Raw genomic sequence first — 57,671 nt, 5'->3', positions numbered from 1 at the left:
CCGTATACCGGACCGGTGTCGAGGTAGAGGCCATGCATGGGGCGGCCATCACCGCCCTGACCATGTACGACATGCTCAAACCGCTTGACAAGGGGATTGGCATTTCGGACATCCGCCTGGAATCCAAAAAGGGCGGCAAGTCCGACTTTGGGGACCGGCCGTCGGCCGGCCTGCGCTGCGCGGTGGTGGTTTGCTCCGATAGCGTCGCAAAAGGGACAAAAACCGACAGTGCCGGTAAGGCCATCATCAAGGCCCTCCAGGCCCAGGGGCTAAGTGTCGGGCATTATGCCATCCTCCCCGACGAGGCGGCAGACATACGGGCAAAGGCGAAAACGCTAAAAGAGGACGGTTACGACCTCGTTCTTTTCACCGGCGGAACCGGCCTTTCCCCCAGGGATGTAACACCCGAGGCTATTGCGCCCCTGCTGGACCGCCCTGTGCCGGGTATCATGGAAGCGGCCCGTGTTTTTGGCCAGGAAAGGACCCCTTACGCCATGCTGTCCAGGGGCGTAGCGGGTTTTATCGGGAAGACCCTGGTGCTGACCCTGCCCGGTTCGACCAAGGGGGCAGAAGAAACGATGCACGCCCTTTTCCCTCAAATCCTGCATATTTTCCGTGTGGCGGAAGGCAGCAGACACGAAGGTTAGCCAATTCTTTACCAATATTAACTCACCGGAACTGGTTATCAAATATTTTTGATAATATTGGTAAAATGAAAGTTGTTCAATTCACGATACCTGTCGCAGGGGAATACTCGGTGATTGTCCAGGAAGACGTCCTGCCGTGGTTTTACGAGCATTTACACCGCCACAACGAGACCCAGATCACCTGGATCATAAAAGGTGAAGGAACGCTCATCGCGGGTAACTATATGCAGCCTTTCAAACCCGGGGATATTTATATCCTTGGCGCCAACCAACCCCACGTTTTTAAAAGCGACCCGAGCTATTTCGACAAAAGAAAGAAAAAAGAAATCCACGCCGTTACGATCTTTTTTAACCCCAAGGGGTTCTTTAAATCCCTCCTGGAGCTGCCCGAAATGAAAACCATCACCAAGTTCGTGGAAACGACCTATTACGGTCTCCAGGCCCATTACCTGCACCAGGACATCCTCAACGCCCAGATCGAGGAAGTCAGCAACAAAACCGGGGCCCAAAGGCTCTCCGCCTTTATCGAAACCCTCCAGCTCATGGCCAGCCTCAAAAAGTGGAAAACCCTGAGCACCGAACTCGCGGAACACTCCATTTCAGATTCCGAAGGGTTGAGGATGAACGATATTTACCAATACACCATGTCCAATTACACGGACAACATTACGCTGAAGCGGATTGCCGACGTCGCCCACCTGACGCCCCAGGCCTTTTGCCGGTACTTCAAAAAACACACCCTGAAGACCTACGTCAACTTCCTCAACGAGGTCCGGGTCAGCGAAGCCTGCAAAAAACTCATGGCCCGGGATTACGAAAGTGTCTCCTCCGTCGCCTACCAAACCGGGTTTAGCAACGCCGTCACCTTTAACCGGGTTTTTAAGAAGATTACCGGAAAATCCCCCCGCCAATACAGCAAGGAGTACAATCAGAACATAGAGACCTAATTATCAATAACTTATCCGACGAAAACGCTCAGAAAGGTATTTTTGTCGAATAATTTTTTATTTCTTGTGATGGTTTATATCATTTCAGAAGTGTTTTATTTATAGATTTGGAATGTTCTAAATTAAAAATTAAACACTTTGAAAAAGCCGAACTATTACTCCCTCCTCAAAACGGCCATGGAAAATGGCACCGTCGAATTCGTCCGTGACATCCCCCGCGTGGTGCCGATTACCCAACTTACGCATGACATGAGGATGAATTACAATACGTTATCAAAAAGATTGCTGGACCCGTCCCGGCTCACACTGGCAGATCTTCAACGATTGGCAACCCTGCTGGGGGTTGATTCCAGTGAGTTGCACCGGAAGGTGGTGAGGGAGCTTAAGGGGAAGAGATAGACCTTATCCAATCCGCCACCTCCACCATGGGCGCCACCCACACCTGGTCTTCGTGTGCCTTGAGAAAGCGCAGCAGTTCGAGGTGCTCCGCGCGCCCCTCGTTGATGGCATGTCCGCCCCCTACCCCATGGAAAAGAAAAACCAGCAGCGTATGCGTCTCCATCGCCTGGCGAACCAGGTCGATCATGTAGGAGGCCGGGCGATCCTCGATGGCAAAGGCGGGTATGTTGTCGAGGTCGACTTTGTCGGGAGTCCGGAGTATCCCGGTCACCCCCCGGGCGCCGGCGAAATCGCCCCGCAACCCGTCGTAAAAACGCACGCCGCCGATGGTCAGGTCCCCGCAAGGATAGGCAAAGGTCCGCCGGTCCTTCCCATCAATGGCCTTGAGCAGGGTGTTGTTGACCCGGATCTCGGCCACCGCACGGGTGACGGTGTACTTGCTGAGGTCGATGTCGGGGGTGATCCAGGAACGGCCGGGCAGGCTGCCGTCGCAGGGATGGAACAGGGCGTGGTTCCCCAGCTCGTGTCCGCGGGCCGCGGCGGCCCTCCACTCGGACATGCGCCTGGAAACAGCAGGCGCCGAACCGATGATATAGAATGTCCCTCTGAGCCCAAGGGAATCCAGGGCCGGGATAATGTTGTCGAGGTCTGCATCGATGGCGTCGTCGTACGTCAGGACGACCGCGCAGGATTTACCGTTCCAAGGGCGCGATGTGGAATCGCCGGCCGTGGTTTGCGCCCGAAGGGGATGGGCTAACAAGAGTAAGAGCAGGACAAGCATGGGACAAAAATAAGGGGCAGTTTTCACTGCCCCTTCGGAAGATTTTATTGCGCATCCCACCAGACCCTGTCGGTGATCAGCGCCGACTGCTGGGGTTGCGGGTTGCTCGTGAGTTCGTCGAGCGGATAAAGATACCGGCGGGGGATGGTGCTGGTCACGGCCCCCGGGATGATGGTCAGGCTGGGGTAACCCGTTCTGCGCCAGTCCACCCAGTTCTCGTTTGACATATAGTTCGCGATGTCCTTTTCGGTCATCAGGAACTGATAGGGGTTGGACGCGGGCAATGTCCCCCGGGCGGCCAGGTAGGCCTTGCAGGAGGCAGAGGTGGTGTCCAGCCCTACTTTGATCATGTGGGTGGTGATGCCCTGGCGGTAATATTGCTGGGCGGCGCCTACCCCGGAAATGATCAGCTCGGCTTCGGCTTTGAGGAAAAGGGCCTCGGTATAGTTCAACACATAGGTCGACGAACCCGCGTTGCCATAAAAGGCGCCGGGGGTCGAGAAGTCGGCCAGCGTCAACACACCGGAGGCGCCGGCGGTACGACCGGAGTCCAGCCCTGTGCCGGGGGCACCGGCCACCAGGGCGGCCAGGCGCGGATCGTTCCGGTCGACCAGGGAGTCCACGAGGGTGGCGCAAAGCACCGAGGTGGACGTAGAGATGGGACCGTAGTTCTGATACAGCGGGTTCTGTGCAGTGGCCGTGCCGGCATAGGGGAAGCTCATGTCGTCACTGTTGGAGGCCATGGCGTTTTGCAAGGCAGCCAGCGCGAGGGTGGCCTGGGTCGTCGCGGAATAGCCGGGCGCCTTGGTCAGGTGCATATAGTACCTTGCCTTGAGCAGGTAGGCGGCCCTGATCCAATGGCCCTCATCCCCTCCGTAAAAGAAGTCGTCACCACCGGGTACGTGTCCTGGCGTGGCATTGCTCAGGTTTACGATGGCAGAATCCAACAGCGCCTGGAGGTCCAAATAGATAGTGTCCTGGGCGTCGTATTTGGGCGTGGCAACAACCGTTCCCTGGAAGGCCTGGGAATACGGTATGTCCCCCCACAGGTCCGTGGCGTTCCCCAGCGTAAAGGCCATCAGCACCTGGCCGATGCCGGCATATTCATGGTTCCCGTTCCCGTTAGCCTCTTTGATCAACAGGTAGTCGTTGTTCATGGTGGTCACATAGTAGTCCGTCCAATACCCGTCGAAACTGTTGTTTTGCACCTGGTAGGTATCCGAATTGGGTGTCTCCTGGTTCTGGGAAACGTTTTGGACCCAGGCATTGACCAGCATGGAGGAACCGCCACCGTAAATAAGGCTGGAGACGGAGGCCTCCACAGGCGCCAGTATATCCGCTTCGGGGACGGAGTTTTGAGCGCTGGGGTTATGGTTGACATCCAGGTATTTCTTACAACCGCTGGCGGCCGCAATAAGGAGGATGCCACTAATATAAAAAGTGATCTTTCTCATCGTTCGTCGATTTTTGATTAAAAGCCAAGTTTGAGCGTGACATCCACCGAGCGGCTGGAAGGGGTCGAATAGCTATAGTTGCCTATGCTGCCGTTGCCGGAGCCCCAGGAGTTGGTCTCGGGATCGCCACCGGTAAAGTTGCCGTGCCAGATGATCAGGTTCTTACCGGTCAGGGTAAAGGTGACGTCGCGGAACGGCGTCCTGGCCAGGGAACCCGGCCTCAGGGCATAGGACAGGCTGACGTTACGCAGCTTGGTATAGGAGTCATTCTGGATCTGGGCCTCGGTCACGGAACTGAGTGCCCTATAATAGGATTCTGCGGTCGTAGATACGGTATTGGCTTTCCCTGTTACATCGCTGATCCCGGCAACTACCCTATCCTGGCGGTTTTCGGTTACTTTGGCAATACCGTAATAGTAGTCATAGTACTCGTTGGTATTCTCGATCTGGCCACCCTTCTTGATGTCAATAAAGACGGTCAGCGCCAGTTGTTTGTACCGGAAGGTGTTCATGATGCCGCCCGTCCAGTTGGGGGTGATATTGCCCACGATACCCGTGGTGGTGGAGTAAGGCAACCCGCTGGCGTTGATCTTGAGCTGGCCGGAAGCGGTCCGGTCGAAGGTGCTGCCGTAGAGCACGCCCCAGGGCTGGCCGACGACGGCATAAACAAACCCAACGTCCGTCATATTGGTACCCGGGACAATCCCGGTGACCTTGTTGTTGATCTTCGACCAGTTGAGGGTCATGTCCCAGCTAAAGGTCCTTGTCCGGACAGGGGTTACATTCACCAACGCTTCCACGCCATTCGTCGTCATGGTGGCAGAGTTCAGGGTAGTGCCGGTGTACCCCGTAGAATACGCAATCTGGGCGCCGTTGACCAAACCATCGGTCATCTTGCGGTTGAAATAGGACGCTTCCAGTCCTACGCGATTGTCAAACAACTTCATTTCAAGCCCCGCTTCGAATTCGCTCAAGAGCTCGTTCTTGAGGTTCTGATTTCCCAGGGTGGAGCTGATCTGGAAACCGTTGGAACCATTGTAGGGGAAAGTAAGGCTGTTCAGGTAGCCGGCCACGCTGGCCTGATACCACTCGGTGGTATTGGCATAGGCGCCGACGTTGTCGTTCCCTACGACGGCGTAAGACACCCGGGCCTTTGCGAAGTTGATGGTCTTCCGCCAGGACTGGGGCAGGTTTTCGGAAAATATATACCCAAGCGCCGCGGATCCATAGGGGAAATAGGTCTTTTTCAACACCGAGCTGCCGTCGACCCGTCCGGAAAGCGCCAGTACCAGGGTATTTCTCCAATCCACGTCGGCCTCTGAATAATAGCCCACCTTACGGGTTTGAGAATAATAGTCATAGTAGTTGACAGAAGAGGCGTTGCTGATGTTATAGAATCCAGGTGTCGACAACGACTTCCCGTTCGCATAAGAGTCCGCGTTGTAGACGGATTGGATATTGTCGCCCAGCAGCAGGCTCGTGTTGAAGTCCCCGAATTGCTTTTTGGCCTGCAGGATGAAGTCATGGTTGTACTGACGGTTGAACAACCGGCCGTTGTAGATGTAACCGGTTCCGTAGGCAATATCCCCGGTGTTGACATGGTAATCCTGCTGGTCCGAATAGATATCGGCGGTAACGCGCTCGGTAGCCGTCAGCCAGGAAAACGGTGTGTACACAAACGTGGCCATCGGGATAAACCGGTTGACCACGGAGGTATTGAGGACGTTGTCCACGATCCAGTAGGGGTTGTTCCGGCTGTAGCGGTAGAGCCGCTGGGCGCCGGTCGAGTCCTCATAAGGCAACGGGTTCCAGGACACGGGCAACGTCATGACCGTGACCATGGGACTGGTCAGCCCATAGCCCTCGGGCAACTTATACGTCTCGCCATACGTATAGTTCAACTGGATCGTCGACTTCAGGTTCGGCAGGATGTCGTTGCTGTATTTGACAAAAAAAGCGTGGCGCTTGTACTCATCCTTTGGTACCGTGCCCGTCTGGTCGAAATAAGAGTACGACATCAGGTAGTTCGACGTGGGCGTTCCGCCGGTCAGCTGTAGTGAGTTGTTTGTGGTGATCCCCGTGCGGAAGAATTGTTTCAGGGGATTGTAGGATTTTACCTTTTGACCGTTTACGGTCAGGGTATCCATTTCGGGTCCCCAGGAGCTGCTGGTCTTGCTCGTGTTCCCATCATAGTATACGCCCTGGTCGCCCTGGGCATACTTGTACTGGCGCTCTGGAAAAATCGCGTAGTCGGCCGATACCTCGCTCGTGAAATCGAGCTTCGGTTTACCGGTGCCGTGCTTGGTGGTGATCAGCACCACGCCCCGGGCGCCCGCGGAACCATACAACGCCGTGGCGGCGGCCCCTTTCAGGACGTTGATGCTTTCGATGATGTTGGGGTCGATGTCTGACAAACGGTTCGTACCGGCCCCACCGTCCGGCGCACCACCCGTTTCGTCGTTGTTGATAGGGGTACCGTCCAGGACAATCAGCGCCTGGTCGTTCCCCAGAATGGAAGTGATCCCGCGGATCACAATACGGGCCGACCCGCCTGGTGTACCGGAAGCATTGGTAATTTGAACCCCGGAGACCTTCCCCGTCAACCCGTTCAGGATGTTGGGTTCCTTGGAACGGGTCACATCCGCCCCGCTGACCTCCTGCGAACTGAATGTCAGTTCCCGTTTCTCCTTTTTCACGCCGATGGCGGTCACCACCACCTCTTCGAGGCTTTTGGTGTTCTTGGCAAGCGTTAGTGAAACGACGCCACCATTGGTGGCTTCCACCTCCTGGGTACCGTAACCCAGTGCGGAAATAACAAGGGTGGCTTTATCAAGGCCGCGAAGCTGGAACGTCCCGTCTTCGATGGTGACCGTTCCCTTGCTCTTGCCCTTTACCTTGACGGTGGCTCCCGGTATCGGTGAACCATCGGGGCCGGTAACCTTGCCCGTGATGATCCCGCCGTTTTGCGCCATGGATAGCAGGCTACCCAACAGGCACAAAAGGAGCATTGCAGACTTTCTCATGTTGCAGTTCATACGCTCGTAGATTTTGTATTTCTCAAATCTCAAACCTACCGAACCCCTGTCACGTATACTTATTAGCTATTGTCTAAAAAGGAACAATTATTAACCAAATCCGGCGTGGCTTTCAGCGCCGTCAATATTGGTAAAAAACTTATTAATCGTGGGATGCAAAGGCAAATCGTCGTAACTTAATTTTGCTTCCTCATACTACTGTCAAGAAACTAAACCCGCAAGGAAATGGCAATTGTAAAATGGACCGGTGTATACCCTGCAATGCTTACACCCTTCACCAAGAATGATCAAGTTGATGTTCCCCTTTTCTTAAAGAACCTCGAAGCCCAGGTAAAAGCCGGTGTCGACGGAATCATCCTCGGGGGATCCCTGGGAGAGGCCAGCAGCCTTTCCAACGAGGAGAAAGCCGAGCTCCTGCGCCACAGCAAGGATTACCTGGAAGGCCGCCTGCCCATTATCGTCAACATCGCCGAACAAACCACCAAGGGTGCCATCCAGGTCGCCTTGGACGCCGCCGCCGGCGGGGCCGACGGGCTGATGCTGCTCCCCCCGATGCGCTACAAGGCCGACGACCGGGAGACCCTCGAATATTTCAAGGCGGTGGCCGCGGCGACCGACCTGCCCATCATGATCTATAACAACCCCGTTGACTATAAGATCCTCGTCAGCCTCGATATGTTCGAGGAGCTGAGCGCGATCCCTTCCATCCAGGCGGTCAAAGAATCCACCAGGGACGTATCCAACGTTACCCGGATGATCAACCGCTTTGGCGACCGCTTCAAGATCCTGTGCGGCGTGGATACCCTCGCCCTGGAAAGCCTTTGCCTCGGTGCCCACGGATGGGTGGCCGGTCTGGTGGACGCCTTCCCCCGCGAAACCGTCGCGATCTACCGCCTGGTCAAGGCCGGCCGTATCGCCGAGGCCGTGGAGATCTACCGCTGGTTCCTGCCCGTCCTGGAACTCGACATCCACCCGAAGCTGGTGCAATACATCAAGCTGGCTGCCACCCGGACCGGGATCGGATCCGAAATCGTCCGCGCGCCCCGTTTGGTACCCGAAGGCGCGGAAAAGAAAGAAGTTTTGGCTATTATTGATGAGGCGCTGGCCAACAGGCCCGCTCTGCCCGACTATCTCCATGTAGTCGAAAGCGCCACAGTATGAAGAAAACGTTTTTCTGTGTAGACGCACATACGTGCGGTAACCCGGTGCGCCTGGTGGCCGGGGGCGGCCCTGTCCTGGAAGGCCGCAACATGAGCGAGAAGCGCCAGCACTTTCTAAAGGAGTATGACTGGATCCGCAAGGGGCTTATGTTCGAGCCCAGGGGGCACGACATGATGAGCGGGAGCATTCTTTACCCGCCCCACGACCCTGCCAACGACGTGGCGGTCCTTTTTATCGAAACCAGCGGCTGTCTGCCGATGTGCGGACACGGGACCATCGGGACCATCACGATCGCGATCGAGGAAGGACTGATCGTCCCCCGCATCCCGGGTGTGGTCCGGATGGAAGCGCCGGCCGGTCTTGTGTTGATCGAGTACAAACAGGAAGGGAAAAAAGTAAAGAGCGTCAAGCTGACAAACGTCGCCTCCTTTCTGGCGGCCGAACGTATCCCCGTGGAATGTCCCGACCTGGGCCTGCTCCACGTGGACGTCAGCTATGGCGGGAATTTCTACGCGATCGTCGACCCCCAGGAGAACTTCAAAGGGCTGCAGGACTATAGCGCCGGTCAGCTCATCGCCTGGTCGAAGGTGATGCGCGACCGGATCAACGCCGCCCATACTTTTGTGCATCCCGATAACGATACCATCCGCGGTTGTTCGCATATCCTCTGGACAGGCGATGTGCTCGACCCCACCTCTACCGCGCGCAACGCGGTCTTTTACGGGGACAAGGCCATCGACCGGAGCCCCTGCGGCACCGGCACCTCCGCGCGCATGGCGCAGTGGTTCGCCAAGGGGAAACTCAAAGAGGGAGATACCTTTATCCACGAAAGCATCATCGGTTCGCGTTTTACGGGGAAAGTAGAAGGCGTGACCACGGTCGGGGGACGGCCCGCCATGATCCCCAGCATCGAAGGCTGGGCAAGGATTTACGGATACAATACGATCACCATAGACCCGGAGGACGATCCTTATGCCTACGGGTTCCAAGTACTATAAGCAATGAAGGCAGTGGTTATCGGCGGCGGTATCACCGGGCTTTGCTCGGCCTGGTACCTGCGCAAGGCAGGATGGGACGTGACCGTGCTGGACCGGTCCGACCTGAAAGACAATTGTTCCTACGGCAACCTGGGCATGATCGTCCCCAGCCATTTCGTTCCCCTGGCCGCACCCGGGATGGTGATGCAGGGGATCAAATGGATGTTTGACTCCAGCAGCCCGTTTTACATAAAGCCTTCTTTGAACCCGGCCCTGGTTTCCTGGGGCTGGAAATTTATGCGGAGCGCCACCCGTGAACACGTGGAGCGCTCCGGACCTTACCTCCGGGACCTGAACGTCTATAGCAAACAACTCTACGAAACCCTGGCGCAGGAGCCGGGGTTCGACTTTGCGCTCGAAAAGAAGGGGATCCTCATGTACTTTAAAACCCCCAGGGTCGCCGAGGAAGAAATCCACCTGGGTATACAGGCCCGCCGGATGGGCCTGGACGTCGAAGCCCTGGAACCCGCCGCCGTACAGGCCCTGGAACCCGGTCTGGATTTGGACATCTTAGGCGCCGTGCACTACCGCTGCGACGCCCACCTTTATCCCAACCGGCTCATGCCGCAGTTGATCGGGGCGCTGCGCGGGGCGGGGGTGACTTTTGAATTGGACGCCCCAGTCACGGGTATCGAGCGTTCGGGGAGCCGCGTGGCGGCCGTTCAAACCACCCGCGACCGGTACACCGCTGACAAATTCGTCCTCACCGGGGGGTCCTGGCTACCGGGACTCGCTGCCATGGCAGGGGTTTCCATCCCCCTTATGCCGGGCAAAGGCTATTCCTTTACCCTCGACAACCCCATCACGTTGTTGAACATCCCGGCGATCCTCTGCGAAGCCAGGGTCGCCATCACGCCCATGGCCGGCAAGATGCGCTATGGGGGTACCATGGAGATCGATAAGGTCAATGACAAAATCCGGATGAACCGGGTCGAGGCCATCGTGTCTTCCGTCTCGACCTACTTCCCGGGCATCCGCCTGGAGGTTCCTTCGGAAAAGGACGTCTGGTATGGCTTCCGTCCTTGCTCCCCGGACGGATTGCCCTATATCGGCCCCGCCAAAGGAACGGACAACCTCCTGGTCGCCGGGGGGCACTCCATGATGGGACTCAGCCTGGGGCCCGCCACCGGCAAGGTGATTGCCGACATGGCGGAAGGGCGGATGCCGGAAGTGGCGGTGGACGCGTTCCGCGCGGACAGGTTCTCGTAAAACCCTCTCTTATGATACGATTGTTCGTGGCCGTGCTCGTTGCCGCGCTCCTGCCTGGCGTTAGTCGCGCCCAGGCGGATGTTTACCTCCCCTGTACCCAGATGCCGGAGCTCATCCAGCTCTTCCAGGCCGACCACGCCGCCCTGGACCGGTTCTATTTCGTGGAGATGTCCCCGGAACGCGGCAAGCGCTACCAGGAACTCTGCAAAGCGTACCTCGGCAAACTGGAAGCCACGGATTATAACGCCCTGTCCACCGGTTGCAAGGTGGACTATATCCTTTTCCGCCGGGACCTGAACGAAGAAATCCACCGTTACGACGAGGAAGCGCGAGCCTACCGCGGTTTGCATGACACCTGGTTCCCTTTTGCCGACACCTTGTATGCCATGGAAAAGGCCAGGAGAAGGGGCGCAAAGCCGGACGCCCGCCTGGTGGCGGCCGACTTCGACCGGATCACCCGCCAGCTCCACACCCTCGAAACAAGGCTGGCCGCGGACCCCGGCATCGGGGTGGCCGATGTCCGCTCCGCACAAAGCATCATCGAGGGGCTGAAATATGCCGCGGGCAGCGTTTTTAAATTCTACAACGGGTACGACCCCGACTTCAGCTGGTGGGTCCCCCTCCCCTACCGGGCGCTGGACAGCAGCCTGGAGGTGTATGCCACCGCTTTCGGACACAAACTGGAAGCCAAAAGCCTCCAAAAGGATTCGAGCGGCATCGTGGGCAATCCCATCGGCCGTGACGAGATTGTCCGCCAGCTCCGTTATGAAATGATCCCCTATACACCCGAGGAGCTCATCGACATCGCGAACAAGGAATTCGCCTGGTGCGACAAGGAAATGCTCAAGGCCTCCAGGGAGCTGGGATTTGGCGACAACTGGAAGGCTGCCCTGGAAAAAGTAAAAAATACGTATGTCACCCCCGGAGACCAGCCCGGGGCGATGATGGAGCTCTATAACGAATCCATTGCTTTTCTAAAAGACAAGGACCTCGTCACGATCCCGCCCTTGGCGGACGAAACCTGGCGGATGGTCATGATGAGCCCGCGGCAACAACTGATCAATCCCTTTTTCTACGGAGGTGAAGAATTCAGTATCTCCTACCCTACCAACACCATGAACTACGACGACCGGATGATGAGCATGCGCGGGAACAACCCCCATTTCAGCCGGGCCACCGTCCACCATGAGCTCATCGCGGGTCACTACCTCCAGCAATTCAGCTGCGAACACTATAAGACCTACCGGCACTTCGAAACGCCATTCTGGACCGAAGGCTGGGCCCTCTATTGGGAACGACTGCTGTGGGCCCAGGGCTTCCCCCGCTCCCCCGAAGACCGCATCGGGATGCTTTTCTGGCGGATGCACCGCTGCGCCCGGATAATTTTTTCCCTCAACTACCATACCGGTAAGTGGACGCCACAACAATGCATCGACTTCCTCGTCGACCGCGTGGGTCACGAGCGCGCCAATGCCGAGGGCGAGGTCCGGCGCTCCTTTGTCGGCGGGTACAGCCCGCTCTACCAGGTGGCCTATATGATCGGCGGTCTTCAGTTCGAGGCCCTCAAACACGAACTCGTCGACAGCGGCAAAATGACCTTTAAACAATACCACGACGCCGTCCTCCACGAGAACAACCTACCCGTCGAGATGGTTCGCGCGATCCTCACCAACCAGGCGCCGGCCAAGGATTTCGAGACGCATTGGCGCTTCTATACGCCGCCAATGGCGAACTAGGCGAACTAAACGCAAAGGCCCCAGCAGACGCCGGGGCCTTTTTCTTGCTCAAAAACCCAAATACCAAAATTGCCCGTACTTCATAGGTGTTTTTCAAAAATAACGCCGGCCACATATCCAGAGTAGCCCTATTTCGGCAAGAGGTCGCCGACTTTCAGACCCGGATCCGACAAGCCCTCCAGGGCCGTGTGTTCGAATTGTTGTCTCCATTCGGCATCAAAACCATGAATGGCGGGCCCCCGCAGCAAAACCTCCACTTTCCGGAGCAACTGCAGGACCTGGGTGTCGGTGGTTTTTGTAGTCAGCTTGACAATGGTCATCTCTCCCTACATAGCAATCTAATTTTTTTCGGATACCTATTCGTTATACACGTTTAATAAATGACCCGCCCTTAGGGTTTCCAGACAAGCGTTTCCGGACCTTGCTGAGACCAACGGGCGTGATGCCTAAGTAGGATGCGATGAGGTATTGGGGCACCCGCTGAAACAGCTGCGGACGTTGTATCAGCAACTTACGGTAACGGACCTCCGCACTGTCGTTTTTGTGTGATGCAAGGGTGAACATCAAACGGACGCAGGTGCGTTCGGTCAGCAACCGGCTGATTCGCTCCAGGCCGGGTATTTCATCATACAGTTGCCGGATCGTTTCGTCGTCGAGGCTTTCGACCGTCGTGTCCTCCAGCATCCGTACGAACTGGTTTGACGGACGGCCCGTCAAAAAGCTGTAGTGGTCGCACATGAGCTCTCCCTCAAAGAAAAACTGCGTGACGACTTCCTTTCCCCCTTCCAGGTAATACATCACGCAGCCCCCTTTCTTTACAAAGTACATCTCGCGAAAAACCGTCCCTGCGCGGGCCAGGTATTCGCTCTTTTTCAGGTGCTTCGTTCGAATGTGGGGACGCAACGGTTCCAGGAAGTATTCCGGTCCCACGCGTTTTAGAAATTCTACAAGATCCTCCATAGGCAGTAAGCAAGAACGCCCTTTATTCGGGCGCAAGCTACGGTCCTCCCCCGACCGCGAGTTGTACTTTTTACGCAAAAAGTTAACCTGGACGGGGTACCCGGCCGGGGGGCAGCCCGAACCTGGCCTTATAACATTTGGAGAAGTAGGAAAGGGAACTAAAACCCGTCTCATAAGCAATGTCCTTTACCCGTCCGTAGTTCTGCTCCAGGAGGACCGACGCCTTCAGCAGCCGGAGGTGCAGGATGTATTTCATCGGCGTCATCGAATAGGTCCGGTCGCACCAGCGTTCGAGGGTGGAGACGCTGCAATTCAGGACGCCGGCGATGTCCCCCACCTTGACCGCCGAGTCATAGGCCATGTCCTCGACGACCTGTTCAAACCGCTCCTGGAACTTCAGGTCGAAGTTGTTGCCCGCGATGCCCGCGGCCCTTTTGTCAAAGGCAAACTTATTGGCCTGTTGGATGGAAATGTGGTTGCTCAGCGCCAGGAGGTTCTCGACCTTCAGTTCCAGGGTTCGCAGGTGTACCGGTTTTGTAAGAAAGTCGTTGGCGCCGAACCGGAGGGCGCTGATGGCCTTCTCCTCGTCGTGGAGACCGGACATGGCCAGGATCGGTACGTGGAGGTACCTGCTGTGCCGCCGCATAAACCGGATGACGTCAAAGCCACTTTGTCCACCGGGCAGCAGAACGTCTGTGATCACCAGGTCCGGCGTCTTTTCCTCCAGGACGCGCCTCGCTTCCTTCACCGTAGTCACCAGCAGCACCGTGTACATCCTGCTGAAAAAGATCCGCAATTGTTCCCCCACGATAAAATCGTCCTCAACAATCACGATACGCTTGCCCTTGTCTCCCATAGCCGCGGATTTGATTCCTTTTAAATTTAACAAACATTAGCGGATTGTGTGTGGTTGACGAAAAATTGCAACAAGATGCCCAAATTCTTCAAATAGTACGCGCAATCGATTGCGCGTACCAAGGGGGAATTACAAAGGGGGGCAAAGCCCCCCTTTGTCGCAACGCACAATGCTTTTGGCGCCAGAGCCTAAATTCCCCGCTTAGGCTCTGGCGCCAAAAGCCCCGGAGGACTCCGGGGCTCGACAAATGAAAATTCACAGCTTGTTCCTACATATTGCGTGTGCGTTCCTATGCTAGAGGTTCAGACCGCCACCCAGCAGGCCGTTGCCGCTTCCGCCGAGGAGGCCTCCGCCGAGGAGGTTGCCGGTGCCAAGGGAACCGAGACCCAGCGAACCAAGACCCAGACCGCCCGTTGCGGCATCCAGGTTGGTGGTCAGGTCGGTGACGGTTTTGCTGACGGCGGCCAGGTCGACTTCGAGGTCGGTCGTCAAACCGCTGATGAGCGGGTTCAGGCTGCTGAGCAGTCCGCCGCCGCCATGAACGGCAATGAGTTCCTCAGAGGAGAGCATTTCGAAGCTGTCGATGTAGAGTGTTTTCATACAACGTATAAGTTTTCAGCTAAATTATCCCGAATGTTTTTGCCGACCCACAACGGCGGGCTATACAAAAGAGCCCGTAGGGTTAAGGGGCATAAGGGCGCCGGCCCCAAGAGACCGGCGCACCAGTGATCAAAGCCCGCCAAGACCAAGACCACCCAAACCCAGGCCACTGAGACCGAGGTTCGTCAATGCGTCGTTGACGGTCGTCATCGTGTCATTGACCGCGTCGGTGGCGGTTTTCTGAAGATCGGTTTCCAGTCCGCTCAACAGCGCTCCGGGGTTGGGGAGACCTAAGCCGCCATTGATGGCGGTAAGTTCGAGGTAAGAGAGTTCACGCATAAAATGAGAGATTAGGTGTGGGACAAAACTATCATCCGGACACCTGGTCTACAAACCCGATCAGCTATATAGAATAGCTCCGGCGGTTAAGCGCTGGCGGCGGCAAGACCCGTCACGCGTACTTCTCCTTCCAGGAGCTCGACGGGGGACACCTGGAGCAGTTCCGCGATTTTGAAGAACCGCTCCATCGTCAGGGGTGTCTTGCCGGACTCCAGTTTGGAGAACGCGTTTTGGGAGATGCCCAGTTTGTAGGCCATAAAATCCTGAGAGTACTCACGGTTCCTGCGCAAGCTGTGGATGCTTTCCAGTACCGATTTGGTGCAAACGGTGTTTTTGTTCATATGCTGCATAGTCAAAAAAATTCAGGTTTGAAGGTGGGTGCCCTGGTGGCGTTTCCAGAGGTGGGCGTAGACCTTGCTTGTCTCCAGCAATTCTGCATGGGTACCTTCTCCGATCAAACGGCCTTCCTGCAGGACGACGATGGTGTCGGCGTGCATCACCGTACTCAAACGATGGGCGATCACCAGGATGGTCTTCCCCCCCGCACGCAAGGTGCGGACGGCGTCCTGTACCAACTGGTCGCTGATGGGGTCCAGGGCCGACGTCGCCTCGTCCAGGATGAGGATGTCCGGGTCACGGTACAACGCCCGGGCGATCGCCAGGCGTTGGCGTTGACCGCCGGACAGGTTGACGCCGTGTTCTCCCAGGGGCGTCTGAAAGCCCAGGGGCAGTTTTTCGATAAACTCCGTGATGCCGAGCAAACGGGTGATGCGCATGACCTCTTTCAGGTCGGGGTCGAATTCCCCCACCGCGATGTTCTCCAGAATGGTTCCCGCGAAAAGATCGATCTGTTGGGGGACCACACCGATCCGGCGGCGCAGGGACGAAGGGCTGATATAACGGACATCCATATCGCCCACGAGCACGTGCCCCGCCTGCAAGGGATAAAGGTTTTGTAAAAGGGCCGCCAGGGTAGACTTACCCGAGCCGCTTTCGCCGACAACGGCTGTGATGACGCCTTTTTTGATCGACAGGTTGAAGTTCCTGAATACGTCGGTCCGCGTGCCATAGCGGAAGGAGACGTCCCGGAACGTGATGTCGCCGATCATATCGGGGGTCAGGGCGCAGGCGGCTTCGTGGGTCTCCTGCTCCACGTCCAGGATCTCGAAAAGACGGTCGGCGGCGATCAGCGCGTTCTGGATGCTGTTGTTGGCCCCGATGAGCCCCATGGCGGGCCCGGTAAAATATCCCAGGAGTGCGTAAAAGGACAGGAGTTCGCCCGGGCTTAGGGCGTGGTCGAGGACAAACAGGGAGCCCGTCCACAAAAGGGCGATGCTAAAGGCCCCCGTGAAAAAGGTGGCGGCGGTGCCGATATACATATTGCCCATAGAGGCCTGAAACACGGTTTTGAGCAGCCGGACGAAACGAGTCTCCGTCCGGTCGTTGGAAAAATCCTCCAGACCGAACGCCTTGATCGTGGCCACGGAGTTCAGGGATTCGACGACGTGGCTGCTGAGGTCGGCGCTGTTCTCCATCAACCTGCGCTGCAGCTTTTTGTTCAGCAGGTCGCTGGCCTTGTACACGAGCCCGTACACCGGCAACAGGACGAGCATCATCAGCGCCAGCTTCCAATAGTACAGGAACATGAGGGTAAAGGAAAAAAAGACCACAAATACATTGACGACCATCGTGATGGCCACCTCGTTGATAAACGTCCGGATCTTCACCGCGTCGTTGATCCGGGAGATGATCTCGCCCACGCGCATGGTGTCGAAAAAACGCTGGGGCAGGCTAAGGACGTGTTTGTAATACCCCAGGATGAGCCGGGCGTCGATCTGTTGCCCGGTCTTTAACGCAAAGACGCTTTTGACGTTGCCGATGACAGCCTGGAGCAGGAGGACAGCCAGCATGCCCAGGCTGAGGGTGGTCAGGAGGCCCTTGTTTCCATCCACCAGGACGTTGTCCACGATCTTCTGGACATAGACGGACGTGGACAGTCCCAGGACCGTATAGGCCATGGCGCCCACCAATGCCTGGAGACATACCGAACGATGGGGGGCCAGGAGGTACCAAAAGCGGCGCAGGTGGGACCCTTTTTCATTCCCCGGCTGGAAGGACCCACCGGGCAACAGGAGAAGGGCCACGCCCGTCCAAACGGCCTTGAAGTCCTCGTGCGTCATCCGGTGATATTGACCGTCGGCCGGGTCCATCACCCAGATAAAACGCCGGCCGACGCGATAAAGGACGAAGTAGTGGGCCAGCCCGTTTTTTAACACGACATGGACGATGGCCGGGAGCGGGATACGGGGCAGCCCTTCGAAGGGTCCCTTGACCCCCTTGGCCTGGAAACCCAGGCGTTCGGCCCCCTCCACAAGCCCCAGGACGTTGGTGCCCCGGGTGTCCGTAGAGGCGTATTGCCGTACCCGGGCCACCGGCAGCGACAGGTGGTACCAGGCCGCCACGGACACCAGACAGGCGGCCCCGCAGTCGGTGACGTCCCGCTGTTTGACCCGGCTCCTGGCCGGCATGGTCCCCAAACGAAATAACCGCATACCCTTTATGTTTTTAACCAGTCGCTGGTCCTATCGTATAACAGTTGGTACAGGGTCCGGCGTGTCAACAGGAAGCGGGCCTGGAGCGTCATCCCCTTCTTCAGGTTGCCCCGGAGGCCGCTGCGCATCTCCAGGTAAGTTTTGGCGAAGCTGCATCGTACCTTGAACACCGGGTGACCGTCCTGGAGGATGAAGTCGTTTCCGACGGAGACGACCTTTCCTTCGACAACCCCCCACTCGTTATAGTTAAACGCATCCACCTGGCAGCGTACGGCCATACCCGGCCGGATAAAACCGACGTCCCGGGGGGACACGGCACACTCGGCGACAATATTGGAATCGGGGGAGATCACCGCAAGGATCTCACCGGCTTGTACAAACCCGCCCGGCTGGCGTCCTTCGAATTGCTGAAGGGTGCCTCCAACGGGAGCTTTGATCAGGGCGCCCTCTTTTTCCTGGCGGAGCGCACTCGCGTCGGCGGACAAGCCGCCCGCCTCCAGGCGTAACTTCCCCAGCTGGTCCGCCCAGTCGCTCCGCTGCTGGGCCATGGCGGATTGATAAGCAGCCAGGGCCTTGTCATATTCGTACGACTTGTCCTGGTATTCTTTGGGCGCAATCACGTGTTCGGAAAGAAGGGTACGGTCCGTGGCGACCTCGGTCCGCAGCTTGGCGATCGTTGTCCGTTGCTCCGCCAGTTGCGACTGGTACTTCGCATACTGCCCCTGGTATTGCGCGGAGCGCAGACCGTCGGTCCGGCCCGAAGCGAGCAGCTCCAGGTCGTGGATGTATTTCTCGTGTTCTCCCAGGTCGTAGTCGGTCTCCGCCAGCTTGCTGTCGGACACCTCCTGGCGCAGCCGGAGCAACAGCGCGCCTTCATGGACCGTGGCGCCATCCGTTGCCAGGACCTCGGCGATGGTACCCGACAGGGGGCTACGGATTTCGGTTTTTTCGGCGACGGGCCGGACAAGCCCCTGGGCCGTCAGCGATACATCCACTTTTATGTAGAAGGTAGCAACAACACCGGCCGCCAGCGCGAGCAGGAGCAGCGAATACAACAGCTGCCCCCTGACCGTCACTTTCGGCAGCCAGGAATAGGTAGAATTTTCGAGGATAGCGATCGGAAACAACTGAGCCATAACGCGCGTAGCTACAGGGAAATTAGCGCTTTATCGCTTCTGCTGTCCCCTCCCATGAGAAACTGAATGAAATGAACTGAAAAGAGTACCTTTGGTCCACTATGGACACCTCCTCACTGAACCCTACGCAACGGTTCTCCGATAGGGTCGATAACTATGTCAAGTACCGCCCCACCTACCCGCAGGCCATCATTGCTTTCCTGCGTGACACCATCCATCTGAATCGAAAAAACGTCATCGCCGACATCGGCTCCGGCACCGGGATCTTTACCGACCTGCTGCTCCGGCACGGCTTTACGGTCATCGGCGTCGAGCCCAACCAGGCCATGCGTGAAGCAGGAGACAAATACCTGGCGCACTTCCACCACTTTACCAGCCGGGACGGGCGGGCGGAAGCCACCGGCCTGGAAGACAAAAGTGTGGACCTGATCACGGCGGCCCAGGCCTTTCACTGGATGGACCCCGGTCCGACACGTCTGGAATTCGACCGCATCCTCAAACCGGGAGGACACGTGCTGCTGGTCTGGAACGTGCGCCTGACCGACACCCCGTTCCTGAGGGCCATCGAGGACCTCAAGCGAAACAGGGGCAACAATTACGACGCCATCCATGCCAGCCATGCCAACGAGGAGAAGATCAATGCCTTCTTCGCCCCCGCGGAAGTTCGTCAGAAGTCCTTCCGGCATGACCAGATCATGGACTTCGAGGCGATCAAGGGGCAACTCTTGTCCTCGTCCTACATGCCCCAGGAAGGACAGGCCGGGTACGACGAGATGATCGTAGAGCTTGGGGAAATCTTTCAGAAGTACAACGAAAACGGGGTCGTCCACATGGAATACGAGACCAGGCTGTTCCTTGTATAATGGTCAGCCCCAAAAGCCTTGCGCCTTGATGCGCTCCGGTTCCACGCCCCGAACACGCAATGCGCGTTTCAGGTCACGCACGAGACCGTTTTGCCCCGCTACATAAAAGACCCCCTCGTCCAACAGTTCTTTGCGGTCCGTCACCCAATCCTCCAGGGAATCGCACAGGGGCTCCAACGGCATTCTCAGAAAATCGCCGAAACAAGCCCGGTGCGCCGCTTCTCCCATCAGGATGGCGCCCGTCAGGGAGGAAGTACGGGGCAGGAGTTGCCGGAGGGCGAGAAAGTGTCCCACACCGGTTTCGTCCCCCAGACAAACGAGGCGGGACAAAGGCGCCGGGGCGAAAGGAGAACGGCCGACCCCGGTATAATACAACCGGTCGCCGGGTTTGACAGACCTCGCCCAGCGGCTGCCCGGTCCGTCGTGGGCGGCGTCTATATACAACGTGCCCGTATGCGTAGGCGCGTCCCAGCCCGCAATGGTGTATTCCCGGAAGGTAAAGTGGTTTACCCGGCACTTGATATGTTGGGCTTCGCTCCACCGGGTCATGTCGACGCCAGGCAGGTGCAGGTCGATCTCCACGAAGGTGCCGGGCTCCCAGGGGCGCACACCGGTCACCCGTCCGGTTTTCAGGACGGTCTTTTCCAACAAGCCTATAGTTGTCAGATCTGTCGCAGCCATCATGATGCAAAGTATGTCAGACTGCAAAGCAACACAATACTCCGGCTCTTTGATGAGACAAAACGGGGAAATACTTGGACTATCCGCGGAAAAGTTGCCGGAAGGGTGCGGTACCTATTTCCGGTGGTGTATCATCTTCCGCCCGCGCACCAGCCACTTCCGGGTCGCCAAAGGAGAATGATAGGTTTCCTCCCGCCCTTTTTGTGCTGCATAATAGTGCAACAGGCTGGACGCCGTCAGGACACCGATGACACGGGGATCCTTCTCGCTTTCCAGAACATGAAGTTGATCCGTACCCGCCGAGCCCATCAGGCGTGCCGCCGTGGCGGCGTTATCGGTAGCGTATACAGACGGAGGAGGGATGAGCCCATCGATCCCGACCGGCAACGCCTGGGGAGCGGCGGAGGGTGTAAACAATTGGCGCACCAGGACGCCCTGCAGCAAATCCGGTTCGTACGCATCCGGGGCGGCAACCCCGCGGCGAAGGATCTTTTCCGTCATGATGCTCCCCTTCATGAAGAAAAAGGAGACGAAGTATGCCGCCGTACAAGCGCCCAACAGGGGCAACAACCCGTGCATCTGGCCCGTCGTCTCCAGGGAGAAAACGATGGCGGTGAGGAGGGCGCGGGAGGCCCCGGCAAACAGGGCGGCCATCCCGATCAGGGCGCAGGTTTCGAGGTTGATCCCCGCGGATGGGAAAAGCCGGACCATCCCCAGCCCCAACAAAAGCCCCAGGGCGCCGCCGATCGTAAACAAGGGTGCGAGCGTCCCCCCGGAGGTGCCGCTGCCCAGCGAGATGACCCAGGACAGGTATTTCAGCAAACAAAGACCTAAAATCAGCGTCAGGGGGATGTTCCCCGTCAACAAGGTTCGGATGTTGTCATACCCCACCCCCATCGTATAAGGGGCGAAATAACCGACGACGCCCACCACGACGGCCCCAATGGCGGGCCACCACATCCAGTGGATGGGGAGGTGTTCGAAGGCGTCCTCGACGGCATACACGGTCCAGGTGATGCCCGTGGCGATTAAACCGATGACGACCCCGGCGCCCGTATACGCCGCAAGGGCGGAGGGCGACGGCAGGGGGATGGCTGCCATGGCAAAGACGGGTTCCGATCCAAAAAGCAACAGGTGCATGGCCGCGCCGGTCGCGCAGGCCAGCCCCACCGGGATGATGGAGCGTGCGGAGAATTCAAACAAAAGCAATTCTATCGCCAGCAGCACGCCCGCCAAAGGGCTGCCAAAGATGGCGGACATACCCGCGCAGGCGCCGGCGGCCAGCAGCACTTTTCGCTCTTCGGCCGAGATGTGGGCGATCTGCCCCGTTACGGAGCCAAAGGCGCCGCCCGTGGCGATGATGGGGCCTTCCGCGCCGAACGGACCACCCGTACCGATGGAAATGGCCGCTGAAATGGGTTTTAGAAACGTGATCGGCCAGGGTATCTTACTGTCTTCCAGGATGATTTTTTCCATGGCTTCGGGGATCCCGTGACCACGGATGGCCGTAGAGCCAAAACGGGCCATCACCCCGACGATAAGACCGCCTAAGATGGGGACCAGGACGACAAGTCCCCCCAGGTGATGGCCGGATGGGCCCGTCATGGGGGTGAATTTGCCATAAAAAGCAAGACCGGTAATGCATTCGATCAAGTAAACCAGGCCTTTAGCAATAAAACCGATGAGGATAGCATTGAATAGGGCCTGCAGACTCAGGAAAAGGACGCGCCGATGATTAATCATGGCGCAAAAATATTGCATAAACCCTGATTTTATAACACAACAGCATTAATTTTGCCATAAAATATTACTTAGGCAATGTTTTGCGACCTCTCCAGTTGTTTTTTATGTACCCACTGTATCCCGGAATGGAAGGAAGTCATTGCCTTGCGCAAACAAACCCTGTCGTTCAAAAAAGGGCAACCGGTCTTTTCGGAGGGAGAGCCGGTCGAAGGCATCTTTTTCGTCTATAGCGGTTCGGTCAAGGTGCATCAACAATGGGGAGCGGATAAGGAGCTGATCCTCCGCTTTGCCCGGGCCGGGGACGTCCTGGGATACCGGGGACAGGCGGCGGGTGTACACCCCGTCACCGCCACCCCCCTGGAAGCCACCCAGGTGTGCCATATCCCCCAATCCCTGTTGGAGGCCACCTTTAAAGCCAACCCATCCTTTCTGTACCAGATGATGCAGCTCTATGCAGGCGAGCTCCAGGAGGCGGAAAGGCGGATGCGTCACCTGGCCCTTACAGAGGTCAGGGGACGCATCGCCGACGCCTTGCTGACGATCCGGGGCACCTTTGGGGAAGGACCCGAAGGCTTCGTCAGCATCCCTATTACCCGCCAGGACATCGCTTCCTATGCCGGTACCAGCTACGAAACGGTCTTTAAGCTGTTTACGGAATGGACGGGCCAGGGTATCCTGGATACGTCAGGGAAGTATATTAGGATTCTGGACGACACAAAGCTTCAGGCACTTATTCCCCAGTAATCCACTAGATTATTTTGTTTTTTGTAACCGTTTGCGTAATTTCATTTTCACACTCAGAGATTTCCACCCACTTTATTGCCACGACAGACAAAGGCTCTGACCCTTTGGTACCCAGGCGCGCCCCTATACATCGCTTGCTATGTTTGCTTCCCCGGTTACCGGGCGAGGTAAGGAAATCTTTTTCCAAACGTTAAAAAAAAGGACATGAGAAACTTGCTTACACCAATGCTGACATTGTTGGCGGGGCTGCTATTGTATGGCTCCGCCACCGCCCAGACCCGGCTGACGGGCCGGGTGACCGATCCCTCCGGGGAGCCCATTCCCAACGCCACCATCCGCGAAAAAGGCACCCGTCACGGCACTTCCGCCAACGAACGGGGTGTCTTCACCCTCACCGTTTCTTCGGAAAGGGCCATCCTGGTGATCACCGCGGTAGGGTATGACGCTATCGAGGAGCCCGTACGAGGCCGGCCCAGCGTCACCGTTCAACTCAACCTCGACACACATACACTTTCGGATGTGGTGGTCACAGGCGTAGGTGTCGCCACCAGTAAGAAAAAGGTGGCGATAGACGTGGCCAGCGTTTCGGCCCAGGACTTTGCCAAAAGCGCCACGTCCGATATAGGGTCCGCCCTGATCGGTCAGATTGCCGGGGCGCAGATCCAGCAAACCACGGGCTCCCCCAATTCCAGCGTCAACATCATTCTCCGCGGCATCAATACCATCAACAACGGACCCGGCCCCATCATCCTGGTGGATGGGATCAAGGTCAGCGACATCAACGGCATAGACCCCGCGATCGTGGACCACGTGGAAGTGGTCAAGGGCGCGGCGGCCGGGATGTTGTACGGATCCGAGGGGGCCAACGGCGCCATCCAGATCTTTACCAAACGCGGCGCCCGGAACAGTCGCATGGCCGTGACCGTGAGCTCGAAGCTGAGCCTGGACAACGTCCTGACGGGCAAACGGCCGCTCAACGCGGGCTTCCACCACTACGTCACCGACGCGCAAGGCTATGTCCTCGACGCCACGGGCAACCGCCTCACCCACGACGCGGTGGGGTATTGGCCCGATCCCGTGGAGGAAGACTACAACAGCAACCCTTCCGTCACCAACAGCGAACCCTTTGTCGGCCTGCCGTTGTACAACCACCTGAAACAGGCCTACCAACAGGCCAGCACCTATACAAACGCTGTCAATATCCTGGGCGGGGGCGACAAGACCGACTATAGCTTTACGGCATCGAGGCTCGACCAGCAAAGCATCTTCGGCAACAAATACAACCGGACCAACATGACCCTCAACCTCGGGTTACAGCTCGCCAAAGGGCTGACGTTCCGGACCAATACCCAGGGCATCTTCGGATACGACGACCTCCTCAACGGCAACCGCTTCGGCCTGATCAATACCTATCCCTGGATCGACTTCACGTGGAGGGACTCAATCGGGAACCTGGTGCTCAAACCCAAAAACGAGAACCAGCTCAACTCCCTGTCCGAACGCCAGTGGCACCAGCACTACAACAAGTCGTACCGCGTCCTCCAGGACGTCGGCCTGAACTATAAGTTCCGTCGTTTTCTGGAGCTGGACTACAAGATCGGCGTGGACTTCAACATCACCGACGCCTACGACTATTACCTCAACCAGGACGGCACGCTCCAGTCCGATCTTTTCTGGGGACCCAGCCGGGAAGGTTCGGTCACCGACCAATACACCCTGTATACAAAGGTCAACTCCCTGGCGACCGCGTTTCTAAGGGTGGACTTCGACAAGGACCTGAAACTGCACATCCCGCTCAAGTCCACCACCCAGTTTGCCTACGACTACTGGTCGACCAACGAACGGTACTACTACGCCGAAGGCACCAGCCTTCCCCCCTTCCAACCCGCCAACATCAACCTCGCCACCAACAAGACCTCCGGGGACTATGCGGAGGCCCGGACGTCCTACGGACTCCTGCTCAACGAAACCCTGGACTATGCAAACCTCTTTGGGGTCTCCGGGGGTTTCCGTTCGGACTATTCATCGGAGTTCGGGGATGCCCATACCCCTTTTACTTTTCCCCGGGGAACCGTCTACTTCCGTCCATCCGAACTGATGCACAGCACGGAAGTCACCGACTGGAAGCTGCGGGCGGCCTATGGGTCTGCCGGTACACCCCCCACCGGGGCATACGACCGCCAGGTGACCCTCAACACCGCCACACTGGGAGGCGGCGTCTCGCTGACCCTGCCCACCACCGCGTCCAACCCAGAGCTGAAGGTGCAGCGCACGTATGAGCTGGAAATCGGAACCGACCTCACGCTCGCCCCCGCCAAAGGCCCCTGGCTGAGCAGCCTGACGCTGTCGGGGTCCTACTGGCAGCACAAAAGCAAAGACGTCATCCAGATTGCCCAGGTCGCGCCTTCTTCCGGGTATGGCGGCACCGACGACAACCTCGTGGACCTCTCTTCCAAGGGCGTCGACCTTTCCCTGGACGCCTTCGTAGCCAATATGCGCAACTTCAGCTGGACCCTTGGGGTGCGCTTTGGCAAAGCCGCGACCACCCTTGACAAGGTCTCCAACGGCAAGGACGTCATCACCGGTGAGTTTATCAGCCGCCAGGGCCAACAGCTCGGCACCTTTTACGGACAGGAGCCCCTGCACAGCATCGGCCAGCTCGAAGCCGACGGCAAGACGCCGTACATCAGCCCTTCCCAGGCAGCCAATTACACCCTTGTGAATGGAAACGTCGTCAACACCACCACTTACCAGGGAATGGTCACCAACGCGGCCGACCTCAAAGTGATGGGGCACGCGCTGCCCAAATACACGGCGTCGCTCATCAACCGGTTTACCGTCCTGAAACGGCTTGCGCTCTCCGTGCAATTCGACATGGTCCATGGGAACAGCATCTACAACATCACGCGCCAATGGTTGTACCGCGACCGGTTGTCCAAAGACTTCGACCAGCCCGTGACGATCGCGGGTAAGACGGGTGCCTTTGTCGCCTACTATAACAGTTATTACAACAGCACCAGCCCCATCTCCTGGTTTATCGAAGACGGGTCTTTTATCCGTTTGCGGGACGTCTCGCTGACGTACACCCTCGACCCCTCCTGGCTGGGCCATACCCGTTTTGTCCGCAGCCTGGCGCTGACGGTAGGCGGCCGAAACCTGCTCACGTTTACCAAGTACCACGGACTCGACCCGGAAAACACCGGCTCGGACAGCAACAACAATTTCAACTTAGGCGTGGATGACTTTGGCATTCCCAACATGAAGTCTTATCAATTCGGTCTCACGGCCGGTTTCTAAAACCAGTGATCATGAAACGATTCTCTTTATATATTCTTCTATTCGGGGCGCTGGCCGCCGCCGGCTGTCAGAAAAAGATCCTCCAGCTCAACAACCCCAACAATCCCACCCCCAGTTCGCTGACCAGCGAAGCCGGTATCCTCGACTTTGGCCTGGGCATTTACGAAAAATCCAACACCAGCGACGGCAACATCTGGGTCATTATGATGACCATGCACAGCATTGTCGGGGATGAGATCTGGTCCCCCTGGGGCAACTGGGGCTGGCGCTGGGCGGAACAATGTTATACCATTACCCTCCCCAGCGGGACGGTGGTACAAAACCCGATCGGCCCCACCCAAAAGGTCCAGTTGCAAAGCACCAATACCCGCCAGGCGGGCGAGCTCAACGTCTTTATGTACGAATGGGAGCTGGCCTATTATGAGATCGGCCAGTGCAACCTCCTGCTCCAGGCCCTCGACAATACGGCGCTGAAGATGAGCGGGGACACCGCCACCAAAAAAGGCGCGCTCCGGGCCTGGGCCTATTGGTGGAAGGGTTATTTCTATTCCAGGATCGGCTCGATGTACCTGGCCGGGGTCATCAGCGATGCCACCGACGGGACGACCAACGGCAACTACGTTTCCAACACCGCGATCCTTGACGAAGCCAATAAAAACTTCACCTCCTGTCTGGCCGTCCTCGGTACCCTCTCCAATACACCCGACTACCAAACGGTGATGGAAGCGGTCATCCCCGACTTCTGCAGCAACACCAACATCATCGATCCCCAGATGTGGGCCCGTCATGTGTATTCCATGGAAGCCCGCAACTACCTCGTCAACCACAAGGTCAAAGCCATGACGTCCACCGACTGGACCGCCGTCCTGACCCTGGCCCAGCAGGGATTACAGACAGGAGACTATGCCTTCGAATACGGCCAGCGCCAGGACGGGACCAACGATCTTTCGGGCGGGTTCTATCATCCCTACGACCTGATCGGGGACAACGCGGGCTTTACTTTTGTCAGCGAACGCCTGATCCAGGATTTCCGTACGGGCGACCAACGGTTTACAAAAAACTTCGCCCAGTTCGCCCCCGCCGACGTACAGGTCAACGTCCGCAACCGTGGCATGCAGTTCGGTACCCGGTTTTATGCCGTGACCATCGAAAACGGCGGCAGTTTTGCCACGACCAATAACCTGGGAGAAGTCCCCATTTCCTGTACCCCCGAAGAAAACGAGCTCATGCTTGCCGAAGCAAAGATCTACACCGGGGACATCGATGGCGGCCTGACCTACCTCGACGCAGTTCGGACCGCCGAAGGGGCAGGACTCCCCGCCACCGCCCACACCGGTATGCCCCTCGACACCGCCATCGCCCAATTGCACAGCGAACGCCGGGTAGGTCTTTTTATGCGCGGCGTGGCTTTTTATGACATGAGGCGTTGGAGCATCAACGAACCCGTGGCCAACGGAGGCGGACGGAAAAATGCCATGGTTGTGGTCCCCGGGACCTACCTTGGCACCACCTCTTTCCAGGCCCTTCCCTGTACCATGGACTATCAATACCTGGATTACTGGGACGTACCCGCGGAAGAGCTTGACTTTAACACACCTGCGTCTACGTCCGTGCCTATCCGCAACTAACGGGCTTTTTCTCTCTAGATAATTTTGTTTTTTAACAAGGCTTTGTGTAATTTCATCGCGGACGTTTTTTTTAGACATGAGAAAATGCTACCCCTGTGCCATCCCGGCTGGGTATACATTTCCTCCCGCTACTATATACTTTCGGACAGACGACTGACTGGATGGCCCCGCGCCACACCATATTGTGTTGTATTGTCCCCATCCGCGAAGGCCCGCCTAACGATATTTAAGTCGGTTTTTTTCTATTTTTTAATCTCTGATGTACGAGGCTGCCTCCTCTAGGCGGCCTCCTGTCTTTTGGAGTCCCTTATATTTGCGCATGCCATCGCTCCTAGATCACGCCAAACGCATCCAAGCCCTCGCCCAGATCGGGCTCACGTATTCGCCCAACCCCTACGACCTCGAACGCTACGAGGAGCTCAGGGAGATCGCCCTTCAGCTCATGCACGAAGCCACCGGACATCCACTAGAGAAGTTGGCCGCGCATTACGGGGATAAAAAGGAATACGTTACGCCAAAAGTCGACGTCCGCGGGGTCGTCTTCGAAGGAGAAAAAATTCTCCTGGTCAAAGAATCGGCCGACGGTCTATGGTCGCTCCCGGGTGGATGGGCGGACGTGGGCTATACACCCAAAGAGGTCGTGGCCAAGGAAATCAAAGAAGAAACCGGCCTCACGGTCACCCCTACCCGCTTGCTGGCGGTGCTCGACAAACGGGTCCACGCGCACCCGCCCGCGCTGGAGTATACCTACAAACTTTTTATCGAGTGTGTCAACACCTCCGGTACGTTGACGCCCTCGCACGACATCCTCGACTGCGGCTTTTTTGACGAACACCACCTTCCGCCGCTCTCGCTGGAAAGGGTAACACCGGACCAAATAAACTTGATGTACGCGCACAAGCGCCATCCTGAGTTGGCGGTTACGCTCGATTGAGGATCTCATCGATCGTCGCCAGCTCTTCCGTGCTAAAAGTGACGTTGTCCAGGCACTTCAGGGAATCGAGCAACTGTTCGGGTTTGCTGGCGCCCACCAGCACCGACGTCACGCGCGTGTCTTTGAGGATCCACGACAACGCCATCTGCGCCAGGGTCTGTCCGCGGGACACCGCAAGGGTGTTGAGGGCACGGACGGCGGCCAGTTTTTGATCGGTCAGTTGGCTCTCTTTAAGGAATCCGTGGGGTTTGGCCACCCGGGAATCGGACGGGATCCCCGTCAGGTATTTGTCGGTCAACAATCCCTGGGCCAGCGGGCTAAAAGGGATACAACCGACCCCTTCTTTGCCCAACAGATCCAGCAGGCCATCTTCTACCCAGCGTTCCATCATCGAATACTTGGGCTGATGGATCAGACAGGGGGTGCCCATCGAACGAAGAAGGGCGATCGCCTTGCCGGCTTCCGTAGGTTTATAATTGGACAACCCTACGTACAGGGCCTTGCCCTGACGAACGATATGGTCCAGGGCGCCCATCGTTTCCTCCAACGGTGTCTCGGGGTCCGGCCGGTGGTGATAAAATATATCGACATAGTCCAGCCCCATCCGGGTCAGGCTTTGGTCGAGGCTGGCGACCAGGTATTTGCGCGAGCCCCAGTCCCCATAAGGGCCATCCCACATGGTATACCCCGCTTTGGTGGAGATGATCAGTTCGTCCCGGTAACCCTGGAAATCCTCTTTCAGGATCCGCCCGAAGTTTTCTTCCGCGGACCCCGGGGGCGGGCCATAGTTATTGGCGAGGTCGATGTGGGTCACCCCGTTGTCAAAGGCGGTATGAAGAATCCGCCGGCAGTTCTCCAGGACGTCCACGTGTCCGAAGTTGTGCCAAAGACCGAGAGACAAGGCGGGCAAACGCAGACCGCTGCGGCCGCAGCGCCGGTAGGACATGTGTTTGTAACGGGTGGCGTTGGGTAGGTAGTGCATATCAATAGTGATCTTCTTTGTAAATAACGTCCAGCAATCCTTCGGTAAAAGCATCCCCCGCGAGCTCCCAGAACATGATGCCGCCCAGGTGGTGGTCGAGCGCATAGCGCGTTTTAAGCCGCACCGAGGCGGTATCGTCAAAGGTCGCAAACCAGCCGCGCCCGGGGTTATACACGAAGGGCGCCTGGGCGGTGCTGTCCCAATGGTAGACGAAGCCACTGTCCGCGGACAGGACCCGCGGGAAATTCCGGAAGTCCACCCCCGAACGGAAGTGCCCGGACCGGTACAACCCGTCCGTGGCGGCCGGCGAGGCGCTGTCCACACGCTCCCAGATGCGTCCGTAAAAAGCCAGCCCGATGGCCACCTTTGACAGGGGCACCCCCAAAGAGTCCAGCAACCGGACCGCGTGATCCGTGGATTCGGGGTGACCAGGGCCGGAATACAACGGGGTATGGTGACCGGTCTCGGTGGAATAGCCGTTGACAAGGTCGTAGGTCATCAGGTGGACGCGGTCGACATAAGGCATGACGTGCTTCCAGTCGATGCTGTGGAGGATATAGTCCGTAAAACCGCCGGCGGCGAAGCTGATCTCGTATCCACTGCCGAGGCTTTTTCGAAGCCGGCGCACCACTTCCGTAAAGTGATCCCTGTCGGCGTCTTTATAGGGATAGCCGGGCACGTTAGCCAGGGCGGGATATTCCCAGTCCAGGTCGATGCCGTCGGCGTGGAAGTCCTTTAGAATCTTTTTAGTCGTGTGCACGAAAACCTTCCGCCCGCGCCGGGTACTAAACACATCCGAACACGTCCGGCAACCGCCCCAGCCACCGAGACTAAGGATGACCTTCATCGAAGGATTGCGCCCCTTCAGCGCGACCAGGTGCCGGATACGCAACGTGTCGTTGGCATTCATGACCGCCAGGGAATCCCCGCGGAGGTGGACAAACGAAAAGATGATGTGGGAAAGTTTTTCGATCGGGAAGCTGTCCACCATCGTATTCCGGCCCGCATAATAGCCGATGATGGGGAGCGGTTTTTGAGCCTTCACTGCCGACGCCAGCAGTACGCACACGATAAGCCATTGTACACGCATGCCCTAAAAATACGGAAATCGGGCGTGCCCCGGCGGGCTCATTCGGAAATGAGGCACTTCGTGATGGCGCGCAACAGTTGATCGGGATGAAACGGTTTGGTCACCACCTCATCGATATAATAATTATAGAGCGCTTTGTGCTCTTCCTTGGCGACGCTGGCCGTCAGCGCGATGATGGGGAGCGTCAGCCCCATTTCCCGGATCCGCATCGTGGCCGAATAACCGTCCATGACGGGCATGTGCATATCCATGAGGATCAGCCGGTGTACCAGGGGGTTTAGCTTTTCCAGCGCCTCCTTCCCGTTCCCGGCGTGTTCGACCTGGGCGCCCCAGCGGTTCAGGACCTTGGTCGTCACCAGAACGTTCAACGGGTTGTCTTCTACCAGCAGGATACACACGTCGGCCAGGGGTCTTTCCGCCGCGGGCGTGGTCTCCGTGGGTTTCCCAGTCAGCTGTGCGTGGACCGCCGCGGGCGGGACAAGGGTTTCGCCCGGGTGGGGGAATGTTTTGGGAACGGGCGCCACCTGAACCGCAGGTTCGGAAACGATGGGGAAAAGCAAGGAGAAATAAAACGTCGATCCCTTCCCCACGGCACTCCTCAGGTGAAGTTCGCTCCCCCGCAAACGCAGGAGCTTCTGGCTGATCGTCAGCCCCAGCCCCGTGCCTCCGTAGCTCCGGGACGTGGAGGAATCCGCCTGGGCAAACTCGTCAAATACCTGCCGCTGTTTATCGGGAGAGATCCCGATCCCCGTGTCCTCCACCGAAAACAACACCCGCAGCGAGCCGGCTTCCCTCCCCTCTGCTTTTAACCGGAGCCAGACCGAGCCCTGGTTGGTAAACTTGATCGCGTTGTGGACAAGGTTGTTGATCACCTGGCACAACCGGGTGGGATCACCCGTGACCGTTTCCGTGATGCCAGGGTCCACGTCCAGGTGCAAGGCGATGTTTTTTTCCCGGGCAAAAGACGCAAACCCCGCCACAATGTTCGACGCCAGCTCGGGCAGCCTGATGGGGACCGATTCAAATTCGATCTTTCCGGCTTCGATTTTATGATAGTCCAGGATGTCGTTGACGATGGAGAGCAGATTATTGGCGGAAAAAAGAAGGACTTCGAGCTGCTCCTTTTGGTCGGACCGGGTCTCGTTCATCAGCAGCAGGTGGGTCATACCGATCACCGAATTCAGCGGCGTCCGGATCTCATGGGACATGGACGACAGGAACTCGGACTTCGCCCTGGCCCCCTGTTCCGCCTGTATCTTGGCCTGTTTGAGGTCGTGCGAAAACCGGAAAGACAGGATCAAAGATTGTAGGAAAAAGAAAGAAATATACCCGATCGCCTGCACCCATTGCGTCCTTCCGACAAACCCCAGGTATTCCAGGTTCAGCACCGTGAAGGTGACCATCAGCACCCCCATGCTCATCAGGGCATAAGAGGACCCGATGCGGCGGTGGCGCGCGGCCTGTATGTATACATAGATCGTGTAGACGATGTAGGCGAACATCACGATCAGGAACGGGTTGATCAGCCGCGTAAAGATGGAAGGGGGTGTCAGGACCGAGATGACCGCAAAGACGATGCAAAACCACTCCATGACGTTGATGTACCGGTGATTGACGTCTTCCGGGTACAACCGCCGCACATATTCCACGAGGAAAGTGATGCTCAGGAACAAGGTCAGGTACTCCAGGTGGATGGTGAGGAACCAGCTCAGATCCGGGAAAATCGCGTGAAGCGGGTAAAGATCGGTTCCGATCAACCGGTAGCTATATGTGACGCAGAAAAGGGAGAAAAACAGGATGGCCTTGTCGTGCCGCCCGAACAGGTACAACCCTAAAAAGAAAAGACCACCCATAAACAGGCAGCCGCACAACAGGAAATCCACGGCCTTGTTGCGGTCTGTTTCGAGGAACAAAGCGCTTCGATCCCCGAGCCGCATTTGTTTGTACGGCCCGCCCCGCGAATGCCAGAAGTTGGCGACCTGCAACAACAAGTGCAGGGTGTCGGCTCCGTCAGGGATATTGACGGTTTTGTTGAACCAGTGGGGTTCCGCTCTTTCGGCCGTCGTGTCCGGTTTCCCCGCGCTGCAGATCAGCCTTCCATTGACAAAGAACCGGTAACACGAATAACAATCGGGGACCTGCATGGCCAGGTGATAGGATGGCTTGGGCAGCAGGACGGTAAGGGTATAGGTCGCGTAGCCCTTGTTGGGGAGACCCAGGTCATTCCATAAACGGGGAAAGGTGACAAAGGCAGGCGATCCTTTTGGTGTATCCGGGGGGAAGGTCAGTTGATGCCAGAACAGCGCCCAATCCCCGTTCAACCTGACCGGCTGTTCCGAAAGGTCCCATCCCCTCAGGTCCATGACCCCACCGGCAGCCATAGGAAAGTCCTTCCCCGGTACCGCGTGAACGCGTGTTATCCAGGTGGTCAGCAAGAGTGTCGAACAGGCAATGAGGTAATGTCGTCCCTTCATAACGGCTACAAGCTCCGCAATATAGCCTTTATGGGGGCTTATACAAGTTAGCCGTTAGTTATTGCCTACTTTAATTCGTGTCCAGTATAAAAGTCAATGACCCTTTTCTGGAGCATAATGGACAAAGAAGCCTGGACAGCCGTTTGTTTGGCCTGTAAAAGGACCAGTTGGGCATTGGAAAGGTCGATAAAATCCGACACCCCCTGCTGGTAACGCCCCGTCAGGTTGTCAAAGGCCTCCTGTGCGGCCACCAGCCCCTTTTGGGCGGTGCTCACCTGCTGGAGGGCCGCCGTATAATCCCCATACGCCTGCCGTACTTCGGACACGATGGCCACCCGGTTATCCTCCAGGTCGATCCGTGCATTGCTCGACTGGATACGGGCCGCTTCCACGTTGGATTTGGTATAATATTTATCAAAAATATTCCAGGTAGCGCTGACGCCAAACACACCGTTGATCTGTTTGTACAACTGGTTGTAGACCGGCTCCTGACCGGCGGTCGAAGCGGCGGTATGGTTGATGTAAAGGCTGTTGAAATAAGCCCCTGCGTCGTACACCCCCGCCCCAAAGCTTACCTTTGGCAGGTACCCTCCCTTATAGCGTTTGATCTCCCAGTCGGCCGCCTCCGTATTTATACGGAGAGATTCCTGGTCTACCCGGTCCGAAAGTGCCTTTTGTACCAGCGCTTCTTCGTTCCCGTAAACCTCCGTCCGGGGGGCGTCGTCCACCGTCAGATCCGGGAACGCATAGCGGTCCAGCGAATCCAGCCGCAGCTTTTTCAACAGGAGGATCTTGTCCGTGCGCAACTGGTTGCGCGCGTTGATGAGGGTCAGCTGGTCGCGGCTGGTCTGGGCCTGTTGTTGGTAGAGGTCGGTCTTTGCCCGCTGTCCAACAGTGGTCAGGGCCGTGAGCTGGTCTTCCCTTTTCTCCGAGATGCGCAGGTTGTCGCTGTCAAGGTCGACAAACTTACGGTCGAGGATCACCTGAAGATAGCTCTGGGTGATGTCCTGGGCAATCTGCTCCTTTGCCCATTCCAGGGACAGCTCCGCGCTTTGTTTGTTGAGCTTTGCCGCCTTCCAGGCGGACAGGTTTGAATACCCGCTGAAGATATTGATGCTGCTGGTGAGTTGATAATTGAACGCACTCCGGTTGGCACGGACGAGCTCCGGGCCCACGGTACCATAGAAATTATTCCCCACGCTATAGTTATACCCCGCCCCGGCAGTCAGGTCCGGGAGAAAAAGTTGTCCGTAGGCCTCCAGTACCTGGGCGGCCGACAACGCCACCGCGTTGTTTCCTAGGAGGACCGGGGTCGAGCGCGTGACACCGATGTCGATACAATCCTGTAAGGAAAGGGCCGTCACCTGTGCACCCGCGCGGGCACCCGCTAGAACAAGCCCTCCCCATAAAACTATCCTTTTGATCATTGTAACCTTACTTTTTGTCCATTGTTATAACCGGGGCCGACGTTCAACCCGATCAGGTCCCCGTTCTTTATGCCAAGCAGTATCGTGGCTTTTACACCATCGTTATCCCCCACCTTCACGGGCTGGTAAACGATCGTGCTGTCCGGCTGGATGACCGGGATGACGGTCTTCCTGTCTTTGATCACCAGCGCTTCGGTGGGTACCTGGAGACGCCCGCTGCCCGTGACGGGCATCTTGAAGCCCACGTTTACATAGCTTCCGGGGATGATCGCGTCGTCCATGTTCGGCAGGTCCACTTCGACGAGCTCCATACGTGTCTTGGGATCCAGCTCGCCCGCCAGCCGGGTGACCGCGGCCTTGATGTGTACATCCGGGCGTTCCGTGAGGGTAATCTCCACCGGCGAGCCTTCTTTCAAATAGGTAGCAACGGCCTGTTCCACGTATACATACACCCGTATCCTGTCTACTTCCGACACCGTCACCACGGGCTGTGCGCTGGTTTGTGCGTTCGTAGCGTTCTGCACCAGGGTACCCGGGTCCGCGAAGCGCGCCGTGACCGTACCGGAAAAGGGCGCCGTGATGTCCTTATACCCCTGTTGTTGCTTGAGGGATTCTACCTGGGCCTCCGCGACGCGGACCTCGGTTTCCATCTGCTCCTTGTCCTGGGGGGCGATGTATTCTTTTTTCAGCAATGCTGAGTCCCGGGCGAGGATCTTCCTCTTGTTGTCCAGGTCCGCCACCGCTGCCAGGTAAGCCTGGTCGGTTTCCGGTGAGACGATGGTCGCCATCAACTGCCCCTGGCGGACTTTGTCCCCCTTGTCCACGAAGATCTTGTCCATGTAACCGCTGGTCTTGGCGTACAAGGTGACGCTTTGGTAAGGTCGTGCTTCCCCTATGAGGGAGAGCTCCTGCGGCGCCGTGGCGTCTCCTACCCGGAGGGTCTTCACCGCCGGGCCTGCCTTCACCTCGGCCACCCGCCGGGCCGTGTCATCGGCCAATGTTTTGTTTTGCCTGGCCAGGATCAACAGGATGCTGACGGCCGTTACCGCGACCAGGAGGCCTCCGCCGATCCAGATACGGAGCGCTGTTTTAGTGGAGGTTTGACTCATATATGCTCGTTTTGTGTTTGTGTATATATATCCATATCCGCGATTTCCGATTGGAAGTCGGTGTCCATGCTGTGCCGGTTCGGGGGTGCTTTCCGCAGTACCGCGTAGATCACCGGTACGATAAAGAGCGTGACCACCGTGGCCACCAACAGGCCCCCGATCACCGCCCGCCCCAGCGGGGCGTTTTGTTCACCGCCCGCCCCGGTTCCCAGCGACATGGGGATCATCCCCAGGATCATGGCGATGGCGGTCATCAGCACCGGGCGGAGCCGGGTCCGTCCGGCCTCCAGAGCGGCATCCAGGGCGTTTAACCCTTTCTTGACGCGCACTTCGTTGGCAAAGCTGACCATCAGGATGGAGTTCGACACCGCGATCCCCACCGCGACGATCGCCCCCATCAGCGATACCACGTTGATGGTCGTACCCGTGATGGTCAGCATCCACAGGATCCCGATCAGGGCGCCGGGCACCGCAAAAAGGATGATAAAGGGATCCAGCCAGGACTGGAAAAGAACCACCATCAGGAGGTATACCAGGATGATCGACAGGATCAACCCCAGGCTCAGGGTCTGGAAGGAATGGTGCATCACGTCCGGTTGTCCCCGGACGAAGATGTGCATCCCCGTCGGCAGGGTCCCCAGGCCCGCGATCTTGCGGTCGATCGCGTCGGATACCGTCCCCAGGTCGCTTCCATCTACGTTGGCGGTGATGTCCATCACGCGCTGCACCGTATAGTGGCTGATCTGGTTGTATTCGGTTTCCATATTCACGGTAGCCAGGTTCCGAAGCGTCTGCGCCTGGGCCATGGGCAGGTCCGTGGGCGTGGCACCTACGTTTTGGACCAGGGGTCCCGCCCCGTTTGTCAAGGGGGTGTTCAACAGGCTGTTGACGTTGGTGAGTTGTTGATACGGCACCTTGACCGCCACCACATAGTTCACATTATTCGTCGGGTTGATATAATACGAGGGATCCACCAACGTACTGGAAGAAAGCGCCACGAGCAGGTTGTTTGCCACGTCCCGTTGCGTCAACCCCAGCTCTCCCGCCCGGACGCGGTCCACGTTGATCTTAAAGGTGGGATAGTCCAGCACCTGTTTGATCGTCACGTCCTGCATCCCCGGAACCGTCCGGAGCGAATCCTGGAGCCGGCGCGCAAAGGCATAAGACTGGTCGTAATTGCTGTTTTGGATCTGTATATCGATGGGGGCCGACAACCCGAAGTTCAACACCTGGGTGACGATGTCCGCCGACTGGAAGTAAGCCGTGCAACCCGGGAAATGGTCCGCCAGGTCCTTGCGGATCAGGGCCTGATACACATCCGTCCGTATCTTATGATCCGGCTGGAGCGCCACCAGGATTTCCCCGTCCATGCTCGACGCGTTGTCTGTCTGCACAAAAGCCAGGTTGTAAAAGGTGGGCACCCCGAGCATATCGTTGATCGTTTTCAGGTCCCCCGGTGCAATAATCTTTTGAATCCTCGCTTCCGCTGAGTCCACGATCCGTTCCGTCTCCTCGATACGGCTGCCCACCGGCGCCCGGAAGTGCAGCTTCATCATCCCCGCATCGGTGGACGGGAAGAAGTCCGTCCCCACCGTTTTCAACAGGAACAACGAGACGCACAGGATCACAAAGGCCATGCTGAGTACCAGCGTCCTGTTTTTCAGGAAAAGGTGCAGGATGCGTCCATACGCGTCCCTAAACCGGTCAAAGCCCCGGTCCCGGGCCGCGTTAAACCCGTGGGACCAGCGTTTGAACGCCCCCGCGCTTTCCGGCAGCGGCGTCCCATGCGGGTGCAACCCAGCCATAAGCATCCGCGACAACACCGGCACCAGCGTCCGTGAAAGGATGTAAGACGCCATCATCGACACCACCACCGACAGCGACATCGGGATAAACAGGTATTGAGAAGGACCCGTCAGTAAGACGACGGGGAAAAACACGATACAGATCGCCAGCGTGGCCATCAACGCCGGCACCGCGATTTCCTGCGCACCCACCAGGATGGCAATGGTCAGCGGTCTTCCCAGGTTCCGGTTGCGCTCGATATTCTCCACCTCCACCGTCGCGTCGTCCACCAGCATCCCCACCGCCAGCGACAGACCACCCAGCGTCATGATGTTTAATGTATTCCCCGACAATTTCAGAAAGATGACCGCCACCAGGATGGAAAGCGGGATCGACGTACACACCACGATCACGCTTCGCCAGTTGCCCAGGAAGAAAAGGATCATCAGCGACACCAGGATCGCCGCGGTCACCGCCTCGTGCAACACGCTGGAAATCGCCTCGCGGACAAACACCGACTGGTCGAAGTCCACGTTTAGCTCCAACCCCTTCGGCGCCGTCTCCTGTATTTGCGGGATCATGCTTTTGGCCGCCTCCACCACCATCAGCGTGGACGCGTCCGCCTTTTTCAGGATCGTCAGGTATGCCGCCCTTTTCCGGTCCACCCGGACCACGTTCTCCTGGTCCGCATAACCGTCATAGACTTTCGCCACTTCGCCCATCCGCACCACTTGTCCATTCACCGCCTTCACCGGCATGTCGTTAAACTGGCTCACCAGGTCCGGGCTGGAGTTCATCGTTACGTTGTACTCCCTCGACCCCATCCGCGCCGTACCCGCCGGCACGATCACGTTCGATGTCTGGAGGCTGTTCACCACATCCATCGTCGACAACCCTTTGGCTTCCGTCGCCTTCGGATCCACGTCCACGACGATTTCCCGCGTCTTTCCACCGAAAGGCGCCGGCGTCGACAACCCCGGCACGGTAAACAACCGCACCCGGATAAAGTTCAGACCATAGTCAAATATTTTGTCCTCCGGCAGCGTCTTGCTCTTCATCGTCACCTGCGCCACCGGCAGGTTCGATGCATTAAATTGTAAGATCGTCGGCGCCGTCATCCCCGGCGGCATCAACCGCAGCGTCAACTGCGCCGTCGCCGACATCTGCGCGATCGCCGCACCGATGTCCGCCCCCTTTTGGAAATACACCTTCAGCATCCCGATCCCCGGTTGCGACACCGACTCGATACGCTCCACCCCGTTCACTGTCGTGGAAATCCCCCGCTCGCTCAGCAACACCACGCGTTTTTCCATATCCGCCGCCGAAAGCCCCGGGTAGTTCCATACCTCCGACACCACCGGGATGTCGATCACCGGGAAGATGTCCACGTTCATGGATTTGATGGACAAAATGCCCATGATCAAGATAAGGAGGGCCATGACCGCTACAGAATAGGGCCTCCTAAGTGCTAATCTTACGATCCACATAGAAAAGAGTTACCGTTGAAAAAAGAGTGCATACCCGGGGCGCCCGGGGCATGTGCCCGGTTCCCGGCGCGTGTGCGCAAACAATCGCGTCGTTGTGAAGTGAGTTATTTTATTTTCCAGCGCACCGCAGCAGTTCTATCACTGCCTTTCGCGCGTGCTCCATAGGTCTTGTTTCCCGGTACACCTGGCACTGCAGGGTTCCTCCGTCGAAGAGCAAGAAAACCGTGTTGGCCACGTCTTGCTTTTTTTCCTCCGGTATACAATCGAGCTGCCCCACCAAGTCCATAAAATACTTACGCTGCCTTTCTTTGTTTGCCACTGCCTGGTTGTTGAGCTTCGTGCCCCGCTGGGGCAGCTCGGAAAGTATCCGGGTATAACTGCAACCGGTAAAATCGTTTTGTTCAAGGTAAACCGCCCTGTATTCAAACACCCCGATCAGCCGCTCCCGTGGATCCTTCGCCTCTTTCAAAAATTCCTCCAGTCCGCCAAACCACTTCTCCCCTCTTTTGATCAAATACGCCACACCCAGGTCCTCTTTGGAAGGAAAATGATAATACAGGCTCGCCTTCGCGACCCCTGCTTCCTCGATGATCTGGTTGATCCCCGTCTGGTTATATCCCTGGCTCAGGAAAAGTCTCGTTGCGGTCGATATGATCAGCTCCCGAACCGAACTATCCGCTTGCATGAGTCAAAGGTAGGAAGTATTCAGACAAGTCTGTCTACCATTCATCCATTTTTTTTACCACATTTCTAAGAGGCTGAGCATCAAGTTATCTTGCTTTGCGGTCGGGGCCTTTTGCGGCCATTAGCCCACGCTTGTCACGCCCAGCGCTTCCAGCCGGGCCATTTGCGTTTCGCTAAGTTTTAAGGCCGCGGCCCCCATGTTCTCTTCTAAGTGGGACACGCTCGACGTCCCCGGAATCAAAAGGATATTCGGCGAATGATGCAACAGCCACGCCAGCGCCACCTGGTGCGCCGTCCCCCCCGCCTCGCGACCGATCGCTTCAAGGGTGTGCATGGCTTCAATGTTGCCCGCATTCAGCGGATACCATGGGATGAACGCAATATCGTTATCGCGTGTAAACTCCAGCACCGATTCCCAACGACGGTAGTCGACGCTGTACTTGTTCTGTACGGACACGACCTTTATATATTTCTGTGCTTTTTGAATTTCTTCCACGCTCACCTCCGACAGTCCGATGTGCCGGATAAGCCCTTTTTCCTGGGCATCCTGGAGGAAGGCCATGGTCTTTTCAAAAGGCACCTTGGCATCGATCCGGTGCAGTTGGTACAGGTCGATCTTGTCCAGTTTTAACCTTTTTAGGCTTCCCTGTAGCGCTTCTTTTAAATGTTCCGGCCGCGCGTCCTGGTGCCAGACGTCCGGACCCGGGCGGGTCAGCCCACCCTTGGTGGCGATCACCAGGCCTTTTTTATAAGGATGAAGGGCTTCGGCAATCAGTTCTTCCGAGACATGCGGTCCATAGCTGTCGGCAGTGTCGATAAAATCGACCCCCAGTTCCACGGCCCGCTGTAGTACTCGCAGGGCTTCGGCCTTATCCCTGGGAGGACCCCAGATGCCCTTGCCGGTGATGCGCATCGCGCCATATCCCATGCGGTGGATCGTCAGGTCCCCGCCGATCGTATAGGTTGCTTTCATGCCAGCAAAGGTAACACGGCCCCGTCCGGGGAGGTTGCCCCATTCAAACCAATGATTGCAAAAATCAAACAACCGCCGTGAGGCGGGGGCGTGATAGCGTTCCCCGACGCGGGGGCGCGGCGGCGTGCCGCGAGGCTGGCGCGCGAACGGCGGCGCCGCGCCCCCGCCTCGCGCAATTCCCTTATTTTCGCGCCATGACCGGTCTTGATAACGTTTTATTGAAGGAAGTCGTCGTGCACCGCATCGGCAACCCCACCCGCGGCGAATCCCTCCAACTCTCTCCCCACGCCCTCACCCTCAACGACCCCATCGTCAAGGGGCTGTTGATCAAATACTTCCTCTCTCCGTTTAACGACCAGGAATGCTACCGATTCACCCACCTCAGCGACGTCCAGCTCAACGAGGTCTACCAATACACCGGCGCCATATTTAAGGACCCCGCCGCCCTTTTGTCCAAGTCCCAGCTCATCGCCCAGTTCCTCTACGGCAAATCCACCCACGTCAAAGTCAAGGAAGGCGAGCTCTATGTCGCCCGCTTCGACCACGTCCCCTTTGAAGGCACCGAGGTCCCCGCCATCGGCATCTTCAAATCCGAAACCAAAGAAACTTTTTTAAAAGTATTCCCCCACGGCAAAAGCTGGGAGGTCATCCACGAAGAAGGCATCGACATCCGCAAACTCGACAAAGGCTGTCTCATCTTCGATACCAACCCCGATGAAGGCTACAAGGTCTGCCTCGTAGACACCGGCGCCAAACAGGACACCCAATACTGGGTCCGCGACTTCCTCCAGGTCCAACCCTACGCCGACAGCTACCACAACACCCACCAATACCTCGACCTTTGTAAGGATTTTATAAAAAACGAATACCCCGAAAAATTCGAGGTCGCCAAGTCCGACCAGATCGACCTCATGAACCGGTCCATGGACTATTTCAAAAACAAAGAACAGTTCACCGAAACCGAGTTCGTCGAAGAAGTCCTCTTCCACCCCGAAGTCCGCGACTCCTTTATGGAATACAAAAAACACTACGAGAACGCCCGCCAATACGAATTCGGCGATGGCTTCGACATCCACGGGGCCGCTGTGCAGCGGCAGCAAAAGGTCTTCAAAAGTGTGCTGAAGCTCGACAAGAACTTTCACGTCTATATCCACGGGCGGCGGGACCTTATTGAGAAAGGGTATGATGAGATGACGGGGAAGAAGTATTATAAGTTGTTTTATGACGAGGAGGCGTAGCCCCTAATACTTAAACAACTCCTTCATCCTCCCTATAAACGCCTCCTTCTTCCGCCTGGACACCTCCACGGTCTTCCCGTTGGACAACACGACACTTCCCCCTTCCCCGCGGATGTATTCGCGGACGTGCTGAAGGTTTACGAGGAAAGACTTGTGGACGCGGCAAAAATTGCTGTGGTCCAGGAGCAGCTCGTAGTCGATGATGGACTTGGAGGTGGTGAGGGTCTGCCCGCCGGTGAGGTGGAACACGGTGTAACTGCTGTCGCTTTCGCAATAGACGACGTCGGCTAAGAGGATGACCCGGAACCCTTTCATATCGGGGATGCAGAGTTTCATTTCCCCGGGGGCCTGGGCCTTTTGGATGTTATACAGGAAGGTATCGATCCTGCGGGAGGAGGCTTTTGTGTCGATGCGCTCTTCCGCCCTTTTGACCGCCTCTACGAGCTGATCCTCGTCGACGGGTTTCAGCAGGTAGTCGATCGCGCTGTATTTGAATGCCTGGATCATGAATTCGTCATGGGCGGTCGTGAAAATGATCTCGAAGCGGACGGGGCGGAGCTCGTTCAGGAGGTCGAGGCCGCTTTTGCCAGGCATGGAAATATCGAGGAAAACGAGGTCGGGTTGGAGCGTTTCGATTTGTTCCAAGGCGTGTTGGGCGTCGCGGCATTCGGCGGCCACCATCACCTGGGGGCAATGCAGCTTTAGGAGCACCTTCAGGGCGCTGAGCCCCCTGGGCTCGTCGTCGACCAGTATGGACTTAATCGTGTTCATGGAGAATGGGGGTTTCTTCATCGGCGGGCAACACCAGGGTTACGAGGGTTCCGTTCCGGCCGTCGACGTCGTTTCTGTCCTGGATGTGGAGTTGGCAGTTCATCTTGTATTTCTCGTTGAGCACGGCGATCCGCTGCCGGATGTTGGCGATGCCCATGGACCGGTGGGGTACCTGGCCATGCTCCTTGTTCCTCAGGGATTCCCGGATGCCGATGCCGTTGTCCTCGATCTCGCAGACCAGTTGGTCGTTGTCGAGGTAAAACCGGATGCTGAGCTGTCCCGATCCATCCTTTGGCTTCAGCCCATGCCAGATGGCATTTTCGACGAGGGGCTGGATCAGCATGGGTGCCACCCGCAACTCGTCTTCGTTGATCCGGCCGGACACTTCGATGTTATAGGAAAAATCGGCGAACCGGAGCCGCTCCATTTCGAGATAACCCTCCAGGTATTCGTTGTTTTGACGCATGGTGATGAAGGTTTGCCGGGAATGTTCCAGGGTGAGCCGGATCAGCCGGGCAAACCGGGTCAGGTAACGGGATGCGTTGTGGTTGTCGTCCTGGAGGATCATTTCCCGGATGCTGTTGAGCGCATTGAAGATAAAGTGGGGGTTCATCTGCGCGTGCAGCGCTTTCATTTCGTATTCCGCGATCTTCTTGTCCAGGACCAGTTTTTCCCGGATGCGCCGGAGCCTGCCCCGGTAAAAGACGTATACGCCGCCTGCCAGGGCAAGGATCCCGAGGGTGACGAACCACCACCGTGCCCAAAACGGGGGAAAGACGACGAGGCGGACCTCCTTGACTTGTTCCGGCCAACGGTTGTCCACCGCGGAGAGTTTGACCTGGATGCGGTATTCCCCGGGGGAGAGGTTGCTGAAGTGCACACTCCGAACGGAGGAAAGCAGGTGCCAGGAGGTGTCCGTTGCAGGGAGGACCCTGTAGGAAAAACTTTCTTCCTCCGGGGTGCTGAAATGAACCGCGTTAAAACTCAGTTGGGCGAAATTGCCCGCGAACGGCAGCGCGATGCGGCCTGCGTCCGCGGGATAGTTCCCCCTGGACGTGGTGATCTGGTCGATCAGGAAAACAGGGGGTGGTTGCCTGGTGGGAGGGATGTCGGGTATAAAGCTGATCAGCTGGTGCAGGGATCCTAAGTAAAACCGGTCCTCCCTGCTGTCGTACCAGGACCCCTTCCGGATGGTGGTGATGGGGACCATGGGCAACCCGTCTGCGTAGGTGAACGTACGGATCGAATTGTCCCGGGTATCGAAGGCGGCAATCCCGCTATACCCGCCCATCCAGATACGCCCCCGGATGACCGGTGAACTACCTCCGCCACCCAGGTCTTCGTCGGTTTTTTGCAGCACCATCCGCCCGTCCGTGCAATTAAACCGGACGATCCCGTTACTGGGAGACAACAACCAGAGGTGGTTGTCCCGGTCTCTATCGAAGATCATCATGAAGTTCTTGAGCCGCATGCCCGGTGGATAGGGAATAAGGGTATCCACCCTACCCTTGGTCCTGTTCCACCGGCAAAGTCCGTCCCCGGCCAGCCAGATATTGCCCTGCAGGTCCTCTGCCATGCTGATGCAAAAGGTGATCCGCAAAAGTGGGTTTTCCCGGAGGGGGACCTCCCCCCACTCCCTGGTGGACCGGTCGAAATGGATCAGGCTGTTGAATTTGCGAAAAGTGATCCAGATGATCCCCCGGCTGTCTTCCAGTATGGCCAGGCAATTCTCGTGGTGTGTCCAGGCCAGGCCGGGGGGAAGCGGGACCCGTCCGCACCGGTAGTCGCGCAGGTTCAGCCAGAAAAGACCGACCTGGGAACCCACCCAAAGCGTGTCCCGGCTATAGGGGTAAAAGAAAGATATGTTGTTGCAGGAATCCTCCCTGGGGCCCGGATAAATATGACGCAGGATCTTTCGGGAAGCCTTATCGAGCACCAAGACCCCGCCCTTATTTCGAAGCCCGACGAAAAGCCGGGTCCGGTCACCGGAAACGGTGCGGATGGGGAAGTCCTTCAGGGCAGGTTCCTGGAGGGAAAGATCGTCCACCCGGAAAAGCGGGCTGGAAAGGTTTTCCTTGTAGAGACCGTTTTTGGTACCCACCCAAAGCCGCCCATCCCTGTCCTGAAAGACACGGGTGCACTGTTTGTCTTCAAAAAGCCTGGGGGAAGCCAGGGACAACCTGTGGACGGACGCGTCGTAACGGAGGAGGTAAAAACCGGTCACCCGACCCATGATGGCGAGCAGGCTGTCATTCAGAAAAAACGCTTCCCCCAGCCCCGGTGAACCGGGTATGGGGAGGGGGATGGACTGCACGCTTCCGTTCCTGGGGTCGTACAAGTCCAGGGTATTTTTGTCCCCGTTTATCACGAACAACTGGCCGCTTTTACCGGCAAGGCACACCCGGGGCGCACCCTTCCCATCGGTCACCGCTTTTCTGAAGGCGTAGTGGTTCAGCTCGTAGGCATCATCGATCTGCGCCGTCGAAGGGTCATAGGCACAATACCCGGAGTCGCTGTACTGCAGGATGGTTCCATTCGCAAGGGGGTAAAGCGGCCCCCCGACCCAGATTTCCGTTCGTCCCACATCCGAAGGGCGGTAAAAGTCATACCGGCGGAAAAGCTTCCCGGACGTATCGAAAACGTAAAGCCCCGTAAACGTGGATACGACATAATGCCCCGTCCCGTCCACCAAGGCATCCCATGCATTGTTTGTCCAGTAAAAGATGGAACTGTCGCAGGGTACAATCAACTGTCGCCCCCGGTGGGTGACGAAATCGAAAACAAAAACGCCGGAGGGTGTGGAACCGATGATCTCCCGGCCGCGTAAAGAAATGCCCGAGATCCAATTGTCCGGCAAGGGGAACTCCTGTGCAAACGGATAATAGCACTGAAAAAAACGCCCGTCGAACCGGTCGAGTCCCCTGTCGGTTCCTATCCAAATATATCCTATGGAGTCCTGAACAATGCTCGTGATGGTATTCCCGGACAGTCCATCCACCCTTGTATACCGCGTAAACCTGGATTCGTCCTCGGTCTGGGCGATCGTTCCGGCACAGACCGGAAGCAGCATACACAGCAGAAAACATGCCCTTGGCAGCATCCTTAAAGTTACGGTTTTACCCCGGCCGTTTATGAAAAGAGAAGGGCCGGTCCCGGTCCCGGACCCGCCGTTCCGGGAAGGAGGCTTCGCGGCAGGCCTTTATTTGTCTTACTTGCCATTCTTAAACCAGATTAACCATGAGATTCCTTTTCGGTTTTACGGGCTTATTGCTCTCCCTGACCTGCACCTGTGCCTACGGCCAGTCCAATGGCGATTCGCTGCACCTGTACATCGACGTCCATCACCTGGGGCCTGGCAAGGTCACGTATGAAGCCGTCGCCAAGGCACACCAGAAAGACCTCGCCACCGAAGGCAAGTATGGCGTGCATTTTCTCAAATACTGGGTGGACGAACCCGGGGGAATCGTGTACTGCCTGTCCTCTTCACCCGATCCCCAGGCCATCCGGAACACCCATGCGGAAGCCCACGGACTGCTGCCGGATACGGTCTACGAAGTCACGGCCGGTCTGCCCTCCAAAATGACCAAGGGCAAAAACCTTTACCTGGATATTCATGAACTGGGCCCCGGAAATGTCACCCCTGAAGCCGTGGCGGCCGCACACCAAAAAGACCTGGCTGTAGAAAAGAAATACGGCGTCAACTTTATCGACTACTGGGTCGACCCCAGGGCCGGTGTGGTCATGTGTTTGTCCGAAGCCAGCGATACCTCGGCCGTACTGGCCACCCACAAGGAAGCCCATGGTTTGATGCCCATGTATATTGCGCAAGTAAAAGAAGGGCATTAGTCCGTGCTTACCAGCCTATCCCTTATACCGGCGTCTGCTCAGTCCCGCGCCCACCGGCTCCTTTTTAGGACGGCGCGGGGCTGAGCGGCCTGGATCTTAAAGCGGCGCCCCCACTTTTTCCTCGCAAAATTGATGACCGGCACCGCCAGAAACGCCCAAAACAGCCGGTACTCCCCCAAAAAAGAAAGCACCGCCATCAACAGCAGCATCGCCGCCGGCACAATCACCCCCCATCGCATGTCCCGCACCCGGCGCTCGTCCAGTTCGGCAAACCGGTTGCGCGGGTTGAAAATAATCCGGAGCTGCCATAGATAGACGAGGTAACAAAGCCCCAGGTTGATAAAAAAGACGGGCTGCGCGACAAACGCAGGGTTGTCCTCTTCCATCGCAAAAGAAGTGGACAAAGGCATGAGCATCACCATCAACAGGAAGTACAGGTTGGTCCGGACGAGCTTGTGGTTATAGTTGTGCACATGGCGGTAAAGGTCATGGTGCCGGATCCACAGGTTCCCTATAAAAAGGAAACAAACCAACATCCCCACCAACATCATCATCGTATGGGCGCCAAAGTGCTCGGGCAACTGGGCCAGCGTCGTTTTGCGGCCCAGCGGCGGGATCTTGATCTCCAGGATCATCAGGGTAATGGCGATGGCGATGACGGCATCGCTGAAAAAGGCGATGCGATCAACCTGGAACTGTGTACGCTCGTCTTTCATATTATTTTCTTCGTCTCCGTTTCACGACCTCCCCGTTAAAGGAAATCCCCTGCCGGTTGATGGACGTCACCTGGAGGCTGGCATACCCTTTACTGGATACGCTAAGGTTGAGCTGGGTGACATCCCGGGCGTCTTGCGGTTTTATCGTGATGTCCCAGCCGCCCCTTTTCGTCGGGGTCACCACGTAGTCAAATTTGGTGGAGGTAAACTTGATCCCCCCCTCGTCGCTACCCATGGGGGCGGTGTACGCCCTTCCATAATACGGAAGGTAGGCGATCACCGTGTCCCTGGTCACGATCAGGTCGTAGTCCCCCCCGGCCAGTTGGCGCGTCCTTCCACCCATGGCCATCGCGCTTTGGGCAATGAACCGGTAGTCTTGGGCGTTGATCAGGTCGGCGGTTGCGTTTTGAGCGCGAACCCCTCCGGCGGCGGCCAATAGGAGAAAGGTGAGCGCAATAGATGTTTTCATACGTGTAAGCGTTATTCACTTAAATATAAAACAATTTCTCTACGTATTTTGAGGTACATTCCACCCTGAAATGGTGGACTTTCGCATGAGCGGGGGTCCCGTGGGATGAAAAGCTCAAGATGAACCGCGCCGACATGCTGCATCGCCTGGAAGAGGCAAAGGATGAACCCTGGGACGTCGTCGTCATCGGCGGGGGCGCCACCGGTCTGGGCGTGGCCCTGGACAGCGCGTCCAGGGGCTACCGGACGGTCCTCCTGGAACGGGACGACTTTGCCAAAGGCACCTCCAGCCGGTCGACAAAGCTGGTTCACGGCGGCGTTCGCTATTTACAGGAAGGCGATGTGGGCCTTGTCCGCGAAGCCCTCTATGAACGGGGCCTTTTGCTAAAGAATGCGCCCCACCTGGTACACAAGGAGAACTTCATCATCCCCTTATACACGCGCTGGAAAGCCCTCTGGTATATGATGGGCCTGACGGTCTACGACCTCCTTAGCGGCCGGGCCAGCTTTGGACCGTCGCGTCTGATCTCCCGGCAGGAGGTGATCCGGCGTTTGCCGGGCATCTTCAAAAAGCGGCTACGGGGGGGCGTGATCTACCTGGACGGGCAATTCAACGACGCCCGTCTGGCCATCAACCTCGCCCAGACCGCGGTGGAACAGGGCGCGCTGGTGATCAACCATATTGAGGTGACCCAGCTTTTTAAAAACGCCGGCGGCGCCGTCTGCGGGGTCCGTGCGGTCGATCGCACCTCGGGCCGGTTTTTTGACATCTTTGGCCGCGCCGTGGTCAACGCCACCGGTGTGTTTGTGGACGAAGTCCTGCAAATGGACAACCCCGGCGCCGCTCCACAGGTACGCCCCAGCCAGGGCGTGCACCTCGTCCTGGAACAATCCTTTTTGGGACAGGAGGACGCCCTGCTGATCCCCAAAACCGAAGACGGACGCGTGTTGTTTGGCGTCCCCTGGGAGGGCAAACTCCTGGTGGGCACCACCGATACCCCCCTGAACACCCACAGCGCCGAACCCAGGGCCCTGGAGGAAGAAGTCTCCTTCATCCTCCGCACGGCCGGTCAATATTTCGAAAAGGCGCCCGGGCGTTCCGACGTCCTGAGCGTCTTTGCCGGGCTCCGCCCCCTGGCCGCTCCAAAGAACGGCGACACGTCCACCAAAGAAATTTCCCGCAGCCACAAGATCATACGGTCTCCTTCCGGTCTCGTGACCATCACCGGCGGGAAGTGGACCACCTACCGCCGGATGGCGGAAGACACCGTCGACGAAGTGATCCGCGTCGCGGGGTTGGAGGTGCGGGCGTGCGTGACGCATGAGTTGGGGATTCACGGGGCGGGGGGCGCCGCTGGGGCGGACGCCGCGGCGAAACCCGTGACCGGGGCCGCCGGGGCGCCACCCGCGGCGAAGCCCGCGAAAGGCGTCGCGACCGGGCCGGGCTCGCTCCCGCGCGACCACCTCTCCCTTTACGGCAGCGACCGCCCGGCGATCGAAGCGTTGCAACGGCAACACCCCGCCTGGGGGGCGCTGCTCGATCCCCGTCTCCCCTTTACTGGTGCGGAGGTCGTCTGGGCGGTGCGCAGCGAGGAGGCGCTGACGGTGGAAGACGTATTGGCCCGGAGGGTCCGGGCGTTGTTCCTGGATGCCCGCGCCGCCATCGCCATGGCGCCCGCGGTGGCGGAGCTGATGGCGACGGAGCTGGGGAAGGACGAGGCGTGGAAGCAGGGGGAGGTCGCGGCGTTTACGACGCTGGCGAAGGGGTACCTGCTGGGGTAGCGCGCCCCAAAGCGCGCGCATCCGGGAATTCGCCGCCTTTCGCGGCGCGCGCCCGCCGCACGGGAAAATTGATTGTATAGCTTGTTATGAATAAATATATCTTATCCCTCGACCAGGGCACCACCAGCTCCCGCGCGATCGTCTTCGATCAGGCGGGTAACGTCGTATCCCTGGCGCAAAAGGAATTTACGCAACACTTTCCCCAGGCCGGCTGGGTAGAGCATGACCCGAGAGAGATCTGGTCGACCCAGGCCGGCGTGGCCGCGGAGGCTACCGTCAAGGCGGGGCTGAACGGAACCAATATCGCCGCCATCGGGATTACCAACCAACGCGAAACAACCATCGTATGGAACCGCGCGACGGGGCAGCCTGTCTACAACGCCATCGTATGGCAGGACAGGCGCACCGCCGAATACTGTAACCACCTCCGGGAGACGCACCGGGAAGACCTGATCCGCCAGAAGACGGGGCTGGTCATCGACGCCTATTTTTCCGCGACCAAAATCCGGTGGATCCTGGACAACGTGCCGGGTGCGCGGGAACAGGCCGAGGCCGGCGAGCTGGCTTTTGGCACCGTGGATACCTGGTTGGTGTGGAACCTCACAAGAGGGGTCGTACACGTCACCGACGTCAGCAACGCCAGCCGCACCCTGCTGTTCAACATCCAAACCCTCGACTGGGACGATGACCTTTTGGAGCTGTTTACCATCCCGCGAAGCATGTTGCCCCAGGTAAAGGCTTCCAGCGAGGTGTACGGGGAAACCAAGACGACGATTTTCGCCTCCAAGGTCCCCATCGCGGGGATTGCCGGAGACCAGCAGGCGGCGCTTTTCGGACAGATGTGCGTCGAGCCGGGTATGGTCAAAAATACGTACGGCACGGGCTGTTTTATGTTGATGAACATCGGCACCCAATGCCTGATGCCGTCCGACAACGTCCTGACCACCGTGGCCTGGAAGGTGGGCGGACAGGTGAACTATGCTTTCGAGGGCAGCATCTTTATCGCGGGCGCGGTGGTACAGTGGCTCCGGGACGGGTTGGGTATCATCCGGTCTTCTTCCGAGGTGGAGACCCTCGCCGCTCAAGTCGAGGACTCCGGAGGCGTATCCTTCGTACCGGCCTTTACGGGTTTGGGTACCCCCCACTGGAATCCTTATGCCACGGGGATGATGATCGGTATGACGCGGGGAACAAAGGCCGCCCACATCGCCCGGGCCTCGCTGGAGGCCATCGCCTACCAGACGGTGGAGGTCCTGCGCGCCATGGAGGCCGCCGCGGGAAGGCCCGTTAAAGAGCTCCGCGTCGACGGGGGCGCCACCGCCAACAACCTGCTCATGCAGTTCCAGGCCGACGTCCTCCAGACAAAGGTCATCCGGCCCACGTTTACCGAAACCACCGCCCTCGGCGCCGCCTACTTAGCCGGTCTGGCGGTAGGCTACTGGAAGGACATCGACGAGATCAAACGTTTCTGGAAAGCGGAGCGGGTCTTCGAACCCACCATGGCCCCCGAAAAAGTGGCCGAGGGCTTCGCCCGGTGGCAGCGGGCGATCCGCACGGTGCTGGCGTGGACACGGATGTAGCGTGACGCGCACCGTATACGCGGCTTTCGGAATGAAACATACGCTTGCTATATGAATCCTTTTATCGCAGAACTGATCGGCACAACAGTCCTTATTTTCCTTGGCGACGGCGTCGTTGCCAACGTACTGCTCAAAGAGACCAAGGGCAACAACGGAGGACTGATCGCCATCACCACCGCCTGGGCGATGGCGGTGTTCACGGGCGTCGTCATCGCGGGCCCCTACAGCGGGGCACACCTGAACCCCGCGGTCAGCATAGGATTGGCCATGGCCGGAAAATTTTCCTGGAGCCTGGTTCCCACCTATATCGCCGCGCAATTCCTGGGCGCCATGCTGGGCGCCTTCCTTGTGTGGGTTTGCTATAAGGACCATTTCGACCGGACCCCCGACCCCGGTTTGCAACGGGCCGTGTTTTGCACCAGCCCCGCCATCGCGAATCCCTGGCGCAACTTTTTCTGTGAGGCAACGGCCACGTTCGTCCTGCTGGCCGCTGTCTTTTACATCACCGATGCCCGCGTCCTCCCCGGAAAAACGTTTTACCTCTCCGACATATACCTCGCGGCCGTGAAAACACTCCCCGGCGTCGAACCACCCCATATCGGGCTGGGGTCTGTGGGCGCCCTGCCTGTCTCCCTGGTCGTTTGGGTCATCGGTCTTTCCCTTGGCGGGACCACGGGGTATGCCATCAACCCCGCCCGGGACCTGGGGCCCCGTATTGTGCATCAGTTGTTGCCGCTCAAGGGAAAAGGGGACAGCGACTGGGGGTATGCCCCCATACCCGTCTTGGGGCCGCTCGTAGGGGCGGCCCTGGCCGCGCTGATGTTTAAGGCGCTGTGAGCGCCGGGGACGGCGCCTACTCGCGGGGGCACCCGTCATTCGTCACTTCCCTCGCCCCATTGGTCAAACACGTTCCCCCGGGAAAAGGGCGTTGCCTAGGTTTGCAAAAAAGGAATCTATGCAACGCCGCTATTCCATAAAAGCCATCGTCCTGCTGGGGGCCTGCCTGCTGGCGCTCCACTTTCACCCGCTCCGGCGCATACACATCCTGGCGGGGCTGGTCAGACCGGCCGCGGCCACCGAAAACTTGTTAACTTGGTATCGATGAAAAAGTTCTTCCGGTGGGGATTTCCGCCCCTGTTCGGCATGATGATCTATGCCAGCATCCGGCTGGCCAACGACATCCAGGGCGGGCGGCAGTTTTGGATGCGGTCCTGGGTGTTGAACAGCATCGAGATCGCCAGCGCCATCCTGGTGAGCTATCCCATGGTGTACGTGATGGATTATTTCCGGAGACGCAACGAACGGTGCGACACGGCGCCCCTGACGAGCCGGCTGATCTTCCGGGAATTCGGGGAAGTATACCTGTATACGACGCTTATCCTGAATGCGGTCATCATACCGATGTGTGCCCTCACCGACGACGGGTTGCAATGGCAGGACGTGGTGTACGTCAACCTTCTCCCCCCATTGTTTAATGTCATTTACTATGCCATCACCCGGGCGATGGGTTCGCTCCGGCGCAACTATGAACAACAGCTCCAGATACAAAAAATTTCCAACGACCGGCTCCAGACGGAACTGCGCTTCCTCCGGGCGCAGTTTCACCCGCACTTTTTGTTCAACGCCCTGAATACAGTGTATTTCCAGATGGAAGAGGACACGGCCCGGGCGCGGCAAACGGTGGAAAAGCTGTCCGAGCTTTTGCGGTACCAGTTGTATGACCCCCAGCACCTGGTGCCTGTGGAAAGGGAGCTTCGCTACCTGGAGTCGTTTATCGACCTGCAGCGCCAGCGCATGAACGATCACCTCCGGCTGGACGTTTTTTTCGACCCTCTGCTTGTAAGGCAGATGGTCTATCCCCTGCTCCTGCTGCCGCTGGTCGAGAATGCCTTCAAATATGCCGGGGGGGCGTATTGGATCAACATTCGCGCGAGCCTGGAAAAGGACGCGATCCGTTTCGAGGTCAGCAACGCCGTGCCGCCGGAGGCAACGCTGGTGGGCCTCGGGGCCACAGCAAACGGCGCCCCGCGCACCGGCATCGGCCTCGACAACCTCCGCCGCCGCCTGGAACTTCTTTATCCGGGGCGGCACGAATTCCGGGCCGCGCCCGAAGACACCCAATTCAAAGCCACCTTAGTCATTCCGATATGAGAACGATTTCCTGTGTGATCACCGACGACGAACCGGTTGCCCGCAAAGGGCTTCAAGGGTATGTGGAAAAAGTGGATTTCCTCCGACTGGCGGGTGTTTTCGACAACGCCATCAGCCTGAACAGTTTCCTGAAGGACAACCGCGTCGATCTACTTTTCCTCGATATTGAAATGCCCTACCTGAGCGGGCTGGACCTTTTGCAAAGCCTGACCGATCCGCCAAAGGTTATTTTTACTACGGCATACGAACAGTATGCGTTAAAAGGATACGAGCTCGAAGTGACGGACTACCTGCTCAAACCGATTTCCTTCGAGCGCTTTCTAAAGGCGGTCAACCGCGTGTATGCGGCGACGGGAGAGGTAGCCGGGCCGCTGGAGGCGACGCCGCATTTGTTTGTCAAAACCGACAGCAAGTTGGAAAAAGTCCTCCTCGACGACCTCCTGTATGTCGAGGCGATGGAGAATTACATCGCGCTCCACACCATCCGGGGGCGCCTGATCACACACGCGACCCTGAAGTCCGTGGTGGAACACCTCCCGGCGGATACGTTTCTGCAGGTCCACAAATCGTACGTGGTCAATATGGGCAAGATCACCCACCTCGAAGGGAATATGATCGGGATCGGGAAGGCCACCATACCGCTGTCGCGGGGGCTCAAGGAGTCGGTGATGGAGACGCTGCTGCGGAACAAGCTGCTGTAGCGGGCCGCGGCGCCGCGAACGCTTAGGAAGCGGCCGGCGCCTCCGGCTTCTCCTCGACCACGGTCAGGTCCCCCATATCCACGGTCAGGGGTATGCGCCCGAGCTGCACGATCACTTTTTTGCCGCGGATCTCGCTGACGGTGCCGACCTGGCGGTTCTGGCGCATCTTGACGCGGTCGCCGACTTTGACGGCCCCGCCGATCTCGACGTATTTCTCGTCAAAGGCGGCGTTGCGTTTTTCGGAGACCTGTTTTTCCTTTTGCTGGAACAACAATGCGTTGAGCGTTTTCATGACCTGGCCCTTGTCCTCGGCGCGTTTCCATTCGGAGACGATGGACTTGAGCTTGCGTTCCATGTCCTTCATTTGGGCGATACGCTCCTCCGTGATGCGGTTTTGCTCGCGCTGGAGCTCGATTTGCTGGCGGTGGCGCTCCTTGTCGAGGACGGTTTCCATTTCTTTTTTGAGCCGGGCGTTGTCGGAAAGCAGTTTTTGCAGGTCCTGTTCGCGTTTTTCCACGCTGCGGAGGTCCTGTTCGGTCCGGTTTAACAACTTGTCGAGGTTGAAGTGGTCGTCGTCCACGAGCTGCCGGGCGCGGTCGATCAGCTTTTTGTCGAGGCCGATGCGTTCGGCGATGGCAAACGTATAGGAGCTCCCGGGTTTACCGATGATCAGGCGGTACATGGGCAGCAGCCGTTGTTCGTCGAAAGCCATGGCCCCGTTGATGATCCCCGGAACCTTGCCCGCCATGACCTTGAGGTTGAGGTAGTGGGTGGTGACGATGCCGTAGGCGTGTTTCCGCGCCAGTTCCTCCATAATGACCTCCGCAAAAGCACCGCCCAGGTTGGGATCGCTTCCGCTCCCCAGCTCGTCGATAAAAAAGAGCGTGCGCCCGCTGGCGGCCTCCATAAAGTGTTTCATGTGCTGGAGGTGGGCGCTGTAGGTGCTCAGCTCGAACTCCAGGCTCTGGGTGTCCCCGATATGGATCATCAGCTTTTTAAACACCCCAAAGGTGGAAGAGGGATCCACCGGCACGAGGAGCCCGCCTTGCAACATGAGCTGGAGCAAACCTACGGTTTTGAGGGAAACCGTTTTCCCCCCCGCGTTGGGGCCGGAGATCACGAGGATGCGGTTTTGCTCGTCCAGGGTCAGGTTCAGGGGAATAGTCGGCTTTCCCGACCGTTGATTGTATAGGAACAGCAATGGATGATACGCCCGGACGAGCTGTACGTGGGCTTTGTCTACCACCGAGGGATAGTGGGCATCCATATCGATGGCCAGCCTTGCTTTTCCCCGGATAAAATCGTACTCTCCCACGACCTCGTGGTAGACCTTGAGGAGGGGGGCGTAGACCGAACACCGCGCCGTCAGGTCCCTCAGGATGCGGTACACCTCTTTGCGCTCGTCGTTTTCCAGGGCAAAAATATCGTTGTTCAGCTCCGTGGTCTCCTCGGGTTCGATAAAGGAAGTTTTCCGCGTATCGCTTTCCCCGTGAAGGATCCCCCGGACCTGGCGTTTGTGCTCGGCAAAAACAGCCACCACCCGGCGGCCGTTCATAAACGACTCCTCGATGTCCGCAGCCACCCCCTCCTTTTTCAACTTCCGGACGATCCGGTCGAATACCCGGGAGAGCTCCGCCCTTTTCCTGTAGAGGCTCATACGGATCCGCGCCAGGTCCTCGGAGGCGTTGTCCTTGACCGTTCCCGTTTCGTCCAGGATCTCGTCGATCATCTCGATGATGGCCTTTTCGTAATAGGTATCCTTGATCACCAGCGCCAAACCGGGGTAGGCAATCCGTCTTTCCGTGTCAAACCACCGGAAAATGCTTTGCAGGCTTTCCGCCAGCTTCCGGATCTGGAGCCATTGCTCCCCGCCCAGAAAGCTCCCCTGGATCCCCAGCAGTTTGATATCTTTGGACAGGTTGAGGACATAATCATTGGGAAAATGAAGCCCGCTTTGGCGGATCAGTCTGTATTCATGGCTTTGTTTGAGCTCCGTTTCAATAAAGTCGATACGGGTATGGACGCGCAGCTTTTCCGCCTTATGCCGGGCGTATTCGCTCTGACAGTGTTCCACCAGTAGGGCCCGGACCTTGTCGAATTCCAATTGTACCAGTGCCGAATCCGGAAATACTTGCATAAATTTATGTTAAGACTCTCCTAAAATTCACCTCCCCATTTCCTATGACCATCCCCTAACCCCTGAATTACCCGTAACTTTCGGAACACAAGTATGTTGAAGGTGGAGCAGCATTTTTTTTACAAAGGTACTATTATGAAGTACACCGTGTTGATGGGCTTGATGAACCTGCTGGTGGTAATGTCCTGGTCTTGCGCACAAAAGGAAAACCCGAATAGAGCCATGAACGATCCCAATCCGTCAACCGCGACCGTGAAGACCGACACGGCCACCTTTGGCACCGGGTGCTTTTGGTGTACGGAAGCCATTTTCACACAGCTGGACGGGGTGCTGAAAGTGACCTCGGGGTATAGCGGGGGCCACGTCGTCAACCCCACCTACGAACAGGTTTCCACCGGCACCACCGGGCACGCCGAAACCTGCCAGATCGTCTATGACCCGGGCAAAATCAGCTTTGACGAACTCCTGAAAGTATTCTGGCAGACCCACGACCCCACCACCCTCAATCGCCAGGGCAACGACGAGGGCACCCAGTACCGGAGCGTCATCTTTTACCATGACGCAGGTCAAAAACAAAAGGCGGAATACTACAAAGACGAGCTCAACCGCTCCGGCGCCTTCCCCAAACCCATCGTCACCGCCATCGAGCCCTACAAGAACTTCTATTCGGCGGAGGACTACCACCAGGATTTTTACGCCAACAATCCGAATCAGCCGTATTGTTACTTTGTGATACGGCCGAAATTGGAGAAGTTTGAGAAGGTGTTTAAGGATAAGTTGAAGAAGGATATGTAAAAGCTATTTTTTGTCTTTCTTCTTGCTTGCGTGTTTTTTGTCCACCTTTCCACCGCCTTCGGCCCCTCTCAGGTTTTTATCGATATAGTTGTTGTGGATCTGCCAAAGCCTGGCTTTAAGCTCCTTCCAGTCCACCTTGGTCGCCGACTCGTTGACGAATTTACCGCTGTCCTCGTCATACTCCAGCCCATTTTCCTTTAGCGCCTTGGCCACCTGCCGGTCCGCCGCCTTGTCCCCGAAATCAAATATTTGGCTTACAAAACTGAGCACCGCCTTTTCGCTAAATGCAATGGCGCCTGCCTTTTCGGCAAAAGCGGGTCCCCCCGTTACCTTACCGGTCCCTGCCACGATCGCCGCCTTAAACTTTTCCAACCACGGTCCCTCGGGGATTTCTATTTTATGGCCGGGCTTGGTCGCGTCGTTAAATGTTGGCGTCCCTTCCGCGCGTTCTTTATCGCTCTGCGAGGCTACCGCTTCTGCTATCTCTTTGTATTTGTCGTCGTCCACCTCGAATTCGACGACGTCGAAGTTCCCCCTCGCTCCGGCGGCATAGTAGAGGGCATGGTCGGGGACGCCAATGCTGATATTCAGCGGCCCCTTGTTCACGGTAACATCACCCGTGTCCGAGATGGTCAGCCGTTTTTTCTCGGCGTCATTGTCCTGTACGCGATAGATCTTTAGCAGTTGAACAACCGGGGTCGACGGCACCAGAGCGAGGGGCGCCATTTGTGCCACC

The 57,671-nt window shown here is 57.6% G+C and carries 48 protein-coding genes (2 of these 48 cut by a window edge); 21 read left to right on the top strand and 27 right to left on the bottom strand.

Annotated elements, in window-relative coordinates; genetic code table 11:
* The 3 genes from moaCB to EDB95_RS11160 all read left to right on the top strand — a co-directional run.
* Window positions 1-647: the 3' portion of a bifunctional molybdenum cofactor biosynthesis protein MoaC/MoaB gene (gene moaCB / locus EDB95_RS11170; protein WP_133993598.1), read on the top strand. The gene continues 268 nt to the left of window position 1, outside the view; 647 of the gene's 915 nt are visible here — the last part of the coding sequence; its start codon lies beyond the left edge, outside the window; the stop codon is at window positions 645-647.
* A gap of 65 nt (window positions 648-712) precedes the next feature.
* Window positions 713-1,594 carry an AraC family transcriptional regulator gene (locus EDB95_RS11165; protein ID WP_133993596.1) on the top strand — a complete coding sequence of 294 codons (882 nt, stop codon included), beginning with the start codon at window positions 713-715 and terminating at the stop codon, window positions 1,592-1,594.
* 138 nt (window positions 1,595-1,732) lie between these two features.
* A complete protein-coding gene (locus tag EDB95_RS11160) occupies window positions 1,733-1,993 on the top strand; it encodes a hypothetical protein (RefSeq protein WP_133993594.1) in 261 nt (86 codons plus the stop codon).
* Here the strand turns inward: EDB95_RS11160 and EDB95_RS11155 are convergent.
* Genes EDB95_RS11155 through EDB95_RS11145 form a run of 3 tightly spaced genes read right to left on the bottom strand, consistent with a single transcriptional unit; the run spans window position 1,977 to window position 7,251 of the window.
* Window positions 1,977-2,774 carry a polysaccharide deacetylase family protein gene (locus tag EDB95_RS11155; protein ID WP_133993591.1) on the bottom strand — a complete coding sequence of 266 codons (798 nt, stop codon included), beginning with the start codon at window positions 2,772-2,774 and terminating at the stop codon, window positions 1,977-1,979. The genes EDB95_RS11160 and EDB95_RS11155 overlap by 17 nt on opposite strands.
* A 44-nt stretch (window positions 2,775-2,818) precedes the next feature.
* The gene (locus tag EDB95_RS11150) at window positions 2,819-4,228 is read right to left on the bottom strand and encodes a SusD/RagB family nutrient-binding outer membrane lipoprotein (protein WP_133993589.1); all 1,410 of its coding nucleotides are present in this window, start codon (window positions 4,226-4,228) and stop codon (window positions 2,819-2,821) included.
* A 17-nt stretch (window positions 4,229-4,245) separates the two neighbouring features.
* Window positions 4,246-7,251: a SusC/RagA family TonB-linked outer membrane protein gene (locus EDB95_RS11145; RefSeq protein WP_133993587.1), complete on the bottom strand. Its 3,006-nt coding sequence runs from the start codon at window positions 7,249-7,251 to the stop codon at window positions 4,246-4,248.
* A 237-nt stretch (window positions 7,252-7,488) separates the two neighbouring features.
* On the opposite strand from EDB95_RS11145, the gene EDB95_RS11140 reads away from it, so the two are divergent.
* From EDB95_RS11140 to EDB95_RS11125, 4 genes are read left to right on the top strand one after another with little or no spacing between them, the layout of a single operon-like run.
* Window positions 7,489-8,424: a dihydrodipicolinate synthase family protein gene (locus EDB95_RS11140; protein WP_133993585.1), complete on the top strand. Its 936-nt coding sequence runs from the start codon at window positions 7,489-7,491 to the stop codon at window positions 8,422-8,424.
* Window positions 8,421-9,422 (top strand): 4-hydroxyproline epimerase, encoded by a 1,002-nt coding sequence (locus tag EDB95_RS11135; RefSeq protein WP_133993583.1) that lies wholly within the window; start codon window positions 8,421-8,423, stop codon window positions 9,420-9,422. The genes EDB95_RS11140 and EDB95_RS11135 overlap by 4 nt, the downstream gene beginning before the upstream one ends.
* Before the next feature lie 3 nt (window positions 9,423-9,425).
* On the top strand, window positions 9,426-10,670 hold the full coding sequence (locus EDB95_RS11130; protein ID WP_133993581.1) for an NAD(P)/FAD-dependent oxidoreductase: 1,245 nt from the start codon (window positions 9,426-9,428) through the stop codon (window positions 10,668-10,670).
* Window positions 10,671-10,681: 11 nt separating this feature from the next.
* Window positions 10,682-12,406 carry a DUF885 family protein gene (locus EDB95_RS11125; RefSeq protein WP_133993579.1) on the top strand — a complete coding sequence of 575 codons (1,725 nt, stop codon included), beginning with the start codon at window positions 10,682-10,684 and terminating at the stop codon, window positions 12,404-12,406.
* A 128-nt stretch (window positions 12,407-12,534) separates the two neighbouring features.
* Here EDB95_RS11125 and EDB95_RS11120 read toward each other — a convergent pair whose 3' ends face one another.
* The 8 genes from EDB95_RS11120 to EDB95_RS11085 form a co-directional block, all read right to left on the bottom strand.
* Window positions 12,535-12,726: a hypothetical protein gene (locus EDB95_RS11120; protein WP_133993577.1), complete on the bottom strand. Its 192-nt coding sequence runs from the start codon at window positions 12,724-12,726 to the stop codon at window positions 12,535-12,537.
* A 43-nt stretch (window positions 12,727-12,769) separates the two neighbouring features.
* Entirely contained in the window at window positions 12,770-13,366 is a 597-nt protein-coding gene (locus EDB95_RS11115) for a Crp/Fnr family transcriptional regulator (protein ID WP_162852554.1), read from the bottom strand.
* An 82-nt stretch (window positions 13,367-13,448) separates the two neighbouring features.
* Window positions 13,449-14,222 (bottom strand): response regulator transcription factor, encoded by a 774-nt coding sequence (locus tag EDB95_RS11110; protein WP_133993573.1) that lies wholly within the window; start codon window positions 14,220-14,222, stop codon window positions 13,449-13,451.
* Between the two features lie 294 nt (window positions 14,223-14,516).
* Entirely contained in the window at window positions 14,517-14,822 is a 306-nt protein-coding gene (locus tag EDB95_RS11105; RefSeq protein ID WP_133993571.1) for a hypothetical protein, read from the bottom strand.
* Between the two features lie 129 nt (window positions 14,823-14,951).
* Window positions 14,952-15,161, bottom strand: a complete 210-nt coding sequence (locus tag EDB95_RS11100; protein WP_133993569.1) for a hypothetical protein — start codon at window positions 15,159-15,161, stop codon at window positions 14,952-14,954.
* An 86-nt stretch (window positions 15,162-15,247) separates the two neighbouring features.
* Entirely contained in the window at window positions 15,248-15,511 is a 264-nt protein-coding gene (locus EDB95_RS11095) for a helix-turn-helix domain-containing protein (RefSeq protein WP_211352080.1), read from the bottom strand.
* A gap of 12 nt (window positions 15,512-15,523) precedes the next feature.
* The gene (locus tag EDB95_RS11090) at window positions 15,524-17,713 is read right to left on the bottom strand and encodes a peptidase domain-containing ABC transporter (protein ID WP_211352079.1); all 2,190 of its coding nucleotides are present in this window, start codon (window positions 17,711-17,713) and stop codon (window positions 15,524-15,526) included.
* 5 nt (window positions 17,714-17,718) lie between these two features.
* Entirely contained in the window at window positions 17,719-18,849 is a 1,131-nt protein-coding gene (locus EDB95_RS11085) for an HlyD family secretion protein (RefSeq protein WP_133993567.1), read from the bottom strand.
* A 101-nt stretch (window positions 18,850-18,950) separates the two neighbouring features.
* On the opposite strand from EDB95_RS11085, the gene EDB95_RS11080 reads away from it, so the two are divergent.
* Entirely contained in the window at window positions 18,951-19,712 is a 762-nt protein-coding gene (locus tag EDB95_RS11080; protein ID WP_133993566.1) for a class I SAM-dependent methyltransferase, read from the top strand.
* 3 nt (window positions 19,713-19,715) lie between these two features.
* Here the strand turns inward: EDB95_RS11080 and EDB95_RS11075 are convergent, their stop codons facing one another.
* Both EDB95_RS11075 and EDB95_RS11070 read right to left on the bottom strand, forming a co-directional pair.
* Entirely contained in the window at window positions 19,716-20,396 is a 681-nt protein-coding gene (locus EDB95_RS11075; RefSeq protein WP_133993565.1) for a siderophore-interacting protein, read from the bottom strand.
* A gap of 111 nt (window positions 20,397-20,507) precedes the next feature.
* Entirely contained in the window at window positions 20,508-22,136 is a 1,629-nt protein-coding gene (locus tag EDB95_RS11070) for a chloride channel protein (RefSeq protein WP_246073606.1), read from the bottom strand.
* A 75-nt stretch (window positions 22,137-22,211) separates the two neighbouring features.
* Here EDB95_RS11070 and EDB95_RS11065 point away from each other — a divergent pair, with 75 nt between their 5' ends.
* The 4 genes from EDB95_RS11065 to EDB95_RS11050 all read left to right on the top strand — a co-directional run bounded on the left by EDB95_RS11065 (window position 22,212) and on the right by EDB95_RS11050 (window position 28,739).
* Window positions 22,212-22,880, top strand: coding sequence for a Crp/Fnr family transcriptional regulator (locus EDB95_RS11065; protein WP_133993561.1), 669 nt, complete (start codon window positions 22,212-22,214; stop codon window positions 22,878-22,880).
* Between the two features lie 204 nt (window positions 22,881-23,084).
* A complete protein-coding gene (locus tag EDB95_RS11060; protein WP_133993559.1) occupies window positions 23,085-26,177 on the top strand; it encodes a SusC/RagA family TonB-linked outer membrane protein in 3,093 nt (1,030 codons plus the stop codon).
* Window positions 26,178-26,188: 11 nt separating this feature from the next.
* Window positions 26,189-27,805 carry a RagB/SusD family nutrient uptake outer membrane protein gene (locus EDB95_RS11055; RefSeq protein ID WP_133993557.1) on the top strand — a complete coding sequence of 539 codons (1,617 nt, stop codon included), beginning with the start codon at window positions 26,189-26,191 and terminating at the stop codon, window positions 27,803-27,805.
* 319 nt (window positions 27,806-28,124) lie between these two features.
* A complete protein-coding gene (locus tag EDB95_RS11050; protein WP_133993555.1) occupies window positions 28,125-28,739 on the top strand; it encodes an NUDIX hydrolase in 615 nt (204 codons plus the stop codon).
* Here the strand turns inward: EDB95_RS11050 and mgrA are convergent.
* From mgrA to EDB95_RS11010, 8 genes are all read right to left on the bottom strand, one after another.
* Window positions 28,726-29,721: an L-glyceraldehyde 3-phosphate reductase gene (gene mgrA, locus EDB95_RS11045; RefSeq protein WP_133993553.1), complete on the bottom strand. Its 996-nt coding sequence runs from the start codon at window positions 29,719-29,721 to the stop codon at window positions 28,726-28,728. The two genes, EDB95_RS11050 and mgrA, sit on opposite strands and share 14 nt — an antisense overlap.
* Window position 29,722: 1 nt before the next feature.
* Window positions 29,723-30,811: a glycoside hydrolase family 18 protein gene (locus EDB95_RS11040; RefSeq protein ID WP_211352078.1), complete on the bottom strand. Its 1,089-nt coding sequence runs from the start codon at window positions 30,809-30,811 to the stop codon at window positions 29,723-29,725.
* A gap of 38 nt (window positions 30,812-30,849) precedes the next feature.
* Window positions 30,850-33,285 (bottom strand): ATP-binding protein, encoded by a 2,436-nt coding sequence (locus EDB95_RS11035; RefSeq protein ID WP_133993551.1) that lies wholly within the window; start codon window positions 33,283-33,285, stop codon window positions 30,850-30,852.
* A gap of 65 nt (window positions 33,286-33,350) precedes the next feature.
* Window positions 33,351-34,712 (bottom strand): TolC family protein, encoded by a 1,362-nt coding sequence (locus tag EDB95_RS11030; protein ID WP_133993549.1) that lies wholly within the window; start codon window positions 34,710-34,712, stop codon window positions 33,351-33,353.
* On the bottom strand, window positions 34,709-35,821 hold the full coding sequence (locus EDB95_RS11025) for an efflux RND transporter periplasmic adaptor subunit (protein WP_133993547.1): 1,113 nt from the start codon (window positions 35,819-35,821) through the stop codon (window positions 34,709-34,711). The genes EDB95_RS11030 and EDB95_RS11025 overlap by 4 nt, the downstream gene beginning before the upstream one ends.
* Window positions 35,818-39,093: an efflux RND transporter permease subunit gene (locus EDB95_RS11020; protein ID WP_133993545.1), complete on the bottom strand. Its 3,276-nt coding sequence runs from the start codon at window positions 39,091-39,093 to the stop codon at window positions 35,818-35,820. The genes EDB95_RS11025 and EDB95_RS11020 overlap by 4 nt, the downstream gene beginning before the upstream one ends.
* Window positions 39,094-39,202: 109 nt before the next feature.
* Complete coding sequence (locus tag EDB95_RS11015) at window positions 39,203-39,778, bottom strand: TetR/AcrR family transcriptional regulator (protein ID WP_133993543.1); 576 nt, start codon at window positions 39,776-39,778, stop codon at window positions 39,203-39,205.
* 120 nt (window positions 39,779-39,898) lie between these two features.
* Window positions 39,899-40,750 carry an aldo/keto reductase gene (locus tag EDB95_RS11010; RefSeq protein ID WP_133993541.1) on the bottom strand — a complete coding sequence of 284 codons (852 nt, stop codon included), beginning with the start codon at window positions 40,748-40,750 and terminating at the stop codon, window positions 39,899-39,901.
* A 194-nt stretch (window positions 40,751-40,944) separates the two neighbouring features.
* Between EDB95_RS11010 and EDB95_RS11005 the strand changes: the two genes are divergently transcribed.
* The gene (locus EDB95_RS11005; protein WP_133993539.1) at window positions 40,945-41,988 is read left to right on the top strand and encodes a nucleoid-associated protein; all 1,044 of its coding nucleotides are present in this window, start codon (window positions 40,945-40,947) and stop codon (window positions 41,986-41,988) included.
* A 3-nt stretch (window positions 41,989-41,991) separates the two neighbouring features.
* On the opposite strand, the gene EDB95_RS11000 is transcribed toward EDB95_RS11005, so the two are convergent.
* Window positions 41,992-42,759 (bottom strand): LytR/AlgR family response regulator transcription factor, encoded by a 768-nt coding sequence (locus tag EDB95_RS11000; RefSeq protein ID WP_162852553.1) that lies wholly within the window; start codon window positions 42,757-42,759, stop codon window positions 41,992-41,994.
* Window positions 42,746-45,829: a sensor histidine kinase gene (locus tag EDB95_RS10995; RefSeq protein ID WP_162852552.1), complete on the bottom strand. Its 3,084-nt coding sequence runs from the start codon at window positions 45,827-45,829 to the stop codon at window positions 42,746-42,748. The genes EDB95_RS11000 and EDB95_RS10995 overlap by 14 nt, the downstream gene beginning before the upstream one ends.
* A 167-nt stretch (window positions 45,830-45,996) precedes the next feature.
* Between EDB95_RS10995 and EDB95_RS27520 the strand changes: the two genes are divergently transcribed.
* Window positions 45,997-46,605 carry a DUF4242 domain-containing protein gene (locus tag EDB95_RS27520; RefSeq protein ID WP_211352077.1) on the top strand — a complete coding sequence of 203 codons (609 nt, stop codon included), beginning with the start codon at window positions 45,997-45,999 and terminating at the stop codon, window positions 46,603-46,605.
* 38 nt (window positions 46,606-46,643) lie between these two features.
* On the opposite strand, the gene EDB95_RS10980 is transcribed toward EDB95_RS27520, so the two are convergent.
* Window positions 46,644-47,321, bottom strand: a complete 678-nt coding sequence (locus tag EDB95_RS10980; RefSeq protein ID WP_133993533.1) for a TMEM175 family protein — start codon at window positions 47,319-47,321, stop codon at window positions 46,644-46,646.
* Window position 47,322: 1 nt separating this feature from the next.
* On the bottom strand, window positions 47,323-47,790 hold the full coding sequence (locus tag EDB95_RS10975) for a DUF4251 domain-containing protein (RefSeq protein WP_133993531.1): 468 nt from the start codon (window positions 47,788-47,790) through the stop codon (window positions 47,323-47,325).
* Window positions 47,791-47,909: 119 nt separating this feature from the next.
* Between EDB95_RS10975 and EDB95_RS10970 the strand changes: the two genes are divergently transcribed.
* From EDB95_RS10970 to EDB95_RS10950, 6 genes are all read left to right on the top strand, one after another.
* Entirely contained in the window at window positions 47,910-49,571 is a 1,662-nt protein-coding gene (locus EDB95_RS10970) for a glycerol-3-phosphate dehydrogenase/oxidase (RefSeq protein ID WP_133993529.1), read from the top strand.
* A gap of 86 nt (window positions 49,572-49,657) precedes the next feature.
* Entirely contained in the window at window positions 49,658-51,151 is a 1,494-nt protein-coding gene (glpK, locus tag EDB95_RS10965; RefSeq protein ID WP_133993527.1) for a glycerol kinase GlpK, read from the top strand.
* Window positions 51,152-51,202: 51 nt separating this feature from the next.
* Window positions 51,203-51,988 (top strand): MIP/aquaporin family protein, encoded by a 786-nt coding sequence (locus tag EDB95_RS10960; protein WP_133993525.1) that lies wholly within the window; start codon window positions 51,203-51,205, stop codon window positions 51,986-51,988.
* 118 nt (window positions 51,989-52,106) lie between these two features.
* Window positions 52,107-52,256: a hypothetical protein gene (locus tag EDB95_RS27265; protein ID WP_162852551.1), complete on the top strand. Its 150-nt coding sequence runs from the start codon at window positions 52,107-52,109 to the stop codon at window positions 52,254-52,256.
* A complete protein-coding gene (locus tag EDB95_RS10955) occupies window positions 52,253-53,302 on the top strand; it encodes a sensor histidine kinase (RefSeq protein WP_133993523.1) in 1,050 nt (349 codons plus the stop codon). Before EDB95_RS27265 ends, EDB95_RS10955 begins: the two co-directional genes overlap by 4 nt.
* Window positions 53,299-54,003, top strand: coding sequence for a LytR/AlgR family response regulator transcription factor (locus EDB95_RS10950; protein WP_133993521.1), 705 nt, complete (start codon window positions 53,299-53,301; stop codon window positions 54,001-54,003). Before EDB95_RS10955 ends, EDB95_RS10950 begins: the two co-directional genes overlap by 4 nt.
* A 22-nt stretch (window positions 54,004-54,025) precedes the next feature.
* On the opposite strand, the gene EDB95_RS10945 is transcribed toward EDB95_RS10950, so the two are convergent.
* Window positions 54,026-56,140 (bottom strand): endonuclease MutS2, encoded by a 2,115-nt coding sequence (locus EDB95_RS10945; protein WP_133993519.1) that lies wholly within the window; start codon window positions 56,138-56,140, stop codon window positions 54,026-54,028.
* Between the two features lie 135 nt (window positions 56,141-56,275).
* Between EDB95_RS10945 and msrA the strand changes: the two genes are divergently transcribed.
* Window positions 56,276-56,935, top strand: coding sequence for a peptide-methionine (S)-S-oxide reductase MsrA (msrA, locus tag EDB95_RS10940; RefSeq protein ID WP_133993517.1), 660 nt, complete (start codon window positions 56,276-56,278; stop codon window positions 56,933-56,935).
* 3 nt (window positions 56,936-56,938) lie between these two features.
* Here the strand turns inward: msrA and EDB95_RS10935 are convergent, their stop codons facing one another.
* A protein-coding gene (locus tag EDB95_RS10935; protein ID WP_133993515.1) for a hypothetical protein crosses the window boundary here: on the bottom strand, window positions 56,939-57,671 show its 3' portion. The gene runs 101 nt beyond the window's last position; only the last 733 of its 834 coding nucleotides appear in the window; the start codon falls outside the window, past its right edge — the gene reads right to left on this strand; its stop codon occupies window positions 56,939-56,941.

Origin of the sequence: Dinghuibacter silviterrae (genome assembly GCF_004366355.1) — a bacterium.
Taxonomy (GTDB): Bacteria; Bacteroidota; Bacteroidia; order Chitinophagales; family Chitinophagaceae; genus Dinghuibacter; species Dinghuibacter silviterrae.
The sequence above is the reverse complement of the archived record's forward strand: the minus strand, read 5'-3'. Positions and strand labels throughout refer to the sequence as shown.

Coding starts and splice junctions, on each gene's coding strand:
- EDB95_RS11165 (WP_133993596.1), top strand. CDS start 713: ATGAAAGTTGTTCAATTCACGATACCTGTCGCAGGGGAATACTCGGTG.
- EDB95_RS11155 (WP_133993591.1), bottom strand. CDS start 2,774: ATGCTTGTCCTGCTCTTACTCTTGTTAGCCCATCCCCTTCGGGCGCAA.
- EDB95_RS11150 (WP_133993589.1), bottom strand. CDS start 4,228: ATGAGAAAGATCACTTTTTATATTAGTGGCATCCTCCTTATTGCGGCC.
- EDB95_RS11145 (WP_133993587.1), bottom strand. CDS start 7,251: ATGAGAAAGTCTGCAATGCTCCTTTTGTGCCTGTTGGGTAGCCTGCTA.
- EDB95_RS11140 (WP_133993585.1), top strand. CDS start 7,489: ATGGCAATTGTAAAATGGACCGGTGTATACCCTGCAATGCTTACACCC.
- EDB95_RS11135 (WP_133993583.1), top strand. CDS start 8,421: ATGAAGAAAACGTTTTTCTGTGTAGACGCACATACGTGCGGTAACCCG.
- EDB95_RS11130 (WP_133993581.1), top strand. CDS start 9,426: ATGAAGGCAGTGGTTATCGGCGGCGGTATCACCGGGCTTTGCTCGGCC.
- EDB95_RS11125 (WP_133993579.1), top strand. CDS start 10,682: ATGATACGATTGTTCGTGGCCGTGCTCGTTGCCGCGCTCCTGCCTGGC.
- EDB95_RS11120 (WP_133993577.1), bottom strand. CDS start 12,726: ATGACCATTGTCAAGCTGACTACAAAAACCACCGACACCCAGGTCCTG.
- EDB95_RS11115 (WP_162852554.1), bottom strand. CDS start 13,366: ATGGAGGATCTTGTAGAATTTCTAAAACGCGTGGGACCGGAATACTTC.
- EDB95_RS11110 (WP_133993573.1), bottom strand. CDS start 14,222: ATGGGAGACAAGGGCAAGCGTATCGTGATTGTTGAGGACGATTTTATC.
- EDB95_RS11105 (WP_133993571.1), bottom strand. CDS start 14,822: ATGAAAACACTCTACATCGACAGCTTCGAAATGCTCTCCTCTGAGGAA.
- EDB95_RS11100 (WP_133993569.1), bottom strand. CDS start 15,161: ATGCGTGAACTCTCTTACCTCGAACTTACCGCCATCAATGGCGGCTTA.
- EDB95_RS11095 (WP_211352080.1), bottom strand. CDS start 15,511: ATGCAGCATATGAACAAAAACACCGTTTGCACCAAATCGGTACTGGAA.
- EDB95_RS11090 (WP_211352079.1), bottom strand. CDS start 17,713: ATGCGGTTATTTCGTTTGGGGACCATGCCGGCCAGGAGCCGGGTCAAA.
- EDB95_RS11085 (WP_133993567.1), bottom strand. CDS start 18,849: ATGGCTCAGTTGTTTCCGATCGCTATCCTCGAAAATTCTACCTATTCC.
- EDB95_RS11080 (WP_133993566.1), top strand. CDS start 18,951: ATGGACACCTCCTCACTGAACCCTACGCAACGGTTCTCCGATAGGGTC.
- EDB95_RS11075 (WP_133993565.1), bottom strand. CDS start 20,396: ATGATGGCTGCGACAGATCTGACAACTATAGGCTTGTTGGAAAAGACC.
- EDB95_RS11070 (WP_246073606.1), bottom strand. CDS start 22,136: ATGATTAATCATCGGCGCGTCCTTTTCCTGAGTCTGCAGGCCCTATTC.
- EDB95_RS11065 (WP_133993561.1), top strand. CDS start 22,212: ATGTTTTGCGACCTCTCCAGTTGTTTTTTATGTACCCACTGTATCCCG.
- EDB95_RS11060 (WP_133993559.1), top strand. CDS start 23,085: ATGAGAAACTTGCTTACACCAATGCTGACATTGTTGGCGGGGCTGCTA.
- EDB95_RS11055 (WP_133993557.1), top strand. CDS start 26,189: ATGAAACGATTCTCTTTATATATTCTTCTATTCGGGGCGCTGGCCGCC.
- EDB95_RS11050 (WP_133993555.1), top strand. CDS start 28,125: ATGCCATCGCTCCTAGATCACGCCAAACGCATCCAAGCCCTCGCCCAG.
- mgrA (WP_133993553.1), bottom strand. CDS start 29,721: ATGCACTACCTACCCAACGCCACCCGTTACAAACACATGTCCTACCGG.
- EDB95_RS11040 (WP_211352078.1), bottom strand. CDS start 30,811: ATGCGTGTACAATGGCTTATCGTGTGCGTACTGCTGGCGTCGGCAGTG.
- EDB95_RS11035 (WP_133993551.1), bottom strand. CDS start 33,285: ATGAAGGGACGACATTACCTCATTGCCTGTTCGACACTCTTGCTGACC.
- EDB95_RS11030 (WP_133993549.1), bottom strand. CDS start 34,712: ATGATCAAAAGGATAGTTTTATGGGGAGGGCTTGTTCTAGCGGGTGCC.
- EDB95_RS11025 (WP_133993547.1), bottom strand. CDS start 35,821: ATGAGTCAAACCTCCACTAAAACAGCGCTCCGTATCTGGATCGGCGGA.
- EDB95_RS11020 (WP_133993545.1), bottom strand. CDS start 39,093: ATGTGGATCGTAAGATTAGCACTTAGGAGGCCCTATTCTGTAGCGGTC.
- EDB95_RS11015 (WP_133993543.1), bottom strand. CDS start 39,778: ATGCAAGCGGATAGTTCGGTTCGGGAGCTGATCATATCGACCGCAACG.
- EDB95_RS11010 (WP_133993541.1), bottom strand. CDS start 40,750: ATGAAAGCAACCTATACGATCGGCGGGGACCTGACGATCCACCGCATG.
- EDB95_RS11005 (WP_133993539.1), top strand. CDS start 40,945: ATGACCGGTCTTGATAACGTTTTATTGAAGGAAGTCGTCGTGCACCGC.
- EDB95_RS11000 (WP_162852553.1), bottom strand. CDS start 42,759: ATGAACACGATTAAGTCCATACTGGTCGACGACGAGCCCAGGGGGCTC.
- EDB95_RS10995 (WP_162852552.1), bottom strand. CDS start 45,829: ATGCTGCTTCCGGTCTGTGCCGGAACGATCGCCCAGACCGAGGACGAA.
- EDB95_RS27520 (WP_211352077.1), top strand. CDS start 45,997: ATGAGATTCCTTTTCGGTTTTACGGGCTTATTGCTCTCCCTGACCTGC.
- EDB95_RS10980 (WP_133993533.1), bottom strand. CDS start 47,321: ATGAAAGACGAGCGTACACAGTTCCAGGTTGATCGCATCGCCTTTTTC.
- EDB95_RS10975 (WP_133993531.1), bottom strand. CDS start 47,790: ATGAAAACATCTATTGCGCTCACCTTTCTCCTATTGGCCGCCGCCGGA.
- EDB95_RS10970 (WP_133993529.1), top strand. CDS start 47,910: ATGAACCGCGCCGACATGCTGCATCGCCTGGAAGAGGCAAAGGATGAA.
- glpK (WP_133993527.1), top strand. CDS start 49,658: ATGAATAAATATATCTTATCCCTCGACCAGGGCACCACCAGCTCCCGC.
- EDB95_RS10960 (WP_133993525.1), top strand. CDS start 51,203: ATGAATCCTTTTATCGCAGAACTGATCGGCACAACAGTCCTTATTTTC.
- EDB95_RS27265 (WP_162852551.1), top strand. CDS start 52,107: ATGCAACGCCGCTATTCCATAAAAGCCATCGTCCTGCTGGGGGCCTGC.
- EDB95_RS10955 (WP_133993523.1), top strand. CDS start 52,253: ATGAAAAAGTTCTTCCGGTGGGGATTTCCGCCCCTGTTCGGCATGATG.
- EDB95_RS10950 (WP_133993521.1), top strand. CDS start 53,299: ATGAGAACGATTTCCTGTGTGATCACCGACGACGAACCGGTTGCCCGC.
- EDB95_RS10945 (WP_133993519.1), bottom strand. CDS start 56,140: ATGCAAGTATTTCCGGATTCGGCACTGGTACAATTGGAATTCGACAAG.
- msrA (WP_133993517.1), top strand. CDS start 56,276: ATGAAGTACACCGTGTTGATGGGCTTGATGAACCTGCTGGTGGTAATG.